Annotated in this window: 56 protein-coding genes, 1 tRNA gene and 1 pseudogene (2 of these 58 only partly in view); 32 read left to right on the top strand and 26 right to left on the bottom strand. The window is 61.4% G+C overall.

What is annotated here, in order from left to right; all coding sequences use genetic code 11:
* From OS035_RS17080 to cimA, 4 genes are all read left to right on the top strand, one after another.
* Positions 1–182 carry the final stretch of a GFA family protein gene (locus tag OS035_RS17080; RefSeq protein WP_097626907.1) on the top strand. Its footprint begins 307 nt before the window's first position, so the window shows 182 of its 489 coding nt (coding positions 308–489); the start codon falls outside the window, past its left edge; it ends in the stop codon at positions 180–182.
* Positions 179–655: a GFA family protein gene (locus OS035_RS17075; RefSeq protein ID WP_097626905.1), complete on the top strand. Its 477-nt coding sequence runs from the start codon at positions 179–181 to the stop codon at positions 653–655. Before OS035_RS17080 ends, OS035_RS17075 begins: the two co-directional genes overlap by 4 nt.
* Complete coding sequence (gene pip, locus OS035_RS17070) at positions 652–1,614, top strand: prolyl aminopeptidase (RefSeq protein ID WP_183781095.1); 963 nt, start codon at positions 652–654, stop codon at positions 1,612–1,614. Before OS035_RS17075 ends, pip begins: the two co-directional genes overlap by 4 nt.
* A 176-nt stretch (positions 1,615–1,790) precedes the next feature.
* Positions 1,791–3,404 (top strand): citramalate synthase, encoded by a 1,614-nt coding sequence (gene cimA, locus OS035_RS17065; RefSeq protein WP_183781092.1) that lies wholly within the window; start codon positions 1,791–1,793, stop codon positions 3,402–3,404.
* A gap of 17 nt (positions 3,405–3,421) precedes the next feature.
* Here cimA and OS035_RS17060 read toward each other — a convergent pair whose 3' ends face one another.
* Positions 3,422–3,901: a GNAT family N-acetyltransferase gene (locus OS035_RS17060; protein ID WP_184472803.1), complete on the bottom strand. Its 480-nt coding sequence runs from the start codon at positions 3,899–3,901 to the stop codon at positions 3,422–3,424.
* Positions 3,902–4,201: 300 nt separating this feature from the next.
* Here OS035_RS17060 and rarD point away from each other — a divergent pair, with 300 nt between their 5' ends.
* Positions 4,202–5,116, top strand: a complete 915-nt coding sequence (gene rarD / locus OS035_RS17055; RefSeq protein ID WP_097626897.1) for an EamA family transporter RarD — start codon at positions 4,202–4,204, stop codon at positions 5,114–5,116.
* Between the two features lie 31 nt (positions 5,117–5,147).
* On the opposite strand, the gene OS035_RS17050 is transcribed toward rarD, so the two are convergent.
* Positions 5,148–5,771: a TIGR00730 family Rossman fold protein gene (locus tag OS035_RS17050; protein WP_097626895.1), complete on the bottom strand. Its 624-nt coding sequence runs from the start codon at positions 5,769–5,771 to the stop codon at positions 5,148–5,150.
* Positions 5,772–5,925: 154 nt separating this feature from the next.
* Between OS035_RS17050 and OS035_RS17045 the strand changes: the two genes are divergently transcribed.
* From OS035_RS17045 to OS035_RS17025, 5 genes are all read left to right on the top strand, one after another.
* Positions 5,926–7,986, top strand: a complete 2,061-nt coding sequence (locus tag OS035_RS17045) for a LysM peptidoglycan-binding domain-containing protein (protein ID WP_183781087.1) — start codon at positions 5,926–5,928, stop codon at positions 7,984–7,986.
* 303 nt (positions 7,987–8,289) lie between these two features.
* Positions 8,290–10,167, top strand: coding sequence for an ABCB family ABC transporter ATP-binding protein/permease (locus OS035_RS17040; RefSeq protein ID WP_183781084.1), 1,878 nt, complete (start codon positions 8,290–8,292; stop codon positions 10,165–10,167).
* Positions 10,151–10,999, top strand: a complete 849-nt coding sequence (locus OS035_RS17035) for a phosphatidylserine decarboxylase (RefSeq protein WP_312865347.1) — start codon at positions 10,151–10,153, stop codon at positions 10,997–10,999. Before OS035_RS17040 ends, OS035_RS17035 begins: the two co-directional genes overlap by 17 nt.
* A 123-nt stretch (positions 11,000–11,122) precedes the next feature.
* Positions 11,123–11,968, top strand: a complete 846-nt coding sequence (pssA, locus tag OS035_RS17030; RefSeq protein WP_003587548.1) for a CDP-diacylglycerol--serine O-phosphatidyltransferase — start codon at positions 11,123–11,125, stop codon at positions 11,966–11,968.
* Positions 11,969–12,245: 277 nt separating this feature from the next.
* Complete coding sequence (locus tag OS035_RS17025) at positions 12,246–12,392, top strand: hypothetical protein (protein WP_003587549.1); 147 nt, start codon at positions 12,246–12,248, stop codon at positions 12,390–12,392.
* A 36-nt stretch (positions 12,393–12,428) separates the two neighbouring features.
* Here OS035_RS17025 and OS035_RS17020 read toward each other — a convergent pair whose 3' ends face one another.
* Together OS035_RS17020 and OS035_RS17015 are read right to left on the bottom strand one after the other, a co-directional pair.
* Positions 12,429–13,193, bottom strand: a complete 765-nt coding sequence (locus tag OS035_RS17020; RefSeq protein WP_097626887.1) for an SOS response-associated peptidase — start codon at positions 13,191–13,193, stop codon at positions 12,429–12,431.
* A gap of 39 nt (positions 13,194–13,232) precedes the next feature.
* Entirely contained in the window at positions 13,233–13,553 is a 321-nt protein-coding gene (locus OS035_RS17015) for a YnfA family protein (RefSeq protein ID WP_097626885.1), read from the bottom strand.
* Positions 13,554–13,631: 78 nt separating this feature from the next.
* Here OS035_RS17015 and OS035_RS17010 point away from each other — a divergent pair, with 78 nt between their 5' ends.
* The 8 genes from OS035_RS17010 (at position 13,632) to OS035_RS16975 (ending at position 18,839) form a co-directional block, all read left to right on the top strand.
* Positions 13,632–14,066 (top strand): NUDIX hydrolase, encoded by a 435-nt coding sequence (locus OS035_RS17010; RefSeq protein WP_097626883.1) that lies wholly within the window; start codon positions 13,632–13,634, stop codon positions 14,064–14,066.
* A 125-nt stretch (positions 14,067–14,191) separates the two neighbouring features.
* On the top strand, positions 14,192–14,638 hold the full coding sequence (locus OS035_RS17005; RefSeq protein WP_097627272.1) for a TIGR02301 family protein: 447 nt from the start codon (positions 14,192–14,194) through the stop codon (positions 14,636–14,638).
* A 103-nt stretch (positions 14,639–14,741) separates the two neighbouring features.
* Positions 14,742–14,999: a hypothetical protein gene (locus OS035_RS17000; protein ID WP_003578293.1), complete on the top strand. Its 258-nt coding sequence runs from the start codon at positions 14,742–14,744 to the stop codon at positions 14,997–14,999.
* Positions 15,000–15,017: 18 nt separating this feature from the next.
* Positions 15,018–15,776 carry a hypothetical protein gene (locus OS035_RS16995; RefSeq protein ID WP_097626881.1) on the top strand — a complete coding sequence of 253 codons (759 nt, stop codon included), beginning with the start codon at positions 15,018–15,020 and terminating at the stop codon, positions 15,774–15,776.
* A 106-nt stretch (positions 15,777–15,882) separates the two neighbouring features.
* Positions 15,883–16,773 (top strand): CAF17-like 4Fe-4S cluster assembly/insertion protein YgfZ, encoded by an 891-nt coding sequence (gene ygfZ / locus OS035_RS16990; protein WP_097626879.1) that lies wholly within the window; start codon positions 15,883–15,885, stop codon positions 16,771–16,773.
* Positions 16,770–17,378 (top strand): YfbR-like 5'-deoxynucleotidase, encoded by a 609-nt coding sequence (locus OS035_RS16985; RefSeq protein WP_097626877.1) that lies wholly within the window; start codon positions 16,770–16,772, stop codon positions 17,376–17,378. The genes ygfZ and OS035_RS16985 overlap by 4 nt, the downstream gene beginning before the upstream one ends.
* Positions 17,375–17,905: a tyrosine phosphatase family protein gene (locus tag OS035_RS16980; RefSeq protein ID WP_097626875.1), complete on the top strand. Its 531-nt coding sequence runs from the start codon at positions 17,375–17,377 to the stop codon at positions 17,903–17,905. Before OS035_RS16985 ends, OS035_RS16980 begins: the two co-directional genes overlap by 4 nt.
* 52 nt (positions 17,906–17,957) lie before the next feature.
* The gene (locus tag OS035_RS16975) at positions 17,958–18,839 is read left to right on the top strand and encodes a mechanosensitive ion channel family protein (RefSeq protein ID WP_097626873.1); all 882 of its coding nucleotides are present in this window, start codon (positions 17,958–17,960) and stop codon (positions 18,837–18,839) included.
* A 29-nt stretch (positions 18,840–18,868) separates the two neighbouring features.
* On the opposite strand, the gene OS035_RS16970 is transcribed toward OS035_RS16975, so the two are convergent.
* Together OS035_RS16970 and OS035_RS16965 are read right to left on the bottom strand one after the other, a co-directional pair.
* Positions 18,869–19,384, bottom strand: coding sequence for a superoxide dismutase family protein (locus OS035_RS16970; protein ID WP_097626871.1), 516 nt, complete (start codon positions 19,382–19,384; stop codon positions 18,869–18,871).
* Positions 19,385–19,566: 182 nt separating this feature from the next.
* Complete coding sequence (locus tag OS035_RS16965) at positions 19,567–19,908, bottom strand: hypothetical protein (RefSeq protein ID WP_179867135.1); 342 nt, start codon at positions 19,906–19,908, stop codon at positions 19,567–19,569.
* Between the two features lie 422 nt (positions 19,909–20,330).
* Between OS035_RS16965 and OS035_RS16960 the strand changes: the two genes are divergently transcribed.
* The 3 genes from OS035_RS16960 (at position 20,331) to OS035_RS16950 (ending at position 23,893) form a co-directional block, all read left to right on the top strand.
* Positions 20,331–22,226, top strand: coding sequence for a putative bifunctional diguanylate cyclase/phosphodiesterase (locus OS035_RS16960; RefSeq protein ID WP_097626867.1), 1,896 nt, complete (start codon positions 20,331–20,333; stop codon positions 22,224–22,226).
* Positions 22,227–22,381: 155 nt separating this feature from the next.
* On the top strand, positions 22,382–23,026 hold the full coding sequence (locus OS035_RS16955) for an HD domain-containing protein (protein WP_331813923.1): 645 nt from the start codon (positions 22,382–22,384) through the stop codon (positions 23,024–23,026).
* Between the two features lie 9 nt (positions 23,027–23,035).
* Positions 23,036–23,893 (top strand): MOSC domain-containing protein, encoded by an 858-nt coding sequence (locus OS035_RS16950; RefSeq protein WP_097626863.1) that lies wholly within the window; start codon positions 23,036–23,038, stop codon positions 23,891–23,893.
* 112 nt (positions 23,894–24,005) lie between these two features.
* On the opposite strand, the pseudogene OS035_RS16945 reads toward OS035_RS16950, so the two are convergent.
* The 12 genes and pseudogenes from OS035_RS16945 to rpoZ form a co-directional block, all read right to left on the bottom strand.
* Positions 24,006–24,989, bottom strand: a pseudogene (locus tag OS035_RS16945) (aldo/keto reductase); the annotation flags it as partial.
* A gap of 100 nt (positions 24,990–25,089) precedes the next feature.
* On the bottom strand, positions 25,090–25,860 hold the full coding sequence (recO, locus tag OS035_RS16940) for a DNA repair protein RecO (RefSeq protein WP_097626859.1): 771 nt from the start codon (positions 25,858–25,860) through the stop codon (positions 25,090–25,092).
* A gap of 353 nt (positions 25,861–26,213) precedes the next feature.
* Positions 26,214–26,699, bottom strand: coding sequence for a response regulator (locus OS035_RS16935; protein WP_097626857.1), 486 nt, complete (start codon positions 26,697–26,699; stop codon positions 26,214–26,216).
* 100 nt (positions 26,700–26,799) lie between these two features.
* Complete coding sequence (locus OS035_RS16930; RefSeq protein WP_097626855.1) at positions 26,800–27,552, bottom strand: Crp/Fnr family transcriptional regulator; 753 nt, start codon at positions 27,550–27,552, stop codon at positions 26,800–26,802.
* Positions 27,553–27,703: 151 nt separating this feature from the next.
* Positions 27,704–28,645, bottom strand: coding sequence for a GTPase Era (era, locus tag OS035_RS16925; protein ID WP_097626853.1), 942 nt, complete (start codon positions 28,643–28,645; stop codon positions 27,704–27,706).
* Between the two features lie 7 nt (positions 28,646–28,652).
* Positions 28,653–29,372 carry a ribonuclease III gene (rnc, locus tag OS035_RS16920; protein WP_097626851.1) on the bottom strand — a complete coding sequence of 240 codons (720 nt, stop codon included), beginning with the start codon at positions 29,370–29,372 and terminating at the stop codon, positions 28,653–28,655.
* A complete protein-coding gene (gene lepB / locus OS035_RS16915; protein ID WP_003587590.1) occupies positions 29,369–30,112 on the bottom strand; it encodes a signal peptidase I in 744 nt (247 codons plus the stop codon). Before lepB ends, rnc begins: the two co-directional genes overlap by 4 nt.
* 172 nt (positions 30,113–30,284) lie before the next feature.
* A complete protein-coding gene (acpS, locus tag OS035_RS16910) occupies positions 30,285–30,695 on the bottom strand; it encodes a holo-ACP synthase (RefSeq protein ID WP_331813922.1) in 411 nt (136 codons plus the stop codon).
* 38 nt (positions 30,696–30,733) lie between these two features.
* Positions 30,734–31,324: a DUF2062 domain-containing protein gene (locus OS035_RS16905; RefSeq protein WP_097626847.1), complete on the bottom strand. Its 591-nt coding sequence runs from the start codon at positions 31,322–31,324 to the stop codon at positions 30,734–30,736.
* Between the two features lie 158 nt (positions 31,325–31,482).
* Positions 31,483–31,632, bottom strand: coding sequence for a DUF3563 family protein (locus OS035_RS16900; protein ID WP_003587595.1), 150 nt, complete (start codon positions 31,630–31,632; stop codon positions 31,483–31,485).
* Positions 31,633–31,825: 193 nt separating this feature from the next.
* Positions 31,826–34,060, bottom strand: coding sequence for a RelA/SpoT family protein (locus tag OS035_RS16895; RefSeq protein WP_097626845.1), 2,235 nt, complete (start codon positions 34,058–34,060; stop codon positions 31,826–31,828).
* Positions 34,061–34,247: 187 nt separating this feature from the next.
* Positions 34,248–34,652, bottom strand: coding sequence for a DNA-directed RNA polymerase subunit omega (rpoZ, locus tag OS035_RS16890; protein WP_003574261.1), 405 nt, complete (start codon positions 34,650–34,652; stop codon positions 34,248–34,250).
* Between the two features lie 297 nt (positions 34,653–34,949).
* Between rpoZ and OS035_RS16885 the strand changes: the two genes are divergently transcribed.
* On the top strand, positions 34,950–35,537 hold the full coding sequence (locus OS035_RS16885) for a LabA-like NYN domain-containing protein (protein ID WP_183781049.1): 588 nt from the start codon (positions 34,950–34,952) through the stop codon (positions 35,535–35,537).
* Between the two features lie 44 nt (positions 35,538–35,581).
* On the opposite strand, the gene smpB is transcribed toward OS035_RS16885, so the two are convergent.
* Both smpB and dapA read right to left on the bottom strand, forming a co-directional pair.
* A complete protein-coding gene (gene smpB, locus OS035_RS16880) occupies positions 35,582–36,061 on the bottom strand; it encodes an SsrA-binding protein SmpB (RefSeq protein WP_012557117.1) in 480 nt (159 codons plus the stop codon).
* 96 nt (positions 36,062–36,157) lie between these two features.
* Positions 36,158–37,042, bottom strand: a complete 885-nt coding sequence (gene dapA / locus OS035_RS16875) for a 4-hydroxy-tetrahydrodipicolinate synthase (RefSeq protein WP_097626841.1) — start codon at positions 37,040–37,042, stop codon at positions 36,158–36,160.
* Positions 37,043–37,253: 211 nt separating this feature from the next.
* Between dapA and OS035_RS16870 the strand changes: the two genes are divergently transcribed.
* Together OS035_RS16870 and OS035_RS16865 are read left to right on the top strand one after the other, a co-directional pair.
* Positions 37,254–39,329: a lytic transglycosylase domain-containing protein gene (locus tag OS035_RS16870; RefSeq protein WP_331813921.1), complete on the top strand. Its 2,076-nt coding sequence runs from the start codon at positions 37,254–37,256 to the stop codon at positions 39,327–39,329.
* Positions 39,330–39,393: 64 nt separating this feature from the next.
* Entirely contained in the window at positions 39,394–40,290 is an 897-nt protein-coding gene (locus tag OS035_RS16865) for an alpha/beta fold hydrolase (RefSeq protein ID WP_331813920.1), read from the top strand.
* Positions 40,291–40,494: 204 nt separating this feature from the next.
* Here the strand turns inward: OS035_RS16865 and OS035_RS16860 are convergent, their stop codons facing one another.
* From OS035_RS16860 to OS035_RS16845, 4 genes are all read right to left on the bottom strand, one after another.
* Complete coding sequence (locus tag OS035_RS16860; RefSeq protein WP_222134754.1) at positions 40,495–41,517, bottom strand: porin; 1,023 nt, start codon at positions 41,515–41,517, stop codon at positions 40,495–40,497.
* Positions 41,518–42,110: 593 nt separating this feature from the next.
* Positions 42,111–42,201: transfer RNA gene (locus tag OS035_RS16855), tRNA-Ser, on the bottom strand.
* A gap of 250 nt (positions 42,202–42,451) precedes the next feature.
* A complete protein-coding gene (locus tag OS035_RS16850; RefSeq protein WP_097629512.1) occupies positions 42,452–43,669 on the bottom strand; it encodes an NAD(P)/FAD-dependent oxidoreductase in 1,218 nt (405 codons plus the stop codon).
* Positions 43,670–43,756: 87 nt separating this feature from the next.
* Complete coding sequence (locus OS035_RS16845; RefSeq protein WP_331813919.1) at positions 43,757–44,872, bottom strand: Gfo/Idh/MocA family protein; 1,116 nt, start codon at positions 44,870–44,872, stop codon at positions 43,757–43,759.
* Between the two features lie 206 nt (positions 44,873–45,078).
* Between OS035_RS16845 and OS035_RS16840 the strand changes: the two genes are divergently transcribed.
* The 8 genes from OS035_RS16840 to OS035_RS16805 all read left to right on the top strand — a co-directional run bounded on the left by OS035_RS16840 (position 45,079) and on the right by OS035_RS16805 (position 53,491).
* Positions 45,079–45,954, top strand: coding sequence for a MurR/RpiR family transcriptional regulator (locus OS035_RS16840; protein WP_097629510.1), 876 nt, complete (start codon positions 45,079–45,081; stop codon positions 45,952–45,954).
* 91 nt (positions 45,955–46,045) lie between these two features.
* Entirely contained in the window at positions 46,046–47,980 is a 1,935-nt protein-coding gene (locus OS035_RS16835; protein ID WP_097629509.1) for a bifunctional 5-dehydro-2-deoxygluconokinase/5-dehydro-2-deoxyphosphogluconate aldolase, read from the top strand.
* A gap of 203 nt (positions 47,981–48,183) precedes the next feature.
* Positions 48,184–50,034 (top strand): 3D-(3,5/4)-trihydroxycyclohexane-1,2-dione acylhydrolase (decyclizing), encoded by a 1,851-nt coding sequence (gene iolD / locus OS035_RS16830; RefSeq protein WP_097629508.1) that lies wholly within the window; start codon positions 48,184–48,186, stop codon positions 50,032–50,034.
* 64 nt (positions 50,035–50,098) lie between these two features.
* Entirely contained in the window at positions 50,099–51,016 is a 918-nt protein-coding gene (iolE, locus tag OS035_RS16825; RefSeq protein ID WP_097629507.1) for a myo-inosose-2 dehydratase, read from the top strand.
* 194 nt (positions 51,017–51,210) lie between these two features.
* A complete protein-coding gene (gene iolB / locus OS035_RS16820) occupies positions 51,211–52,008 on the top strand; it encodes a 5-deoxy-glucuronate isomerase (RefSeq protein ID WP_097629506.1) in 798 nt (265 codons plus the stop codon).
* Between the two features lie 88 nt (positions 52,009–52,096).
* The gene (locus tag OS035_RS16815) at positions 52,097–52,321 is read left to right on the top strand and encodes a DUF1127 domain-containing protein (RefSeq protein WP_097629505.1); all 225 of its coding nucleotides are present in this window, start codon (positions 52,097–52,099) and stop codon (positions 52,319–52,321) included.
* A 70-nt stretch (positions 52,322–52,391) separates the two neighbouring features.
* Positions 52,392–53,228 (top strand): helix-turn-helix domain-containing protein, encoded by an 837-nt coding sequence (locus OS035_RS16810; RefSeq protein WP_097629504.1) that lies wholly within the window; start codon positions 52,392–52,394, stop codon positions 53,226–53,228.
* Between the two features lie 101 nt (positions 53,229–53,329).
* Positions 53,330–53,491, top strand: coding sequence for a hypothetical protein (locus tag OS035_RS16805; RefSeq protein ID WP_003587616.1), 162 nt, complete (start codon positions 53,330–53,332; stop codon positions 53,489–53,491).
* Between the two features lie 44 nt (positions 53,492–53,535).
* Here OS035_RS16805 and OS035_RS16800 read toward each other — a convergent pair whose 3' ends face one another.
* Together OS035_RS16800 and OS035_RS16795 are read right to left on the bottom strand one after the other, a co-directional pair.
* Entirely contained in the window at positions 53,536–54,900 is a 1,365-nt protein-coding gene (locus OS035_RS16800; RefSeq protein ID WP_331813917.1) for an MATE family efflux transporter, read from the bottom strand.
* An 84-nt stretch (positions 54,901–54,984) separates the two neighbouring features.
* Positions 54,985–55,311, bottom strand: partial view of a glyoxalase superfamily protein gene (locus OS035_RS16795; protein ID WP_097629502.1) — the 3' portion only. 114 nt of this gene lie beyond the right edge of the window; only the last 327 of its 441 coding nucleotides appear in the window; its start codon lies beyond the right edge, outside the window; its stop codon occupies positions 54,985–54,987.

The raw sequence follows: 55,311 nt of genomic DNA, 5'->3' as shown, positions 1-55,311 counted from the left end.
ACGTGGTCAAGCCGGTGATGCAATCGAACACCGGCCGCAAGATGTCCTGGTTTCACGCACTCGACGGCCTGCCGCTCGAACCAGAGCCCGAAACGCCCGACCGCGAGGATGCGATTGCGGCAAGCAACCATCAGCACCCCGACCACGATACGAAAAGCTGGCCCCTCGGAGAAATCTCATGACGGACACGATAAAAACAGGCGGCTGCCAGTGCGGCGCCGTGCGCTTCCGCATCTCGGGCAAGTTGGGGCGCCCCTCGATCTGCCATTGCCGCATGTGCCAGAAGCAGTTCGGCGGCTTCTTCTCCGCGCTGGTCACCGCGCCTGAGGAAGCGATGGAATGGACGCGCGGCGCGCCGAGCTACTTTCAATCCTCGGTCAATATCGAGCGCGGCTTCTGCAGCAATTGCGGCACGCCGATGACCTATCGTCATCCGGGCGGGCTGGAGCTTGCGATCGGCACCTTCGACGATCGCAGCGACCTGGCGCCGCAAATCCAGGTCAATTACGACGCCCGCCTGCCCTGGGTCGAGGAGATCTTCGAGGCGCCGGTGCTGAAGGATCAGGATTTCTACGCACGGCAGGAGGCGATCATCTCCTTCCAGCATCCCGATCACGATACCGAAGTCTGGCCCGCGAAAGGCGTGAAAATATGACCGAGAGACTGCGCACGCTCTATCCTGAAATCGAAGCCTATGCCTCAGGCCATCTCGATGTCGGTGACGGCCATGTGATCTATTGGGAGCGCTCGGGAACGCCTGGCGCCAAGCCCGCCGTCTTCCTGCATGGCGGCCCCGGCGGCGGCTTCTCGCCCACCCATCGCCGGCTTTTCGATCCCGCCCTCTACGACGTCGTGCTGTTCGACCAGCGCGGTTGCGGCAGGTCGACGCCGAATGCCGAGCTCAATGCCAACACGACCTGGCACCTCGTCGCCGATATCGAGCGGCTGCGGGAAATGGCCGGCGTCGACAGCTGGCAGGTGTTCGGCGGCTCCTGGGGTTCGACGCTGGCGCTCGCCTATGCCGAGGCGCATCCGGAGCGCGTCTCCGAGATCATCGTGCGCGGCATCTATACGCTGACCAAGGCCGAGCTCGACTGGTACTATCAGTTCGGCGTCTCGGAAATGTTCCCGGACAAGTGGGCGCGCTTCATCGCGCCCATTCCGCCCGATGAGCGGCATGAGATGATGCATGCCTATCATCGCCGCCTGACGCATGAGGACAGAAGCGTGCGCCTCGCAGCCGCGCAGGCCTGGAGCATCTGGGAAGGCGAAACGATCACGCTGCTGCCCGAGCCTTCGACGAGCGGCAAGTTCGAGGAACCGGAATTCGCCTATGCATTCGCCCGCATCGAGAACCATTTCTTCGTCAATGCCGGCTGGATGGACGAAGGACAGCTGATCCGAGACGCCGGCCGGCTGAAGGATATTCCCGGCGTCATCGTGCACGGCCGCTACGACATGCCCTGCCCGGCAAAATATGCCTGGCTGCTGCACAAGGCCTGGCCGAAGGCGGAATTCCACCTGATCGAGGGTGCGGGGCATGCGTATTCGGAGCCGGGAATTCTCGACCGACTGATCAGGGCGACAGACAAGTTTGCCGGGAAGACAAACTGATTGTTTGAGGTAGCCTCTCACCCTAGCCCTCTCCCCGCGCGCGGGGAGAGGGAACGAGCTCTGCGATACGGCGCGGCATCTCCCTTCCCCCCGTCAGAACGGGGAGAAGGTGGCGGCAGCCGGATGAGGGGCTGCATCCGCATTCCAACAACACCCGCTTGCCGGGAGGAAACGACATGAAAGAACGCATCTATCTCTTCGACACGACGCTGCGGGACGGGCAGCAGACGCCCGGGATCGATTTCTCGGTCGAGGACAAGATTGCGATCGCCGCGATGCTGGACGAATTCGGCATCGATTACGTCGAGGGCGGCTATCCCGGCGCCAATCCGACCGATACCGCCTTTTTCAGCGAGAAGCGCACCAGCCAGGCCAGCTTCGTCGCCTTCGGCATGACGAAGCGGGCGGGCGTTTCGGTTTCCAACGATCCCGGCATTGCCGGGCTGCTGCAGGCGAAATCCGACGCCATCTGTTTCGTCGCCAAGAGCTGGGATTATCATGTCGCGGTGGCGCTCGGCTGCACCAATGAGGAAAACCTCGAAAGCATCGCCGAAAGCGTCAAGGCGGCGGTCGGCGCCGGCAAGGAAGCGATCGTCGATTGCGAGCATTTCTTCGACGGTTTCAAGGCCAATCCGGCCTATGCGCTCGCCTGTGCCAAGACCGCCTATGAGAGTGGCGCCCGCTGGGTCGTGCTTTGCGACACCAATGGCGGCACGCAGCCGCCAGAGGTACGCACCATTGTCGAGGCGGTAATCACTTCAGGCGTTCCCGGCCGCTGTCTCGGCATCCATGCCCATAACGATACCGGCCAAGCGGTCGCCAATTCGCTGGCTGCCGTCGAAGCCGGCGTCCGGCAGATCCAGGGCACGGTGAACGGCATCGGCGAGCGCTGCGGCAACGCTAATCTGGTGACGCTTATCCCGACCTTGGCGCTGAAGAGCGCTTATAATACACGTTTCGAAACGGCGATCGATGAGGAGCGGCTGCTCAATCTCACCCGGCTCTCGCACGCTTTCGACGAGTTGCTCAACCGCTCGCCCGATCATCAGATGCCCTATGTCGGCGCCTCCGCCTTCGCCACCAAGGCCGGCATCCATGCGTCGGCGCTGATCAAGGACCCGAGGACCTACGAACATGTGCCGCCGGAGAGCGTCGGCAATTTCCGCAAGGTCATGGTGTCGGACCAGGGCGGCAAAGCGAACTTCATCAATGCGCTGAAGCGGCGCGGTATCGTGGTCGCCAAGGACGATCCGAAGCTCGATCTGCTGATCTCGATCGTCAAGGACCGTGAATCGATCGGCTATGCCTATGAGGGTGCCGATGCGAGCTTCGAACTGTTGGCGCACCGCACGCTCGGCACGATACCGGAATTCTTCACCATCGAAGGCTTCCGGGTGATGATCGAGCGCCGCTTCGACAGTCTCGGCCGCGTGAAGATCGTCTCGGAAGCGGTGGTCAAGATCACCATCGACGGCCAGACGCTGATGTCGGTTGCCGATGCCGAAGGGCCGGTCAACGCGCTCGACCTGGCGCTGCGCAAGGATTTCGGCAAATACCAGCACGAGATCGACGATCTGGTGCTCGCCGATTTCAAGGTGCGTATCCTCAATGGCGGCACGGCGGCAATCACCCGCGTGCTGATCGAATCCACCGACAGCGATGGCGTGCGCTGGTGGACGGTCGGCGTTTCCGAGAACATCATCGACGCTTCGTTCCAGGCGCTGATGGATTCCGTCATCTACAAGCTGATGAAGAACCGGCAGCTTGCCGGCAAGATCGCAGCGGAATAATCTGTTTGCCGGTTCGGCTAACCGCGGGCAAACGCCGCCAGCGTCTCGCCCGCCATCCTATAGCGGATCCATTCCTTCTGCGGCTCCGCGCCAATCGCCTCGTAGACACGGATCGAGGGTTCGTTCCAGTCGAGCACGCTCCATTCGAAGCGGCCGCAACCCTTCTCCAGCGCGATCTGCGCCAGGCGCCGCAGCAGCGCCTTGCCGGCGCCCGAACCGCGCGCGTCCGGCGTTACGTAGAGATCCTCCAGATAAAGACCGTTCTTCGCTTGCCAGGTCGAATAGCTGAAGAAATAAACCGCCATGCCGATGGCTTGACCCTCGCGTTCGCAGATCAGCGCATGCGTGACCGAACCGTCCCCGAAGATCGCCGCGCGCGTGCTCTCCTCGGTCGCCTCGACCTCGTGGATCGCCTTTTCATAATCGGCCAATTCGCGGACAAATCGCAGGATCGTTGCCGCGTCTGAAGGCGTTGCCGGGCGTACGGTAAGGGTCATGTGAGAGGCTCCTGGTCTGGCGCTTGGCGTTCCAGATGAAAGAACCTGCCGGGCCTGTCAACTGGATGCGCAGATCATCAGCGGGGTTCCCTCGATTGGTCCACCTGTCGCCCGCTCGCGGTAGTCTGGAACAGGATTCGGATTTTTGGAGGCCGATATCAGCCTTTGCCGCTATCATCCGTCCATTCTTCTCCCATCCGCTTCAAATCCTCTTAGCCTTTATTCAACGAAATGAATTGGCCTATTCACGGCGCTTAAGCTAGGCCGGATCAGAAGCAGAACAAAGATGGAAACACCCCGATGTCGACCGATGCATCCGTTCCCCTGGCCAAGAACGAAGACAGTCCGCGCGGTTTTGCCTTCGCGCTGACGGCCTATCTGCTCTGGGGCTTCCTGCCGATCTACATGAAGGCGGTGGCGCATATCTCGCCGGCCGAGGTGATCGCCCACCGCATCGTCTGGTCGCTGCCGCTGGCCGGCATCGTGCTGATCGTGCTCGGGCGCACGGCGGACATCGCCACGGCGCTGCGCTCGCCGCGTATGCTGGCGATGGCGGCGCTGACGGCGTCGCTGATCACCGTCAACTGGGGCACCTATGTCTGGGCGATCGGCGCCGGCCATTCGCTCGACGCAGCACTCGGCTATTTCATCAATCCGCTGTTCAGCATCTTCCTCGGCGCGGTGCTGCTGAAGGAAAAGCTGCAGCCGCTGCAGATCGCGGCGATCGCGCTGGCAGCACTTGCCGTCGCCATTCTCGCATTCGACAGCGGCGGCATTCCGTGGGTGGCGCTGACGCTGGCAATCAGCTGGGGTTTCTATGCCTTGCTGCGCAAGACGCTGCCGCTCGGGCCGAACCAGGGCTTTTTCCTCGAAGTGCTGATCCTCAGCGGCCCTGCCCTGCTCTATATCCTTTATCTCGAATTCGGCAGCGGCCAGGGCCATCTCTACCGCACCGGCCTTGCCGACACGACGCTGCTGCTCGGCTGCGGCGTCATCACCGCCGTGCCGCTGATGATCTATGCCAATGGCGCCAAGCTGCTGAAGCTGTCGACGATCGGCATCATGCAGTATATCGCGCCGACGATGATCTTCCTGATCGCCGTCTTCATTTTTCACGAGCCGCTCGGCACGGCGCGCATGATCGCCTTTCCACTGATCTGGGCGGGGCTGTTCCTCTATAGCTGGTCGATGCTGAAGGGAAGTCGCGGGCGCTGAACGGCGGGCGCCGGAGACGCCGGCCCCTCGCCTACATTTTCGAGATCACTTCATCCTCGCCGTTACGATCAGCGGCGAGCTGGGCTGCCTGAGCCATGATTGCCGGAATGATGCCGGAGATCTCATCGACGACAAGCGGCTGCACCCGGTGAGCGGTGTGCAGGAAGCCCTCTTCTGTCATGTGGCGCATCAGCTCCATCATCGGATCCCAGAAACCGTCGACGTTGGCAAAGACCATCGGCTTTTCATGGCGGCCGAGCTGCGCCCAGGTCATGATCTCGACGATCTCCTCCAGTGTACCGATGCCGCCGGGCAGCGCGACGAAAGCATCGGAACGCTCGAACATCGTATGTTTGCGCGCATGCATGTCAGGGGTTACAATAAGTTCGTTAAGTTGACCGAGCGAGTGGCGAGTCGCTTCCATATCGATCAGGAATTCGGGGATGATGCCCGTGACCTGGCCGCCGCCTGAAAGCGCGCCGCTGGCAACCGCGCCCATGATGCCTTTGGTACCCCCGCCATAGACGAGGCGCAGGCCGTATTCGGCGATCTCTCGTCCGAGAGCACGCCCGGCCGCCATGTGGGAAGGATCGCGTCCCGGCCTTGAGCCGCAGTAAACGCAGATGGATCGAATCGATACAGATTGTTCGGTCATAGAGGCAAACAACTATTCCATTTCAATGCAGTCAAGAAAATTGACTGGAAAGCAGCCTACCTAGCTTGCCGAATTGCTTTGAATGCTTGTGCAAAGCAACGGGAATCGCTAGCAATTTCGGTTACTACGGCAAATTGCCGCCTGGGGAGACATAATGATGAAGAACCGTGCCGGCTTGCTGGCCCTTGCAGTGCTCGTAATCGCAATCCTACTGATGGTATTTTTCGTCATGCCGCGCATTGGCGGCGATGCAGCCAAGGTCGGCGACGCCATCAACCAGGCGAGCACGGAGCTCAAGGACACGGTTAACGAGTCGGCAAAAACATCGCGCTCGGCCGTGGCCGACGCGGCCGGCGTCGCCGATAAGGTGGGTCGCCTATCGGCCAATGCGAGCGTGTCGCTTACCGAACTCAAGGCACTGTTTGCCGACGGCAAAGGCCCCGCCGACGACGTCTTCACCGCTGCCAAGACGAAGGCCGTCGATGCGCTGAGCGCGCTTGCCGGTTTCGCAATCCCCGAGGGCCTCGATCCGGCGACCCAGGCACTTGCCGTCAAGGCGAAGGACGGCGGCACGAAGGCGCTCGCCATTGTCCAGTCGCTACCGGAGAACATTACCGATGCGCTTGCCGCGATCGCCAAGGCCGAGGCTGCGCTGACCGGTGCGCCTGAGCCTGCGGCGAGCACGGCTGCGGCGAATGCCGGCCCGAAGCTTCCCGCATTCGACGTCCTGCGCGTCGAGCCCGATGGCTCGACGGTGATCGCCGGCTCCGCCGAACCGAACGGCAAGCTCGAAGTGCTTGACGGCGAAAAGGTCGTGACGACAGCCAATGTCGATGCCAGCGGCGATTTCGCCGCCGTTCTCGACGATCCGCTTGCGGCGGGCGACCACCAGCTGGTGCTGAAGTTTACCGGCAAGGACGGCAAGAGCACGCTTTCCGAAGAGGTTGCGACCATCTCCGTACCGAAGGACGGCAACGGCGCCAATCTGCTCGCCATGGTCTCCAAACCCGGCGCGGCGAGCCGCATCATCACCGCGCCGAAGGCCGGCACCGAAGTCGCCGATGCCTCCAACCCGATGGCGCCGCCAACAGACAAGCCGGCAACGGGCGCAGGTTCGGCTGCGCCTGCTGCGACCGTTGCGCCAACCGGCGAGCTGGCGCTGCAGACGCCCAACCTAACCGACGCCGCCTCCGGCGGCCCAGCGACGGCCCCCGCCGTTCCCGGCACCGCCGCACCCGACAAGTCGAATGCGCCCGATGTGATGGTCAACGCCGTCGAAATCGAGGGCAACAAGATTTTCATTGCGGGCACGGCGCGCGCCAACGCCAAGGTCCTCGGTTACGCCGACGACAGCCTTGTCGGCCAGGACACAGCCGGCTCCGATGGCCATTTCGTTATCGACGGCGTGGTGGCGCTCTCGGTCGGCGACCACAAGATCCGCGTCGATGTCGTCGATCCCGCCGGCAAGGTGATCGTGCGTGCAGCGGTGAATTTCAATCGCCCGGCCGGCGACCAGGTCAGGGTCGCGGCGCAATCCGTCCCAGCCGACGCAAATGGCGCCTCCTCGATGGTGCCGCTCGACGAAGGCGAACTCGGCAAGCGCAAGGCCGAAGTCGGCAAGGCCTTCGGCCTGCTGAAGGGGCTGTTTGCCGATGGCAAGCTGCCCGGCGCCGAACAGCTTGCGGCGGCGCGCTCGGCAACCGAATTCGCATTGCGCTCGGTCGCAGATTTCCGGCCGGGATCCGATGCGCCCGACACGTTCAAGCAATCGTCCGGCGCCGCCTCGCAGACCGCGACAAGCGCCTTGAAGATGTTGCAGGGCCTGCCGAAGGATGCAAAATCCGTCGGCGCAGGCCTCGACGGCCTGGGGGCGATCATCGCCGGCCTCTCCGCGTCCCCCGCACCGGCGGCACCGGCGGCACCGGCGGCGCCTGGTGCAACCGACGCGGCAGGCAACCAGCCGAAGACGATCGAACAGGCGCCGCTGACGGCAAACAACGCGGCGGTGATCATCCGCCGCGGCGACACACTGTGGCAGATTTCGCGCCGCACCTATGGGCTCGGCGTTCGTTACACGACGATCTACATCGCCAACGAGGACAAGATCGTCGATCCGGATCGCATCCGCCCCGGCCAGATCTTCGGTCTGCCGAAGGATGTACTGCCGAACGCCGAGGAACTGCACCGCAAACGCCTGTCCAACCGACACCTCTAAAGCGCGTCGCGATCTTTCAGATTCGCTCCCCCGCGCTTTAGCTCTTTGTTTTCGCATGTCGTTGCCGCAAACCACCCGCTGCACACTTTTGCGCGACATGCTTTAAGCGCCAAACACCGTAACGAGGCCGGGCGGGATAACCGCCCGGCCTCTCTTTTCCTGAACCCCGCACTTGTTGTATTCATCCGCCCGGCATCCTATCTGGCGGTGGCGGGGAAGCGCTTCGGGCATATTCCGGTTCCGCGCTCTTGCCGGCATCGAAGCGCGGCAATCGCCGCAAGCCCATCCGGGCTGGAGACAAGCATGGCAAACGGCAAGACAGTCTCGGAATCCAACCTGCTGCAGACGCTTCTCAACCTCTGGCCCTATATGTGGCCGGCCGGCCGACCCGACCTCAAGATGCGCGTCGTCTGGGCGTCGGTCTTCCTGCTGATTTCCAAGTTCGTCCTGCTGCTCGTTCCCTATTTCTTCAAGTGGTCGACCGATGCGCTGAACGGCAGGATGGATCTCGCCGGCTCGGTACCGCCGCTGCTGGCCGGCGCCATCGCCCTGGTAATCGCCTATAACATCACCCGCCTGATCCAGCTCGGTCTCAATCAGCTGCGCGACGCGCTGTTTGCCAGCGTCGGCCAGCATGCGGTGCGCCAACTCGCCTACAGGACGTTCGTGCATATGCACGAGCTGTCGCTGCGCTTCCATCTGGAGCGCAAGACCGGCGGCTTGTCGCGCATCATCGAGCGCGGCACCAAGGGCATCGAGACGATCGTGCGTTTCACGATCCTCAATTCGGTCCCGACCGTCATCGAATTCCTGTTGACGGCGGCGATCTTCTGGTGGGGTTACGGCTTCTCCTATCTCGCCGTCACCGCCTTTACCGTCTGGGCCTATATCTGGTTCACGATCCGCGCATCCGACTGGCGCATCGCCATTCGACGGTCGATGAACGACAGCGATACCGACGCCAACACCAAGGCGATCGACTCCCTCCTCAATTTCGAGACCGTCAAATATTTCGGCAACGAAGAGATGGAGGCAAAACGCTTCGACAAATCGATGGAACGCTACGAGAAGGCGGCAACCGATGTCTGGACCTCGCTCGGATGGCTGAACTTCGGCCAGGGCGTGATCTTCGGCATCGGCACGACGATCATGCTGGTGCTTTCGGCACTCGCCGTGCAGCGAGGCGAGCAGACGGTCGGCGATTTCGTTTTCGTCAATTCGATGCTGCTGCAGCTTTCCGCGCCGCTCAACTTCATCGGCTTCGTCTACCGCGAAATCCGTCAAGGCTTGACCGATATCGAGCAGATGTTCGACCTCCTGGAGGTCCAGGCCGAGGTCAAGGACGCGCCCGATGCGGTCGATCTTCGGATCGGCCAGGGCGCGATCGCCTTCAGGGACGTGCACTTTTCCTACGACCCCGCCCGTCCGATCCTGAAGGGCATTTCCTTCGAGGTGCCGGCCGGCAAGACGGTTGCCGTCGTCGGTCCTTCGGGAGCCGGCAAGTCGACGCTGTCGCGGCTGCTCTATCGTTTCTACGATATCCAGAGCGGCGCGATTACCGTTGACGGGCAAGATATCCGCAAAGTCACGCAGAAGAGCCTGCGCTCGGTGATAGGCATGGTGCCGCAGGATACCGTGCTCTTCAACGATACGGTCGCCTACAACATCCGTTACGGCCGCACATCGGCGAGCGACGGCGAGGTCTTCGCGGCAGCCGAGGTGGCGCAGATCGCCCATTTCATCGAAATGCTGCCCGAAGGGTTCGAGACCAAGGTCGGGGAGCGCGGGCTGAAGCTTTCGGGCGGCGAGAAGCAGCGGGTGGCGATCGCCCGCACCATTCTCAAGGCACCGCCGATCCTGATCCTCGACGAGGCGACGTCGGCGCTCGACACGACGACGGAACGAGAAATCCAGACGGCGCTCGACGTGGTTTCGAAGAACCGCACGACGCTGGTGATCGCCCACCGACTATCGACGGTGATCGGCGCCGATGAAATCATCGTGCTCAAAAGCGGCGAGATCGCCGAGCGCGGAACGCATGGCGCCCTGCTAGAGCGGAACGGTCTCTACGCCTCGATGTGGAACCGGCAGCGCGAGGCGACACAGGCAGAGGAACATCTGAAGCAGGTGCGCGAAAGCGACGACCTGGGGGTGATCACGCGGCTTGCCCCGGCAAGCTGAGCCGGGAGCGACAAGGCCCAAGCTTTTGTTGTTCAGAACTCCGGCCTCGGAACCACGTCCGGGGCCACAGCATTGCCCCGGAGACGGTTTTTCGCTAACCAGCAAAAAACGACAACGCAAGGAGACCGGCAGCATGAGCCTGTTCAACACGGTTCGCAACACGATCGTCCCCGTGCATAAGGAGGGTTATCCCTTCGTTGCCGCCTTCTTTGTCGCGTCGCTGATCCTGGGCTGGATCTTCAAGCCGCTCTTCTGGATCGGCATGATCTTCACGCTGTGGTGCGCCTATTTCTTCCGTGATCCCGAACGCGTGACCCCGCAGGACGACGATCTGGTGATCTCTCCCGCCGACGGCAAGGTCTCGGCGATCCAGATGGTGACCCCGCCGGCCGAGCTCGACCTCGGCTCCGAGCCGATGCTGCGCATCTCGGTGTTCATGAACGTCTTCAATTGCCATGTGAACCGGGCGCCGATGCGCGGGCGTATCGTCAGCATCAATTACCGCTCCGGCAGCTTCGTCAATGCCGAACTCGACAAGGCGAGCGAGGACAACGAGCGCAACGGGCTGGTGATCGAAACCCGCCACGGCCAGATCGGCGTCGTACAGATCGCCGGCCTCGTGGCGCGGCGCATCCTCTGCTGGGCAAATCCCAACGAACCGGTGGATGCCGGCGAGCGCTTCGGGCTGATCCGTTTCGGCTCTCGGCTCGACGTGTTCCTGCCCGCCGGTGCCGCGCCGCGCGTCTCGCTCGGCCAGGTGGCGATTGCCGGGGAAACTGTGATTGCCGAATTCGCCTCCGCCAAGGGTCCCATCATCAGCCGCCGCAGTTAAGGCGCGTCGCGATCTTTCAGATTCGCTCCTCGCGCTTTAGCCCTTTGTTTTTACGCATGTCGTTGTCGCAAAACCGCTGCACACTTTTGCGCGACATGCTCCAGGTTCAGATTGGAACGCGATATGGAAACGCCCTTTCCGCCTTTCGAGCCCAACGGTCCGGATGATTCCGCCCGCGGCCCGCGTCTGCGCGAAATCCCGCTCCGTCTCGTCTTTCCGAACCTCATCACCATTCTGGCAATCTGCGCCGGGCTGACCGGCATCCGGCTGGCTTTCGAGAACCGTTACGAGCTCGCCGTCTCCATGGTGCTGGTCGCTGCCTTCCTCGACGGCATTGACGGGCGCGTGGCCCGGCTGATGAAGGCAACCTCGAAGTTCGGCGCTCAGATGGATTCGCTTGCCGATATCGTCAATTTCGGCGTCGCACCTGCCCTCGTCGTCTATGTCTTCGCGCTCGATCAGGCGCGCTCGCTCGGGTGGATCGCGGCTTTGATCTACGCGATTGCCGCCGGGCTTCGGCTTGCCCGCTTCAACGTCATGGCCGAACGCGAGAACAAGGCGAGCTGGCAATCGGAATATTTCGTCGGCGTACCGGCGCCCGCTGGTGCCATGCTGGTGCTGCTGCCGGTCTATCTCGGCTTCCTCGGCCTGGCGACGGACCGCACCTTCGCCTATGTTTCGTCGATTTATACCGTCGTCATCGCCTTCCTGCTGATCAGCCGGCTGCCGGTCTGGTCGGGCAAATCGGAAGGCAACCGGCTGCGGCGCGATCTCGTGCTGCCGATGATGCTCGGCGTCGTGCTCTATGTGGCTCTGCTGATGAGCTACACCTGGGAGGTGATGGTCTTCACCGTTGCCGCCTATCTCATATCGCTTCCCTTCGGCGCGCGGAAATGGCGCCGGAAATATGGGACGCTGACGATCGAGGAACCCGGCGTCGGCGACGACGACATCGGCCGTCACATCTGAGGCGGACGCGTTTCCTGATTTTTTCGGAGTGATGGGAATGCGTCTCTTCGCATTCCCGGGAAAACTGTTGCGCGCTTTTTCCCCAGAAAAACGGCTGCGCAGTTTTATTGGAACCGCTCTCTTCAGTAAGTATTAACCAACGTAGACTTCAGTTAAGCCTCGCGAATTATGGTGCGCGTTTACAAATCCTGATAAGCTGCGTCCCCGTTTTGTCGCTATTGGTGACCAAACTTCAAAATACAAAATACCCCGGGAAGAAACACGTAAGGAGAGTATCGTGACTTCGAAGAAGAGCAGTAGCGGCGAACAGCAGACGGCCAAGCCCGATCTCGCCGCCAACTATCGCCCTGTCGGCCTCAAGGCTGTTGCGGCGGCATCGCTGATGGCGAAACACAAGCCGACCAGCGTCAAGAAATCCGCTTGAGCGCCCGTGCGACTAACGAAAAGCGGCAGATAGTATTCAGAAGAAACTAAGCTGACCGTCGTCAGGCCTCTGCTTCTCGGGGGCCTTCAGCGGCTTTTCGACGACGACCGGCTGCTGCAGGTCGGGCCCCATATTGGCGACCTTGTTGACTTTGTCGGAGACCGGGACGGCCTCGAAAAAATCGTCCTGAACCGGCCGCATCAGGTCGACCACCTCGCGCGGTTCCTGGGTCTTGCAATCCAGCCAGCGCGAAAAATCTTCCGGCTTGATAATGACGGGCATGCGATCGTGGATCGCCGACATGCCCGAATTGGCCGGTGTCGTCAGGATCGCGCCGGTATCGACCTCGGAACCATCCGCCGAGGACCATGTCTCCATCAGCCCGGCAAAAGCGACGACCCCGCCCTTACGCGGCCTGATCCAATAGGCCTGCGGCCGCTCTCCGCTTTCCTTGGACGGGCGATGCCATTCATAAAAGCCGGTGGCCGGGATAAGTATGCGGCGATGACGCATGGCCGCCCGGAAGGAGGCCTTGCCGATCGCGGTCTCGGAGCGGGCGTTGATCAACAGCGGGAAGTCCCTCGGATCCTTGACCCAGGCCGGGGTGAGACCCCACCGCACGAGCACGGCGCGGCGGTCGGCCAGGTTGCTGCCCTGCTGCCGGCCCTCGCCTGCTATGATGACGAGGATCGGCTGCGTCGGCGCGATGTTATAGCGCGCCGGAAACTCATCGAGATCGACACCGGAGAAAAATTCGCGCAGGTTGGCGCTGGAGCTTGTCAGGGCGAAACGTCCACACATCGGCTTGTCTTTGCACCCGGCTTGAGTCCGGTCAAGGCGTCAGCCTCTCGGCCCAAAGAGGATAATGCTCGTTCCGGCAAGGCAGACCAGCGCCCCGCCGATATCGTAGCGATCAGGCACGCGGCTTTCGACCAGCCAGAGCCAGAGCAGTGAGGCGGCGATATAGATGCCGCCATAGGCCGCGAAAGTGCGGCCGGCGGCCTCGCTCGGCACCAGAGTCAGAAGCCAGGCAAAAAGCGCCAGCGAGACCATTCCCGGGGCCAGCCACGAGATTGGCTTTCCAAGTCTCAGCCACGCCCAGAAGGCGAAGCAGCCGGCAATCTCGAAGACGGCGGCAACGGCATAAATGATGTAGGTCACGGAAGCACCTCTCGCGCCTTCGCATTTCTTCGGCAGTATTCATCGGGTAGGATGGGTCATCACAGCAAGAGCCATCTCATGATCTCCACCGCCAAAGCCGCCTCCTCCGCCATTCTCGAACGCGACGGACGATTCCTTCTGGTGTTGCGGCGCAATCCGCCTTCTGCCGATATGTATGCGTTTCCGGGCGGCCGCGCCGAACCGGGCGAGACGCCGGAGCAAACGGCGTTGCGCGAATTCCGTGAGGAAACGGGCATTTCGGTGCGCAATCCGCAGCTGTTTTCGACCTATGACCTGAAGACCCATGCCGCCGATGGCAGCCTCAGCAGCCACTTCTTCCTGTCGGTCTTCCGCGTCGAGGCGGATCGGGAGCTGGTGGCTGAGGCCGCCGACGATGCGGCGGCGCTCGGCTGGTATACGGTTGAGGAAATCCGGCGGCTGCCGGTGCCGCAGAGTGTGCTCGAATGCGCAGAACGGCTAGAACAGGATGATTTCAGGCCGACCGGCCTATAATCTGAATCTTATTCTGAAATAAAATTAGAGCATGATGTCAAAAGAAACCGCTGACACTTTCGGCAGCATGCTCTGGCTTGCGGCGAATAGGAGTGGAAACTCTCAAGGTCCGCCTTGTTGCCGTCATGCTCAACGTATCAACTGGGAGCATGATTCCCGTTCGACGCGTTTTCCTGTCCCTGCTCGTGCTCGCCGGCCCCACCATGGCGCAGGGTAAGAACGCGCCGCCTCCACGGGAGGAGGAGATTACGCCGCCGCCTGCGGTGACGGTGCCCTATGACGACAAACTGGCACGGCTGGCCGAGGTGTTGGGCTCGGTGCATTATTTGAGAACGCTCTGCAAGGCGGCAGGCGGCGACGAGTGGCGAAACGGCATGCAGCAGCTGCTCGATTCGGAGACCGGCAACGAGCCGCAGCGTAGGGAAAAACTGACCGCGGCCTTCAATCGCGGCTACCGCGCCTTCGCCTCCGTCTATACCGATTGCACCGCGGCGGCCATCGTGGCAGAAGAGCGCTACCGTAACGAAGGTGCAACACTCGCCACAGAAATTACCTCGCGTTTTGGAAATTGACGTTTAATTAACCTGTTTTCGCATGTGGACGTGTCGTTTTGGGAAAAGGCTGTTAGTGTTGTTAACGGTGCAGTAAGACATGAGAAGTTCTGAGGAAAAGACAATGGAAGCAAGCCTCAACGAGATCGACGACATGATCGTCCACGAGAAGATGCAGGCGGCTCTGGAGTACCAGAACGAGGCTTGGGCCGACGGCATGGCCGACGGAATCGAGCCTGAGATCATCGCTGATGCCGCTATTGCGCATGCCCTGCGCGAGACGATCAGATTGCACGGGGAAAGCAGCGCCGAAGCCTTGCTGGATTCGCTGCGTGAACGCATGCTTGCCGGCGAATTCTCCGCGAACCGCACCCTGCAATAATTATTTTCAGAGAGTTTGATGCATACCGGTAAAGAGAAAATTTCGCGAATTCCGCTCGCGCCGGTGCTGCTTGCGTTCAGCCTCGCCGCCGGCAATATTTTCCTTGCCCCGGCAGCCTACGCGCTTTCCGAACTGCACAAGATCCCTGGCCAGGCGGCCAACGACGCGCCGGCTGCACCGGGAAGCGCTCAGGGGCAGAGCCAGCCGCAGAGTGGCACCGCTCCCAGTGTTCCCATGGCCGATCCACTGGTCAACAGCCAGAACAATCAGGGTGTCGACAAGACGCCGGGCGCCCAGGATGCTTCCAAGCCCGCCGAAGTGATCTACGACATCAGCAAGGTGCCCGAGCCGGTTCGCAAGATGCGCGAGCAGATCGTCGAGGCGGCCGCCTCCGGCGATCTCGAACGCTTGCGGCCGCTGATGGGCACCGGCACCGAGCAGACACAGGTGACTGTGGGCGAGCCCACGGACGATCCGATCGGCACGCTGAAGGATCTTTCGGGCGATCCCGATGGAGACGAGATCCTCGCCATCATGCTCGACATCGTCTCGACCGGCTTCGTGCATGTCGGCCAGGGTACGGCAGACGAGATGTATGTCTGGCCCTATTTCGCCGAAAAGGACCTGAAGTCGCTGACGCCGCCGGAGCGTGTCGAGTTGCTGCGAATCGTCACGGCCGGCGATCTTTCCGACATGCAGGAGTTCGGCGGCTATAATTTCTACCGCCTCGGCATTACCCCTCAGGGCAAATGGAAATTCTTCACGGCGGGCGATTGACGCCCACAACGCTTGCGCCTTTCGCGTTTCGCCTTTCGGTGGGACGCTTGCGATCCACCTCATGAAGACATACCTCTGAGCGATAACCAACGCGACAGGTTCCGCCATGCCAGCCGTATTCCTGAAAGACCGCTCACTTCTCTCCATCAGCGGCGCGGAAGCCCAATCCTTCCTGCAGAACCTGATCACCACCGATATCATCTCGCTTGAGGCCGACGAGGCGCGGCCCGGGGCACTGCTGACGCCGCAGGGCAAGATTCTGTTCGACTTCATGATCTGGCAGGAGGGCAACGGCTATACGATCGAAACGGATGCCGGCCAGCGCGATGGCCTGCTGAAGCGGCTGACGATGTACAAGCTGCGCGCTGCCGTCACGCTCACGCCGCGCACCGAAGATGGGGTCACCGTTTCCTGGGACGAAGATGCCGAGGGCGTTCGGGACAGCCGGGGCGTCCGGGACAGCCAGGGCGTCCGGGACAGCCAGGGCGTCCGGGATAGTCGCTTCGCCAAGGCTGGCGTCGCGTTGATCCGTCAGCCCGGCAAACACGGCGACGGTGAAGAATTGCTCTACGATGCGCTGCGCATCACCCACGGCATCGTCACGTCAGGATCGGACTTCGCCCTGCAGGATGCCTTTCCGCACGACGTGCTGATGGATTTCAATGGCGGTCTGTCCTTCAGGAAAGGCTGTTATGTCGGCCAGGAGGTCGTTTCGCGGATGCAGCACCGCGGCACCGCGCGCCGGCGCGTTGTCACAGTGTCCGCTGCAACGGCTCTGCCGGAGACCGGGACGGAGATCTCCGCCGCCGGCAAGCCTGTCGGAACACTCGGTTCGGTCGAAGGCGACCATGGATTGGCGATTGTGCGCATCGACCGCGCCGGCGCAGCAATGGCCGCCGGCACGCCGCTGCTCGCCGGGCAAACACCCGTTTCCCTCGTCCTGCCGCAATGGTCCGGCCTTGTCTTTCCCACCAGCGCCGACGAGGCCAGCGCGTGACGACCACGAAAGCTCCGCGTGCCTGGCAACGCATGTTGTCCGGGCGAAGGCTCGACCTGCTCGACCCCTCGCCGCTCGATGTGGAACTGATCGACATTGCCCATGGGCTGGCGCGTGTCGCCCGTTGGAACGGCCAGACATCGGGCGATCATGCTTTTTCGGTGGCACAGCACAGCCTCGTCGTCGAAGACATTTTCCGCCGCGTCAATGATGCGTCCCCGCAGGAGTGCCTGATGGCGCTGCTGCATGACGCACCCGAATATGTGATCGGCGATATGATCTCGCCGTTCAAATCGGTGGTCGGCGGCGGCTACAAGACGGTGGAAAAGCGGCTGGAGGCCGCCGTGCACCTGCGCTTCGGCCTGCCGCCGCATCCCTCGCGCGACCTCAAGGACCGAATCAAGAAAGCCGATACGATCGCCGCCTATTTCGAGGCGACGGTGCTCGCCGGCTTCACACCTGCCGAGGCACAGAAGTTCTTCGGCCAGCCGCGCGGCATCAGCAGGGAGATGCTGATGATCGATCCGCTGCCGGCGATCGAAGCGCAGCGGCTGTTCTGTGAGCGCTTTGCGGCGATCGAGACCGCGCGGGAGATGGTCTCGTGAGCTTCATCATCGTGTCGCCGCTGTCGCGCATCGCGGAGATGGCGGTGCGCCACAAGGCGCGCGACATGATCAGCCTGATCGCCAAGGAGCAGGCCTTTCATCGGCCGGGCGTGATCGTGGCCGACCGTCATCTGACGCTTGCGATGAACGACATCACCTTCAAGGGCACCGGCGGTCTGGTGGCGCCCGACGAAACGCATGTGCAGGGGATTATCGACTTTGCCGCGTCGTGGCGGCAGGAGACGCCGCTGCTCATCCATTGCTGGATGGGCGTGTCGCGCTCGCCGGCAGCAGCCCTGATCGCCGCACTGTCACTTGCACCGGATCAGAGTGAGGAAACGCTTGCCCGTCGGCTGCGGGCGGCCTCGCCTTTCGCGACGCCGAATGCCCGGCTGATCGAGATCGGCGACGCGCTGCTTAACCGTAGCGGCCGGCTTGTTGCGGCAGTGCGGGCGATCGGACGCGGTGCGGATGCCGACGGCAACGCGCCCTTCGTGCTTGCAATCGCAGCGCCCGCCTGCGGTTGACGCTGCCGCCATCTGCCCCATCTAGCCCCGACCACGTAGAAGAGGCCAGATCATGCAACAACAGGCAGCCGACGTCCTTCTTGCCACGCAAACGGCGCTTAGCCAGGCGAGCGCGCTTGCAGTGCAATATTCCTTCTCCGTCCTCGGGGCCGTAATCCTGCTGGTTCTCGGCTGGGCGCTTGCCGGTTTTGCCAGCCGCTGGGCCTATGAAGGCCTGTCGCGCGTCCATGGCATCGACGAGACGCTGGCGCGATTCTTCACCAATGTGCTGCGATACGCGTTGCTCATCCTGGTGTTCATCACCGTGCTCGGCCAGTTCGGCGTCCAGACAGCCTCGATCATCGCGGCCCTCGGCGCAGCCGGCCTGGCAATCGGACTGGCGCTGCAGGGAACGCTGCAGAATATCGCCGCCGGCATCATGCTGCTGATCCTCAGGCCGTTCCGGGTCGGAGAATATATCGAGACCAGCAGCGTGGCCGGCACGGTGCGCGAAATAGGGCTGTTTGCGACCGAACTCAGGACCGCCGACGGGCTCTACCGGTTGGCGCCGAATTCGACGCTCTGGAATACGCCGATTACCAATTTCAGCCGCGAGGCGACGCGGCGGAACGAGCTGAAGATCAAGGTGGAGGATGACATCGATCGGTCGATGGAAACATTGATGGGCCTTGCCAAAGCCGATTCCCGGGTGCTGAAGTCACCGGAACCGAGCGTCTTCATCGACGGCCTCGGCGACGGCGCGATCTTCGTGACGCTGCGATACTGGGCGAAGACCGGTGACTGGTGGACGGTCAGCCGGGACATGGCAAAACGGGTAAAGCTTGCCTTCGACGAGAACAATCCGGCCGCGTCGCCGGATGCGCCGAACGCCGCACCGGCAGAGATGTCCAACGGCAGGGCGGCCGCCGAAAAGGCAGCACTGAGGCGGCAATGAGACATTGATCCAGGAACTTATGCAGCAGACTATTGAATGACGCCGCAGGACAGTCTTTCCCCGGCATCACCCGAGGGCTGGCTGCGATAGTCATCCGAATTGGCGTGCACCATCAATGCGCGGCCGCGAATGCCGTCGGTCTTGCCATCAAGCGTGACCATGCTGTCGAAGACCTGCGCCCTCAGCACGCCGTCCTGCCCGACATATTGATTGGGCATATCGCCGGCATGCGGCCCCTTGGCGGCAAGGATGCCATGCTCGGCCTTCTCAGGGTTGAAGTGACCGCCGGCCGACTCGTGATGGGTCGCGGCGTCGCATCGGCCGGTCTCATGAACATGGAAGGCCACCCATTTGTTCGCCGGCAGTCCCGATATCTCGAGCTCGATCAGCACACCGCCGGTGGCGGCAGCCGTCAGCTGCGCGCGGCCATCTTCCTTGCCGTCCTTGCCGACGAAATTGGCAACCGCGGTCTGCTTGTCCTGGGCACCCGCCGGCAATGCAACGGCAAGCAGGCTCAGGGCGGCGATGATGCACATGGGTTTCATGGGAGATATCCTTCCGTCCGGTTGTCCTTCTGAACGTATCAACCCGGAAGGTGTTCCTCATTTGGAGCGCCGTGTGTCCGACAGGAGGCTCTATCACATGGAAGTGGCGCTATTCGCGGGGAGTGCGAGACGAAAAATGCCGGCCAACGGCCGGCTTGCAGATGACCCGATTCGGGAGCGGCTCAGGCGACGGCGCTGAAGTCGAACTGGCCGTAAGTGTTGCGGTAGAGATCGTCCGGTTGATCGCCGGTCGTCGGCGCCGTCTGCTGCAACGGATAAGGGACGCCGATGCTGCTGTCACGCGAGTCCATCATCAGCGCAATCAGGCTGCCGGAAAATTTCGGCTGCGTCTCGCTGGTGTTGTCCTCTTCCAGGAGTTCCTTGATGATGCCGGGCTTCTCATCAGCGGCACGCTCGCCACGGCTGAGTACACCATCGCCATTGGCATCAAGCCGCGAGAGTGTCGCCAGATATGCATATGACGTATCGGAAACGGATGTGGTGCTGGTCATACAAACCTCCATTCACCGCCTTTTGCCGGTGGTGTTTGTACGCAATACGAACGTGGACAATCATTGAATGACTCGCTGGTTAAACTGATTTGCGCGGTGCGTCAATAAGTTGTTAACTTCTCATTAACGATGATTGACAACGGTTAACGGACTGGCCTGAGGCTGAGCATCCGCCTGCGCCAAGCGAAGAGGCTTTGCGGTATTTCAGCGATTTTTCACATATAAAACAAATGCCTAACGACGCGAAGCCGCTGCTGCACTGCAACCGAATATTAATCCCGCCCGTCCAGAATGAGCGACACTAGATACCACCTGGACGTTTAGTTTATGAGAAATCAATTTAATGGCCACTTTTGGAAGAGTTTTCAACGCGATGATGTACGTCCATCAAATGACGGCCATGGCCGTCGCGCCCGCCCTGCAGAGGCCTCGCCATGAAAGCTGAGGCGCTCTTCTGGCAGCAATGCAGCCAGGCCGTCACCGCCGATGGATCGGTGGATGCACAGCGTCTTATGGAGCTTGTCATCGCGACCTATCGTGTCCACGAAAGCGACTATGACGAGATCGAAAGAAGCGCGGAAACGCTGCTAAGGGACAACCATGCGCTGAGAGGCAATATGTCAGCCCTCAGGCAGGCATTCGACGGACAGCAGAGGCTCTTCGAAATCATCCTCAACAACCTGCCACTCGGTCTCAGCGTCTTCGACGCAGATCAGCGGCTGACACTTTCCAACATTCGCTTCAGTCAGCTTTTCGGCCTGACGCAGGCCGATGTCACTCCAGGCGTGACAATCGCCGATCTCATCGACAAAATGCGCGGTGCGGAAGGCGCCAGCGCCAAGCCCGGCCGGCGAGCCGGGCGACATTCCTCCGCAGCCGTAAAAAGCAGCGGTATTCGTCGGCGCGAATGGCTGATGGACGATGGCCGCGTCATCCAGAGCATGGTGACTATCCTTGCCGACGGCAGCAACATCGCCATTCATGCCGATATTACCGAGGATCGAAAGGCGGCTGAGCGCATCACCTATCTCGCCCACCACGATCCGCTGACCGGTCTTCCGAACCGCATCCATTTCCGCCAGCAGGTCGATGCGGCACTCGCAGAGCGCAAACCGGACGAGCAGATCGCCCTCATTCACCTCAACCTCGACCGGTTCAAATCGATCAACAACTTGATGGGCGTGTCCGCCGGCGACACGATCCTGCAGCAGGTCGCCGCGCGCATCCGGGCATCGGCCGGTTCGGAAAACACCCTGGCGCGGCTGGGTTCGGACGAATTCGCCATCCTGCAGACGGGCAGACAGCAGCCGTGGAACGTAACGGCGCTGGCCGAGCAGATCCGCCGCGAGCTTTCCGAGCCATTCCTGCACGGCGAAAAACAGATGGAGCTCAGCGTCTCGATGGGGATCGCAGTCGCCCCGGGGGATGGCGATGAAACCGATATCCTGCTGAAACATGCCGGCGTGGCGCTGTCGCATGCCAAATCGGACGGGCGCAAGCGCGAGCGTTTCTTCGCCGGCGAGATGGAAGCGCAGATGCAACTGCGCCACGCGCTGGAGGCGGACCTCAGAGCAGCCATCGAGAAGGAAGAATTCGAGCTGCATTACCAGCCGCTCTACGACCTTTCGCAGCGGCGCATCTGCGGCTTCGAGGCGCTGATCCGCTGGAACCATCCGATCCGCGGCCGTGTTGCGCCGATAGATTTCATTCCGTTCGCCGAAGAGGTCGGCCTCATCGTCGATATCGGCCGCTGGGTTTTGCGCCGGGCCTGCAGCGATGCGGCAGAATGGCCTGAAGACATCAAAGTCGCCGTCAACGTTTCGGCGACGCAGTTCAGCAGCAGCGACCTGACCAGGGATGTCGGCGAAGCGCTGGCGACCGCCTCATTGTCGCCGCTGCGGCTCGAGCTCGAAATCACCGAAAGCGTGCTGATGGAAAATCTCGGCGAAGTGCTGCCGATCCTGCATGCGCTGAAGGAGCGCGGCATCCGCATCTCTATGGACGATTTCGGCACCGGCTACTCCTCGCTGAGCTATCTCTCAAGCTTCCCCTTCGACAAGATCAAGATCGACAAATCCTTCGTCAACGACATCGTCGACAACAAGGAAGCACATGCGATCATGCACGCGATCATTCTGCTCGGTGACGCGCTCGGCATGCGCGTCACCGTCGAAGGCGTCGAGACGGCCGAGCAGCTGGCGCTGCTCGAATGCGAGGAATGCGACGAGATCCAGGGCTATCACATCAGCCGGCCGAGACCCGCGCTTGACGTGCCCCATCTTCTTTCCCTGCCGAGAAACGGCGGCGCGACACCTCTGCCGAGCCACTGAGCCAGCTTCAATTGCGACTCGCACGGCAAGCGGCTACATAATCGGCAACGGTCCCCGAGCCTTCGTTGTCGCGTGCTTCGACCGAGATCCCGAATCCGCTTCCGCTCCGATGCTCTATCGACGGAAGACAATCCTCCTCATAAACAGGTGGCGCAATGGTCGAGGCCGAAGCCTTCTCTCCTCATGAAACGCTCGCCGCGCCGCTGATCGCCCATGCGGCCGATGGCGACGACGGCTCGCACGATCTTGCCCATATCCTGCGCGTCTTCCGGAACGCCATGCGCATCCATGCTAGCGAAGGCGGCGACGGGCGAATTCTTGCCGCCTCCGTGCTGCTACACGACTGCGTTGCCGTAGAGAAGAATTCGCCGCTGCGGGCACAGGCATCGGCTTTGGCGGCGCAGAAGGCTTCGGCGATCTTGGCAGAACTCGGCTGGAATCAGGCGGATATCGACGCTGCGGCTCACGCCATCACCGCGCATAGTTTCTCGGCCGGGGTGGCGCCGCAGACGCTGGAGGCAAAGATCTTGCAGGATGCCGATCGGCTGGATGCGATCGGCATGGTCGGCGCCGCACGCTGCTTCTATATTGCCGGGCGACTGGGATCCGGGCTCTACGATCCGTTCGACCCGGCGGCAGCGGATCGCCCGCTCGACGACAAGCGGTATGCCATTGACCATTTCCGGACGAAGCTGTTCAAACTGGCGGACGGGTTCCAGACCGAGACCGGCCGCAGGTTGGCGGCCGCGCGCGACAAAAGCCTGCGCGACTTTCTCCAGGCATTCATGGACGAGATCTAGGAGAACGGCATGCGTATCAGCGACCTCTTCATCTATCCCCTCAAAAGTGCCCGCGGCATTGCCCTGCCTTCGACCGACATCGACGCCTATGGGCTTCCCGGCGACCGGCGGGCAATGATCACTGATCCCAACGGACACTTCATCACCCAGCGCGAATTGCCGGACCTTGCGCGCATCGAGGTCCGGCCGGAGCCCGGCGCTTTTCGGCTGCTGATGCAGGGAAGGCAGGACATATCGGTGCCGCCGCCTCGGCCTGAAAGCCGCATGGATGTGAGCGTGTGGAAATCGACCGTCAGTGCCGCCGTCGCCGATCCCGAAAGCAACCGGTTGCTTTCCGAATGGCTCGGCCGCGAGGTGCGGCTGGTCTTCTTCGACGGCCAGGCAAGGCGCACGGCGAATGCCGAATGGGCCGGTGAAGGTACGCCCGTAACCTTTACCGACGGCTATCAGATCCTGGTGACGACAACCGGCTCGCTGAAAGCGTTGAACGCCGACCTCGCGGCCCATGGCGAAGGCAGCGTTGGCATGGAACGTTTCCGTCCGAACATCGTCATCGATATCGACGAGGCCTGGCCGGAGGACCGCTGGGCGGCGATCGAGATTGCCGGCATCCGCTTCGATCTCGTCAAACCCTGCTCGCGCTGCATCATGACGACGCAGGACCAGTTGACCGGTTCACGCGAGGTACCCAACCCGATGCCATCAATGGGCCGCATCCGCATGTCGGCCGACCGGCGTGTGCCCGGCCCGCTCTTCGGCTGGAACGTCACCCCGCGCGCCAACGGCAGGATCACGATCGGTGACACCGTGCGCGTCGTCGAGGAAAGGCCTGAGGGCTGGGCGTTGAAGGTTCGTGCACGGCGGTAGGTCGAATTGCGGAAGGCTTTCTTCCGCACGCGCTGCAACGTTCTCCCCCATTCCTGTGCTCGTCACAGGAACGAGGAAGCGTGGGGGATTGTCGCCGCCTCTCACTGATGCCGAGTGCGGCGTCGATCGCCGCCATGATATCCGCCGGCAGCGGTCCCTTTTCCAGCGCCCCGACATTTTCCTCCACCTGGGCGAACGTGCGGAAGCCTGGAATAGGCAGTGTGCGCGGCGATTTTGCCCAGAGCCAGGCGAGCGCCCCTTGCGTCAGCGTGCGGCCACCCGAGGTCAGGAGATCGCGGACGGCGTCGAGCCTTGCGGCGAATTCCGGGGCCATGCGCCCGTCCTTGAAGTAGACCATCCAGTCGAGGGCCGCGCCGCGTACATCCTTGGCGCCCACTGCCTTGTCGGCGGTAAACTTGCCGGTCAGGAGCCCCATGGCCAACGGACCACGATTAATAGAGATCAGCCCCTGCCTTTCGATCACCGCGATCATCTCCGGCACCGGCTCAAAGACGTTCATCGTATGCTGCACCGAGACATAGCCCTGGCGGCCGGCATGGCGGGCGGCGCGATCGGGAGAATCGGTGCTCCAGCCGAATACGCCGATCTTGCCTTCGGCGCGCAGCGCCTCCAGCACGTCGAAGACGGCATCGGATTGTTCCAACGGAAAATCATTGATGTGGAATTGCAGGAGATCGAGGCGGTCGCGCCTGAGGCTGCGCAGCGAGGTCTCGACCGAACGGCGGATGAAGGCCTCATCGGCGAAGGCGCCAGTTGCCTGCTTGGTTTGCGGGTCGGTGGCGAAGCCGAACTTGGTGGCGACGACAATATCGTCGCGATTGCCGATCGCCCGGCCGAGCACTTCTTCGGAATGGCCGGCGCCGTAATTCGAGGCTGTATCGAAGAAGCGGATGCCGAGTTCGATGGCGCGGCGGATCGCTTCGACGGATTCATCGTCGTCGACCTCGCCCCAGCCGAGCGGCGTGTCACCGGCAAAGAAGGGGCCGCCGATCGCCCAGCATCCCATGCCGAGACGCGGAATTTCGCGGCCGTTCCAGAGCGTGATCGTCTTCGGTGTTGCGGTCTTGGTCAGCATGGGATCCTCCTTGGCTGGCAGTCCTCCAGACATAGGAAGGGCTCCCATGCGGGTAAACCGCCAAATCCGGAGGATGTTTTGCACCGGTAAAAAACCGAAGTCAGGCGGAAATATCATTCGGACCGGAAAGCGTCCGCAAGGCTGGATTGAGCGCCTTGAGCGCCGCCTGAACGAAGCCGTCGCGGGCTGCTGCGGCTTCGATGCCGCGTGGTTCATAGACGTGGCGATGCAAAAAGAACCCGGTCAGACGGAACGCGGCCGTGAGACTATCGAAGTCGGCCGCACGATTGCCTTCGATACCGAGAAACGGTGGCAGGAGCAGCATCTTGTCAGCCCAGGGGGCACCGGCGCTGCGGCTGACGGCGCGGCCGGATTTGGGCGAGACATAGACGAGATCGGAACGGGCGCCGGTCGCGGCGCATTCGGCGAGATCGAGGCCGAAGCCGAGATCGTTCAGCACCGCCAGTTCGAAACGCACGAAGAGCTCGCCGGCATCGGCCGGGTTGTGCAGGTGATCGAGGATGACCTCCAGCGCTTCGAAGAGATGCGGATGCGGATCACGCTCCGGCAGCAGCCGCAGCAGCGCGCCCATCGCCTGAACGCCGTAGACGGCGGTCGCCGTTTCCATCAGGCGGGCGGCGCGCAACGTCACCGGTTCGACGCGGAATTCGCCGAGATGTTCGTCCAACCTGGCGCGCCAGATAACCTCCACGGCATTGCCGGCCTGCAGCACCGGCTGCATGGCGCGCGACCGGCCGGAGCGCACCAGGCCAAGATGGCGGCCGCGATCGCGCGTCATCACCTCGGCGATGACACTCGTCTCGCCGTGGCGCTTGACGCCCAGGATGATCGCCTGATCCTGCCACTGCATCGAAAGAAGTCCTTGCGGCTGACGAATCCATCCTAGAGCCTTTCCCGGTTAGATTGAAGCATTCTGTTGGCTCAAACGGAGTCGGATGGTCGACCGGCCGGCGCGTCGTAGCCCGGCTTTACGCCCAAGCCGGCCGGTCGATCAGCCGGCCCGTTTCAGCCAACCCGAAGGGCCGGGCATCTTTCCGCCAGGATCAGAGGCGATCGGCTCGGCCGTACCAAGAGGTAGGCCCGTCGCCAATCGCCTCTGCCCTGACGAAAACCTGCTCCGGCAGAATGCTTCAATCTAACCAGGAAAGGCTCTAGAACATGATGCCGAAAATGGAAAAGGCCTAGCTGCTGTCCTGGACCGCGTCAGGCAACGGCGGGGAATAACCTCAGCAGGAATTGACGCATCGCCGTTTCGTCGAAAGGCTTCACCAGAAGCGGAATGTGCTGCAAGTCCGGCGGGAAATCGCCGGTATCGGAATAACCGCTGACAAAGCCGAAGGGAATGCCGAGATCGAGAAGATGACGAGCAAATCCGAAGCTCATGCCCTCGCCGAGATTGACGTCGAGAAGCGCGAAATCATAGGTCTCCGCAGTGATGGCAGCCCTCGCCTGCTCCACACTGCCGACGATATCGATATTCTCGACGCCGGCCAGGCGCAAAATGTCCTCCGCCTCCATCGCGATAATCAGGCTGTCTTCAAGAACCAGAACACGGATTGCGCTCATGATTGCCCGCCCTCCGTCGGGCGGCAGTCGCAGCGCCCCGGCTGTTTCGCCAACATCAATGCCCTCCGGTGCCCCGCATGGCACGCTGTCGGTGAATTCCGCCACCATTTCTGAATGAACCATTTTTCTGCCCGGTCGATAAGAATCAAATCGGAGGAAAGACGACGACCGAGCTTATTTTCCCTGATGCTAATGCGCATTTAAAAAAGACATAAGGCCGGGACTAGATGAAGGGACGTTTGCTTTCTCCGAGCCCTTCCCAGCCAGCAATCGCCATCAGTTCCTCGCCGTTCAGAACCTCGCAGCCGCGCTCCTGCCAGCGGATCAACCCACGTTCACCGAGCTTTTTCAAGGTCTTGTTGGTGTGGACGATGGAAAGGCCGAGCGTATCGGCAATGTGTTGCTGGGTGATGGGGATGAATTGGCGGCCATTGAAGAGATTAAGCTTCCGGCCGCGCTCAAACAGGAAAGCGATCAGATAGGCTGCTCTTTCCAACGCCGTGCGACGGCCGATGCTGAGCAGGTGTTCATCCAAGATTCGCTCCTCGCGCGCCGCGATCCAGGTGATGTCGAAGGCAAGCGAGGGGTGTTTGTTATAGAGCGTCATCAGCCTGTCGCGCTCGAAGACGCAGAGAGAAACCGGTGAAAGCGCTTCGACGGAATGCTGCATCTCGCCGGCGATCGTTCCCTGCAGGCCGACCAGATCGCCCGGCATGATATAATTCAGTATCTGGCGGCGCCCATCCTCCAGCATCTTGTAGCGAAAGCCCCAACCGGCAAGCACGGTGAAAAGATGGGCGCTGTGCGCACCCTCGACGAGGATGGTGGAGCCGGCATCGACGGCAAGTTCACCTCTCTTGAAATTGGAAACGAATTCCAGTTCGTCGCGGCTGAATTCCCGGAAATGCGGCAGGGGCCGCAAAGGACATTGCTGGCAAGGAGTCTTGAAGGAATTGATCGTTCTCGACGTCACCATGCCCGCCCCTGCCGTCGCAAAACAGGCACGCCGTCTTTGGCGCGCCGTTCATGAAGGAATGCACAAGTTACCGAATTGTTCCGTGAGAGATGCGGTTTTTTTATTTGAAAACAAGGGGCTGGCAGCCGAATAAGCAAATTCTTGCCACCCCTTATTTCGGGAAATCGAGACCCATTTCGCGGAACCGTTCGGGATCATCACCCCAATTCTCGCGAACCTTGACGAACAGGAAGAGATGGACCGGCTGCTCGAGGATCTCCGACAATTCCTTGCGGGAAGCCGTCGAGATCGCCTTGATAGTTTCACCACCCTTGCCGAGCGCGATCTTCTTCTGGCTGTCGCGCTCAAGATAGATCACCTGCTCGATACGTACCGAGCCATCCTTGCGCTCTTCCCACTTCTCCGTTTCGACATGCGAGGCGTAGGGAAGCTCCTGGTGCAACCGCAGGAACAGCTTCTCGCGGGTGATCTCGGCGGCGAGCTGGCGCATCGGCAGATCTGAAATCTGGTCTTCGGGATAATACCACGGCCCCTCCGGCAGCGTCGCAGCCAGATAATCCATGACATCGTCGCAGCCGGACCCGTTTTCGGCCGATATCATGAAGGTGCGATCGAAGGCGATCTTTTCATTGGCAGCGGCCGCGAGGGCCAGCAGATCCTCGCGGTTGACGCGGTCGATCTTGTTGAGCAGCAGGATCTTCGGCTGCCGGACTTCCTTGAGGCCTTCGAGAATGGCTTCGGCATCGCCGCGCAGGCCGCGCTCGCTGTCGATCAGCAGCACGATCAGATCGGCATCCCTCGCGCCGCCCCAGGCCGAGGTCACCATGGCGCGGTCGAGCCGGCGGCGCGGCTTGAAGATACCGGGTGTATCCATGAAGACGATCTGGGCGTTGTCGTGGATCGCGATGCCGCGAACGATGGCACGTGTCGTCTGGACCTTATGGCTGACGATCGAGACCTTGGCGCCGACCAGGCGGTTCACCAGTGTCGACTTGCCGGCATTGGTCGGCCCGATCAGCGCGACAAAGCCCGAATGCGTCGGACCACTGGTTTCTGCGGTAGCTTCGGCCGCGATATCTTCTTCTTGTGTCATTGTCCCGTCAGTTTCCGGCAGGCGATTGCTGCCAAATGCCTTCGCGCTCAAGCATCTTCGTCGCCGCAACCTGTTCGGCGGCACGCTTCGACCGCTCTACGCCGGTTTCCGGCTTTATGCCAGCAACTTCCACCGTCACCTTGAAGCGCGGATCATGATCCGGTCCGCTGCGTTCATCAACCCGGTAGTTTGGTGTGACGCCGAATTTCGCGTGCGACCATTCCTGCAGCTCAGTCTTGGCGTCGCGCTTGGCGCCATCGGCCCTGACCGCCCTGCCCTGCCAGTAGCGCAGGATGAAGCGGCGGGCAACTTCGAGGCCGCCGTCGAGATAGATCGCGGCGATCAGGCTTTCGACCACGTCGGCGCGCACGTTCATCATCCGCTTGCCGGTCAATTTCTTCACGTCGGCGCCGGTGCGGATATAAAGATGAAGATTGAGTTCGTCGGCGACCGCAGCACAGGTTTCGGCGCTGACCAGCTGGTTCAAACGAACCGAGAGCTCGCCTTCCCCCGCCGTGCCGAAGGTGCGGAACAGAAGCTCGGCGATGCAGAGCCCGAGAACCCTGTCGCCGAGGAATTCCAGCCGTTCGTAGTTGCCGCCCTTCTCGGTGCGGGCGCTCGCATGGGTCAGCGCCCGGTCCAGGCGTTCCTTTTCGGTGAAGTCGTGACCGATCAGGCCTTCAAGCTTTGCGCGGTCTGCCGCAGAAAGCGTCTGCGCCTTGCTCATTCAACAACCTTGAAGAGGCGATCCCAGCGCATGTTCGTCGGCCACTTCCAGATTTCGCGGAAGGAGGTATCGTTGCCGAGCGAGAAGAAGATGACGCTGGCGCGGCCGACAAGATTTTCCGCAGGCACGAAGCCGACGTCGAAGCGGCTGTCGAGCGAGTTGTCGCGGTTGTCGCCCATCATGAAATAATGGCCTTCCGGCACGATGAATTCGCGGGTGTTATCGCCGCGCGACACGGGAGACTGATCGAGCGTGTCGTAAGTCTTGCCATTGTCGAGCGTTTCGCGGAACACCGGCACATCCGCGCCCGGATCGAGCTTGTAATCCGACGTGAAGGTACCGTCCGCTACCTTCGGAACGGGTTTGCCGTTAACGTAGAGCACTCCGTCTGTGACCTGGATATGGTCGCCCGGCAGGCCGATGCAGCGCTTGATGTAATCGATCTCGGGGTTCGGCGGGAAGCGGAATACGACGATATCGCCGCGCTTCGGATCGGCGCCGAACAGGCGGCCGCTGAAAATATCAGGCGAGAAGGGCAGCGAATATTTCGAATAGCCGTAAGCGAACTTATTGACGAAGATGTAGTCGCCGACGAGCAGTGTCGGCATCATCGAACCGGACGGAATTGTAAAGGGCTGGAATAGCACCGTACGGATCACCATCGCCAAAATCAGCGCCTGGATGATGACTTTGATATTTTCCCAGAGGGCGTTCGGCTTGGCTTCGACTTTTTCGGACACGCAGTCTTATTCCTTCAAGACGCCGCGGCGGCGCAATTCTTCTGACGTTCTCTCTAGCGACTTCGGCCGGTTGCGGCAATGGTGACAACGTCAAAAGCGACGAGAGGTCGCGATCGACAGCTCCCGAGGTCGCGATCGGCAGCTCCCGAGGTCGCGATCAACGCTCCCGAGGTCACGACCAGAGGTTCTCGGGCAATGCCTCGATAATCACGAAGGCCTGTGCCAAGGGATAATCATCCGTTATTGTCAAATGAATGGCGGGCCTGTGGCCCGCAGGCAGCATCGATTCGAGGATCACAGCGGCAGCGCCCGACAAAACCATGGTCGGCTTGCCGCTCGGCAGGTTGACGACGCCCATATCCTTCCAGAAGACGCCCTGGGCTATGCCGGTGCCGAGCGCCTTGGAACAAGCCTCCTTGGCCGCGAAACGCTTGGCATAGGAGGCGCCGCGATTTGCCCGGCGGTCGGAACGGGCGCGCTCGATCTCGGTGAAGCAGCGATTGGTGAAGCGCTCGCCGAAGCGCTCAATGGATTTCTCGACGCGGCGAATGTCGATCAGATCGCTGCCAATGCCGATGATCATGCCGGAACCTTCCGTCGCTTAAGAGTTCTTGATCAGGTTCATACGCTCGGCATGTCGCCGGCCGGGCCGGCCAGACGCAGGCGCGCCCGCTCCAGCAGCCGTGTGTGGCGGCGCGTCTGAAAACCCCTCACGGTGTAGAATGTCAGCGCATAGAGCGCAACGGAGGTGACGATCCCCGGCGGAATGGCGCCGACGAGCATCGGCTCCAGCACCGGCCTCCACAATTCGGTGAAGTTCAGCCTGTGAAAGAGGGCGGCCAGATCCACCGCCTGACCAGCCATATGATCCTCACGGCTCAGCAGCAGATGTCCGATCTCCCAGGTGATGCCCCAGATGAACGGATAGGTCAGCGGGTTGCCGAAGGCCGCGCAACCCAGCGCCGCGGCCACCATACTGCCGGAGAGAAAATAGGTGATGACGAAGGCCATGACGAAATGCACACCGATAAACGGCGTCCACGACACGAAGACACCGGCAGCGACGCCAGCCGCAACCGCATGCGGCGAAGCGCTCAGGCGCAGGATGCGCATTGTGAGGTAACGGAGCGGGCGAAGGAAACCTTTGCGGGGCCATAGAAGCTCTCGCATCTTTTCCTTGAATCCCGCGGGCTTGCGACGGCGAAACAACATGGCCGGTATTTAGTGCAGCGCACATGACCATGACAAGAGCGGCGAATGATACCGCCGAAAAAACAGCTCAGTCCTCGCAGCAGAGAAGAGCTTTGTCATGCCGAGGGGCGTCCGTTATGCATAACGTCCCTCACTCGTCTGAAGTAGAAAGTTCAGTATCAACGTGTGCGGAACAGACCGCGGTCGACCTGGCGCTGGCGAAACTCGAGATCAATACGATCGAACGAGCCGTTGAGATATGCCATTTCACGTTCCTGCGTGGTCGGAGCGCGGAGGGCGCGAGCGATTTTCCTGATAGGATCAAACATTGTCTTGTCTCATCTTCTGTTTGCGTTTCGATGACCAGAAGATAGGCTCGGCCTGGGCTAATTACTACAGCCGCAACATGGAGACAGCCATGCGCACAATGCATTGCTTGCCTTTTTAGCGTACCACCCTCACCACAAAACGATCATAAAATGTGCAATTCTGCGCTTAAATTCCTGCGACCTTAACAAAAACTTACTCGTAGAGCCGTCGGACCGTGGCAATGCAATCCAGTTCCTTCATCTGGGCGAGCAGCTGATTGAGCTGACGCAGATCCCAGACCTCGACCTCAAGCATCATTTCGGTGAAATCCGCCGCGACCCGCACCGTATTCAGCAAGCGGATATTGACGTCGAGGCCGGCAACCGTCTGGGCGACCTTGGCCAGAGTGCCGGGCTCATTCAGGCCGTTCACCATGATGCGCGCCATGAAACGCGACTTGTTGGCTTCGTCGAGATCCCAACGGACGTCGATCCAACGGTCAGGCTGATCGTCGAAGCGCTGCAGGCTCGGCGACTGGATCGGGTAGATGGTGATGCCCTTGCTCTGGTCCATGATGCCGACGATGCGATCGCCGGGAACCGCGCCTGTCGACGCGAACTTGACGTCGACATTGCCGGACAGGCCGCGGATCGGCCCGATATCGGCGTCGGTGTCGATGTCCGAATGGCCGCCGTCGAGACCGGGCTTAGTCTTGCCGGGGATCTTGAAGATCATGCCGGCCGCGCTGCGGACGTTGAACCAGCCGTCGTCGCCCGAGGGTTTTACCGTGACGCGCTCATCCTGATGGTCGGGATAGACGGCGCGCAGCACGTCGAGCGAGGACATCTCGCCGCGGCCGACGGCGGCGATCGCATCCTCGACATCCTTCTGGCCGAGACGATGCAGCGCCGGCTTCATCGCCTCGCGTGAGAAGATCTTGCCGGCCCTGTCGAAGGTGCGCTCGAGAATGCGGTGGCCGAGGCCGGCATATTGCTTGCGGATCGCCATGCGGGTGGCGCGGCGGATGGCGGCGCGCGCCTTGCCGGTGACGACGATCTCTTCCCAGGCGGCGGGCGGAACCTGCACGCCGGAGCGGATGATCTCGACCTCGTCACCGTTGGCAAGCCGCGTCACCAGCGGCATGATGCGGCCGTTGATCTTGGCGCCCACCGTGGTATCGCCGATATTGGTGTGCACTGCATAGGCGAAATCGATCGGGGTGGCGCCGCGCGGCAGGGCAATCAGCTTGCCCTTCGGCGTGAAGCAAAAGACCTGGTCCTGGAAGAGTTCGAGCTTGGTGTGCTCGAGGAATTCTTCCGGACTGTCGCCCTCGGCCAGCGCCTCGATCGTATGGCGCAGCCAGGAATAGGCATTGGATTCACGCGACAGGATGTCGCCGTCGGCATTGGTGGCGCCGTCTTTGTAAAGCGTGTGGGCGGCGATGCCGAATTCGGCGATTTCATGCATGCGCTTGGTGCGGATCTGCAGTTCGATGCGCTGGCTGGAAGGACCGACGATCGTGGTGTGCAGCGAGCGGTAATCGTTCTGCTTCGGCGTCGAGATATAATCCTTGAAGCGCCCGGGCACGACGCGCCAGCGGGTGTGGACAATGCCGAGCGCCCGGTAACAGGACGGGATGTCTTCGACGATGAGCCGAAAACCGTACACATCGGAAAGCTGCTCGAAGGAAAGCGATTTCGACTGCATCTTGCGGAAGACCGAATAAGGCTTTTTCTGCCGGCCCTTGACATAGGCGCTCGTCAGGCCGCTGGCGACGAGCAGGTCGCGAAGTTCCGCCTCGATCTTCTTGACGATGCCTTCATTGCGCTTGGAAAGCTCTTCCAGCCTTTTGGTGACGGTGTCGTAGGCTTCCGGGTTCATATGCAGGAAGGAGAGCTCTTCGAGCTCCTCGCGCATATCCTGCATGCCCATGCGGCCGGCGAGCGGCGCATAGATTTCCATCGTCTCCTCGGAGATGCGGGCCCGCTTGTCGGCCGACATATGATCGAGGGTGCGCATATTGTGCAGGCGGTCGGCAAGCTTGACCAGCAGCACGCGCACATCGTCTGATATGGCCAGCAGCAGCTTGCGCAGGTTTTCCGCCTGCTTGGCCTTCTTGGTGACGAGATCGAGTTTCTTGATCTTGGTCAGGCCCTCGACCAGGCGGCCGATATCCTCGCCGAAGAGTTCGTCGATCTCGGCGCGGGTCGCCGTCGTATCCTCGATCGTATCGTGCAGCAGCGCGACGGCGATCGTCGATTCATCGAGGTGCATGTCGGTGAGGATGGCGGCGACTTCGAGCGGATGGGAAATATAGGGATCGCCGCTCGCGCGCTTTTGCTGGCCGTGCTTCTGCATGGCGTAGACATAGGCTTTGTTCAGCAGCGCTTCATTGGCATCGGGCTTGTATTGCTGAACCCGCTCCACGAGCTCGTACTGCCGCATCATTCCAAAGCCACTCCGGTAAAAATAAAAGCGCGCCAATCAACGATTGGCGCACACATGGGCAATAATATGCCTAAGCAATAAAGGCGCAAGATTGACGATTGGTAATCATCGCTCTTTCGCATCGCATGAAACTTTTCCGGTTCGGCTGCGACCTGGATTACATACGGTCGGAGATCAGTCTGCGTGCTTAGTAGTCGTCGCTCTTTTCGGGCGGCACAAGGCCTTCGATGCCGGCAAGCAGCTCTTCTTCCGACATCTGGTCGAAAGTGATCGTCTCAGGAAGATCGTCCTGCTCTTCGCTGTCGGCTGCGGCGACACCGCCGGCGGCGATCATGCTGGCCGGATCTGGCTCGGGCTCGTCGACTTCGACATGCTTCTGCAGCGAATGGATCAGATCTTCCTTGAGGTCATCGGGCGAAAGCGTCTCGTCGGCGATTTCGCGCAGGGCGACGACCGGGTTCTTGTCGTTGTCGCGATCGATGGTGATCGAGGCGCCTTGGGAAATCAGCCGGGCGCGGTGGCTGGCGAGCAGAACCAGCTCGAAGCGGTTCTCCACCTTGTCGATGCAATCTTCAACTGTGACACGGGCCATTGCCTGTCCTTTACGGTCGTCATTTCGGGATTAGCACGCCCGATACAATTAAAACCGGGCAATTACAAGTTTTTCATTCCGGCCGCCCTCGTCTTTATAAGTGGCTGAACTAAATTTCCATGGAGAATGCCTCAATTCCACCTTGGGTTGCTTGGAATATGCCGAATCGTGCCCTAAGTCTTTCATATATGAATAATTGTTAAAGTATGGATCAGGGCAAAAATCAAAACACAAATCATTGATTTTATTGGATTTTGGTCCCGCGGATTTCGATTGCTCTCATTGGATTGGTAGGCGATGTTTGACCCACGCGAAAAAATTGCACTCTTCATTGACGGCGCCAACCTCTACGCTGCATCCAAGAGCCTCGGTTTCGACATAGATTACCGCAAGCTCTTGAAAGCATTTCAGAAACGCGGCTATCTCCTGCGGGCCTACTATTATACCGCTCTGATCGAAGATCAGGAATATTCCTCGATCCGGCCGCTGATCGATTGGCTCGACTATAACGGCTATAAAGTCGTCACCAAGCCCGCGAAGGAATTTACGGATTCCATGGGCCGCCGAAAAATCAAGGGCAACATGGACATCGAGCTTGCGATCGACGCCATGGAACAGTCCGAAACAGTCGATCATCTCGTCATCTTCTCGGGCGACGGCGACTTCACCAACCTGGTCGAGGCGCTACAGCGCAGAGGCCGCAAGGTCTCGGTGATCTCGACGATGGCTACGCAGCCGCCGATGATCGCCGACGACCTGCGCCGTCAGGCCGACCACTTCATCGATCTCTTGTCTTTGAAGGCTGAAATCGGTCGTGATCCCGCGGATCGGGCGCCACGCCAGGTCGAAGTCGTCGCCGCCCCGGCCAGCGATTTCGAGGAGTGAGCCGGGAGGATTGCCGTGCGAAACGGCAATCCCAAGCGTCGAGCTTAGCCATTATCCTTCAGCAGGCGACTCTTCTGCCGGTTCCAATCGCGCTCCTTCTCGGACTCGCGCTTGTCGTGCAATTTCTTACCCTTGGCGAGCGCCAGTTCCATCTTCGCCCGGCCGCGGTCGTTGAAATAGATCTTCAACGGAATCAGCGTCATGCCCTCGCGGTTGACGGCAGAGCGCAGGCGGTGAATCTCACGGCCCGATAGCAGCAGCTTGCGGCGCCGGCGCGGCTCGTGATTGAAGCGGTTCGCCTGCAGATATTCCGGCAGATAGGAGTTGATCAGCCAGATCTCGCCGCCCTCGTCCGACGCATAGGATTCGGCGATATTGGCCTTTCCCTCACGCAGCGACTTGACCTCCGTGCCCATCAGCACGAGGCCGGCCTCGTAGGTATCGATGATCTCGTAGTTGAAGCGGGCCTTGCGGTTTTCCGCCACGACCTTGTTCACCACGCGCTGGCTGCCTTTGGGGGCCATGACAATATTCCCTTCGAGGCGCGGGAAAAGCCGCGCCCTCATTGCTTGCCCTCTATGTAGGGGAACGACCCGGCCTTGTGAAGACGGCCGGTCTGCTCAGTTCAGCAGCCCGGCATGGCGTAGCGCCGCATCGATCGCCGCTTCCGTTGCCGGCTCCAGCGTCGACAGCAGCGGCGAGCGGACGTTGCGGCTCATCCGACCAAGCCGCGAGAGCCCGTATTTGGCGCCGCAGAGACCGGGTTCGAGGAAGATCGCCTTGTGCAGCGGCATCAGCCGATCCTGATATTCCAGCGCGCCGGCATAGTCGCCTTTCAGCGTCGCCGCCTGGAAATCGGCGCAGAGGCGCGGAGCGACATTGGCCGTGACCGAAATACAGCCGACGCCGCCATGGGCGTTGAAGCCGAGCGCCGTCGCGTCCTCGCCGGACAATTGCCGGAAATCCTTGCCGCAGGTGATGCGCTGTTCGGAAACGCGCTCGATCTTGCCCGTCGCATCCTTGACGCCGACGATATTGCCATGCGCCTTGGCAAGCGCACCCATCGTTTCCGGCGTCATGTCGACCACCGAGCGGCCGGGGATATTGTAGATATAGATCGGCAGATCGACGGCCTCGGCAATCGCCGAGAAATGCGCGATCAAACCCTTTTGCGTCGGCTTGTTGTAATAAGGCGTGACGACCAGAACAGCGTCGGCGCCGACCTTTTCGGCATGCTGGGCAAGCTCGATCGCCTCACCTGTGTTGTTCGAGCCGGCGCCGGCCATGACGGGAACGCGCTTTGCGGCAACTTCGATGCACAGTTCCACCACCCGTTTGTGCTCGGCATGCGACAGCGTCGGGGATTCGCCCGTCGTGCCGACAGGAACGAGACCGCTGCTGCCCTCCTTGATCTGCCAGTCGACGTGCGCGGCGAAACTGTCTTCGTCGATCAATCCGGCATCGGTGAAGGGGGTGACGAGGGCGGGAATGGACCCATTGAACATGCAAAGCTCCTCACGACCAAATCCTTGCTTCGGCCGCATTCCATGAATATTTTGCGCACCATAGAGCGCCGAAATCGTCGCGACAAGCGCGTAGAGTTCGGTTAGGGCAAATTCCGATAGCAGATGTGAATGAATTTTACCTGGTACGGTAAGGTTTCGTTAAGATGCCTCTAGCCAAATGGCAGGGCGTGTTTTCGTTGCGAGATCCCGGATGAAGAAAGCTGTCCTGATTCTGTCCGCCTTCGGCTTTGTTGCCGCTGCGTGGAGCAGCGTAGCGTCGCCGCTTGCCGGCGAGAGCACGGCCATGCCCGCTGTCAAGCCGCTCGGCTTCATCCCCGAGACAGCCATGCCGGAATCGATCACAACAGGCGCTATTCCGCGCAATCTGGCCGTCGCACCCGTCAACGGCGACCTGAAAGCCGGCCTCGACGCACTTTCCGACAAGGACCCGCTGCTGGCGCTGTCGATCCGCGACAATATGCGAGACGGTGCGCTCGATCGCCATATCCTCACCTGGGCGATCGCCGTTTCCGGATTGAAGGGCGTTCCCTCCTATGAAATCGCCAGTGCTGCGCAGGAGCTCAAGAGTTGGCCGGGCCTGTCGCGGCTGCGTGCCTATTCCGAACGCGCGCTCTATGACGAAAACCCCGCCCCATCAGCCGTGCTGGCCGCCTTTGGCGATACCGCGCCTGAGACGATGCAGGGCGCCGTCATCCTCGGACGGGCGCTGGTTGCAACAGGCAAACAGGCGCAGGCGGCTAAATATATCCGCAAAGTCTGGCGCGGTGAGGCTCTCGACAAGGCGACCGAGGACAAGATCCTCATCGAATTTTCCGCGCTGTTGACGCCGGCCGACCATAAGGCACGCATGGACTATCTGATGTATCGCGGCCGGGTGGCGCAGGCCAAGCGCTTCGGCGACATGGGCGAGGCGCAGTCGCTCTACAAGGCATGGTCCGCTGTCGACGCAAAAGCCGGCAACGCCGGCGCGCTGCTTAACGCCGTCGATGCGAGATGGCGCAGCGATGCCGGGCTGCTGTTTGCGCGGATCGAATATCTGCGCAAGCAGGACAAATATGCCGAGGCAGCGGCACTGCTGGAACAGATGCCGCCCGAGCGCAGCGAGCTCGTCAATTCCGGCGAATGGTGGAACGAGCAGCGCATCGTCAGCCGTGGCCTCGTCGACCAGGGACAATTCAAGCCCGCTTATCGCATCGTCGCAAACTACGCCGCAACCAGCCCGACGGATATCGTCGAGGCTGAATTCCATGCCGGGTGGTACGCGCTGCGCGGTCTGCAGGATCCGGCAACGGCGGAAAAACACTTCCGCAAAATCCTGCAGACATCGAACGGACCGATCTCGGTTTCACGCGCATGGTATTGGCTGGGACGAGCGGCGGAGGCCGGCGGTCCTGGCAAATCCAGTGAATTCTATGCGAAGGCTGCAACGTTTCCCGGCACCTTCTATGGCCAGCTCGCAGCAGAACGGTTGGGGCGAAAGACGCTGAACGTTACCTATCCGTCGCCGAGCACGGCCGACCGGCAAAACTTCCAGGCACGCGAAGCCGTCCAGGCAATCGCCCGGCTGGAAGCCGCAGGCCATGGATGGCGGGCCGACATTCTCTATCTCGCGCTCGCCGACCAACTGCAGAGCCCCGGTGAACTGGCCGTGCTTGCGGCACAGGCCGAGCAATCCGGCGATCATCATCTGTCGCTGCAGATCGGCAAGATCGCCTATGGACGCGGCATCGATGTCGCAGCGCTCGCTTTTCCGGTCGGCGTCATCCCGGCGAATGCCAATATTTCAGGCTCCGGCAAGGCACTCGCCTATGCCATCGCCCGGCAGGAAAGCGCCTTCAACCCGGCCGCCGTTTCGGCGGCGAACGCACGCGGCCTGCTGCAGCTTCTACCGGGAACGGCCCAGGCGGTGGCCAAGCGCCACAACATCGCCTATTCGAAAGACAAGCTGACGGCCGACGCCGGTTATAACGCCACACTCGGCGCGCATTATCTCGGCGAGCAGATCGACGCCTTTGGCGGCTCCTATATCCTCACCTTCATCGCCTATAATGCCGGGCCCAAGCGGGTACCGGAATGGATCGGCCGCTACGGCGATCCGCGCGGCAAATCGATCGACGAGATCGTCGACTGGATCGAGCGCATCCCCTTCCCCGAAACGAGGAACTACGTCCAGCGGGTGATGGAGAATTACGAGGTCTATAAGGCCCGCCTCGGCCAGTCGACCGATATCGAGCGTGACCTCATCGGCGGACGCAGCGCCTCCTGACGCTGTTTGGCGCGGCTCGAAAAGCAGGCTACATCTTCGGGATCAACAACCCTCGAGGGATGCGATGCCGGATACGGATGCGGGCGGTTTCCAGGAACGATTTTACACCTCTTCCGACGGGCTGACGCTTTATGCCCGCGACTATCAGCCGGGCGAAACGGCAAGCGGGGGGCGGCTGCCAGTCATCTGCCTGCCCGGCCTGACCCGCAATACGCGGGATTTTCACCCGCTTGCGCTGCTTCTCTCCCGGGACATGACAGCACCGCGCCAAGTCATCGCGCTCGATTCGCGCGGACGGGGAAAGTCGGCGTTGGATGAGAACAAGGCGAACTACAATCTCGCTATAGAGGCCGGCGACATCGTCACCGCCTGCGCGACCCTCGGCGTCGAGCGGGCGATCTTCATCGGCACGTCGCGAGGCGGGCTGATCCTGCATCTGATTGCAGCGACACGGCCGGATCTTCTCGAAGCCGTCATCCTCAACGATATCGGCCCCGTGGTTGAGGCCGAGGGGCTGGCGCGGATCCGCGACTATCTAAACAGCGGCAGAAGGCCTGAAGACTGGCACGCGGCGGCCGATATCGTGAAGGAAAATCATGGCGCGTCGTTTACGGCGCTTGAAGAGGAAGACTGGCGCGAGATGGCGCTTGCTCTTTATCGCGACGTCGGCGGAAGACCGGTCGCCGACTTCGATCCAGCGATCGCGGAGGCACTAAAATCGGTCGATCTCAGCCAGCCACTGCCTGATCTCTGGGCGCAATTCGACAGCCTGTGCCGATTTCCGCTGATGCTGATCCGCGGCGAAAACACGTCTCTGCTCTCAAAGGAGACGGCCGATGAAATGGCCCGCCGGCATCCGAGTTTGATCCTGCATGCTGCAGAAGGGCAAGGCCATGCCCCCCTCCTGCATCACGGCGATATCCCCACGGCTATTCGAGCTTTTCTCGCCTCCTGCCGATAAAGCCCGCCGCATTAATTTGATTCAAACGACGCGCTTTCGCGCGTTGTTTTGATGCATGTCGTTGTCTTGGAACCGCGACACGCGTCTGAGCGGCATACATCGGCCTCATCGAAGCCGGGCGGCGGGCAACAGGTGCGTTCGACCCAAAGCAAAAAGCCCGGCTCAGAGAGCCGGGCTTTCCTGATTGACCGAAGTCAGATCAGATTAGAACGAGCGCTGCAGGCGGAAGTAGCCCGAAGTGGAGTCGTCTGCATCTTCCGGATCGAGGTACTGAACCGAAGCCTTGGCGTAGAAGTTGTCGACGATCTGGTAATCAACCGTCAGACCGACCTTCCAGGCATCGCCATCGCTGAAGTCGTCGCCAGCAACGTAGTAGTCACCGTAGTACTGGACGCCAGGAGTGATCTTGAGCTTGTCGGTTGCCTTGATTGCGTATTCGGCAGCGACAGCCCATTCAGCTGCGGAGTAGTAGGAGTTCGGGCCGGAAGAGTATACGGCAGCGAGGCCGAGCGTACCGGGACCGATTTCAACCGTACCCATTGCACGGACAGCGCCGTCTTCGTTGTCGAAGTCCCAGCCGCCGGTGATCTGGTAGCTGAACGCGCCGGCAGTGCCGCCAACGCCGAAGGCAACGCCGACGTTGTTCGGCTCTTCGTCCGTCTTGTAGAAGCCGTCTTCCAGTTCGTCGACGCTGATGCCGGCGTAGAAGGTGCCGCTTTCGTACTGATAGCGGAGGGAGTTGTGCAGCGTTACGATCGAGCCGATGTCGTCGGTTTCACCCGAGAGACCATCGTCCCACCAGCTGTAGAACAGACCGGCGCGGAAGCCCGCGACGTCGAGGTAAGCGGAGTCGAGGATGGCGTCCTGATCCGAGGCGTTGTCAGCATTGAACTGCATGACGATGACGCCGGTCAGCGGACCGTACTCGGTGTCGCTCTTGGCCGTGAACTGAACCTGACCGCGGGTCTTGGCATCCCAATCCGAATCGTTGCTGACCGAGCCATTGAGCGGCTGATCACCAACGTCGACCTGGAAACGGATGTAGCCTTCGATCTTGAGGCAGGTTTCGGTGCCCGGGATGTAGAAATAGCCGGTGCCGTAAGCGTCGCAGACGCGGACGTATTCAACCGGTTCCGGCTCGGCAGCAACGATAGCGTCAGCAGCCTGAGCACCGGAAACTACTGCGAGAGCAGCAGCGGAGCCGAGAAGAAGGCTCTTGATGTTCATAAATGACCTCCAATTCAAAGTTTCGATCGGGTTTGGGATCTTTCGCTGAGCAGCGTTCCCTGCCCCATTCCCGTGTTGCAAGAAGTGGACGATCAGTCGCCCTGGCTTCCGACGCTGAAAATACAAGACGGAAGCCGTCACGCAATCACCAACTTACTCGGATGGGGGGTTTGAGGGAGCCTTCCCGACTTTCTGTTGCTCAAAGGACACAAGTGGGGCAGCCGGCCTCGATTTCCTTTATGCTTTGTTAAGAAAACCCTGATTTTGCGGCGGCTTAAGTGGGAGCGACAGTGAACTGGACATCGGCTGCGCCGCACATTTTCGACGCTTTCTTGACGAAATCCGGATGCTGAAGGGATATCACCACTGCTGCAAGCGTAACCGGACATGCACAGATCCGGTTTCGCTGCCTGCCGGGGGGCATGGGAGCGGCGAGTGATTCCCTGCTGGCGATTCTCCCGTTCGAGGCGAAGCGATTTTCTCATTACGCGCCGTGGCGCATGACCGTCCAGCGACCACGAGACATAACCGCCTAAGCGCAGGTTATTCGCTGCCGCACGATAAGGATTGAACTGAGCTGGGAAAAATCAAAGTGGCGGAGAAGATGGGATTCGAACCCACGATACGCTTTTGACGTATACTCCCTTAGCAGGGGAGCGCCTTCGACCACTCGGCCACCTCTCCGGTGCGGCCTAACTATGGTGACCGGTCTGTGAATGCAAGGGTTTTTTCAGGTTTCACCAGAAGAAATGCAGTGGCTGGCATTTCGGACGGTTGCGTAAACAGACCGCATTTGCAGGCGTGATCGGGGAAATTTGATCGCGCTTCGTTCTTCGACGACGAAGCTGAGCTTTGCCGTCCAGCGTCCGATAGGAGCGGCGATCCCAACACGGCGTCCCCGCAGGGGCCATTCCTTGCGGAATGGGCTCCCGACTCACCCGAGCAGGCGCTTGAGATCGGTAGAGGGGTCGGCGAGAATCGATCTGTCGGGGTTAGTCCCGGATTCCAGCAGCTTTTTGCCGGTCACATAGGCTTTGGCGTCGTTGATGGCATCGACGGCGATCAGCAGGCCTTCCCGGAAGTACCAGATGGAATGGGCGCCTTCGCGAGCGCCGGGGCGCAGCAGCGTTTCGTCATAACCGAGATTGAAGCCGGCGATCTGCAGCTTGACATCATACTGGTCGGACCAGAACCATGGCTTCGGATCATAGGGCTCGCTGCCACCGGCAATGACCGCTGCCGCCGCTTCGGCCTGGTCGACGGCATTCTGCACCGATTCGAGCCGGATGCGGCCCCCCTGCCAGGGAAGCGCCGCGCAATCGCCGGCGGCATAGATCGCCGGATCGGAGGTGCGGGCGTATTCGTCGACGACAATACCGTTGGCGACTTCGAGGCCGGCTTCCTTGGCGAGCTGGTCATTCGGCACGACGCCAATGCCGACGACGGCAAAGTCGATGTCGATAACCGATCCGTCGGACAGTGCGGCGCCGGTAACGCGCCCATCCTTGCCGACCAGATGCTTGAGCCCGGTCTTCTCGCGGATCACCACGTCGTGGGACTGATGGATCCCGCGCATGATGTCGGCGGTCTCCTTCGCCGCGACCCGCTGCAGGATGCGGTCGGCCATCTCGATGACGGTGACCTCAAGGCCGCGATGGCGGGCGACGGCTGCCGCCTCCAAGCCGATATAACCGCCACCGATGATGAGGACGCGGCGACCGGGGCGCATCTCCTCGGCGAGCAGATCGGCATCGCGCTTGTCGCGGGCGACATAGACACCTTCGAGATCGCCGCCGATTGCGGCCGGCAGCCGGCGTGGAGTCGAGCCGGTGGCGAGCGCCAGCGTGCCGTAGTCGAGAACGGAGCCGTCCTGCAGCAGAACCTGCTTGCTGTCCGGTTTGATCTGCTCGGCCCATGTGGAAAGGCGAAGGTCGACGTCATTATCGCCATACCAGTGCTCGTCGCGGAACAGCAAACGGTCGAAGGCCATTTCGCCGAGCAGGTATTTCTTCGAAAGCGGCGGGCGCTGATAGGGCGCGACGTCTTCGGCGCCGATAAGGGTGATCGGGCGCGTGTCCTTCAAGGCACGCAGCTTTGCCGCCATTGCGAAACCGGCCTGCCCCGCGCCGATGATCACCAGTCTATCCGTCACGATCTCACTCCTGAAACTAGGCCCGACACTCATGCCAAGGCCTATCCCCTGCCCTATGCGCCGTCAACGGAAAGCGGCTTCTTACCTTCAGCCGATCTCGATCCAGCGACGCTCGTGGAATGACTGTGCCATGGCATGCACCGACTTCTCTATCCTGAGACCGTCTTCAAATGTCACGATCGACGACGGCTCGCCCGATATTGCCCGGATCAGCTCGCGGCATTCGATGATCTTCAGATCGTTGAAGCCGAGGCCGTGGCCGGGCGCCGGGATGAAGCGATCATAAGGCCGATGGGCTGGCGCCGCCAGTATCTTGCGAAAGCCCTGTTCGGAGCCGCGACCCTCGGCCTGATAAAGCTCGAATTCGTTCATCCGCTCCTGGTCATAGACGATCGAACCTTTTGAACCATAAATCTGCAGGGCGATGCGGCCCTTGCGGCCCCAGGCGGCGCGGTTAGCCATCAACACGGCGGAGATGCCGCCGCCAAGCCGCATCAGCACATTGGCGGCATCGTGATTTTCGACGTCACGCCGACCACCCTCGCTCTGCGGGCGGTCGGCATAGGGCTTTACCATATCGGTAATGACGGCCTCGACATGGCCGAAGAGATACCAGAGCAGCGACAGCGGGTGCACGGCAAAATCGTCGAGCGCGCCGTAGCCGGCGGAAAGCTCGCTCTTCCAATAGAAGAAGACATCGGGATCGGCCATGAAATCCTCGTCCATCTCGACGCGGATATGATTGACCGTGCCGATGGCGCCCTCGCCGATAAGCGTCTTGATGTGTCGCATGACGGGATTCTGGATGTAATTGTAGCCAAGGGCGGCAACCTTGCCTGATCGTTTCGCCGTTTCCAGCATACGCTCGGCATCGCCATAGGCCGGCGCCATCGGCTTTTCACACCAGACGTGTTTGCCGGCTTCAAGCGCTGCAATGGCCATCTCGGCATGGAACTGATTGGGTGTGGTGACCGAGACGACATCGACCTCGGGGTCGGCGATCAGCGCCCGCCAGTCAGCCGTCGCCTTCTCGAAGCCGAACTCACCGGCCCGCGCCTCAGCAAGCCCGGCATTGGCTTCGGCCAGATGCACGAGACGCGGACGCTCGACATCGCCGAACACCGTCTTCACCGCATTCCATGCCAGCGCGTGGCACTTGCCCATATAGCCGGTGCCGATCAAACCAATGCCGAGTGGCTTCATTTCCGTCTCCTCCAGAGCTGCGCGCGGATTTTTGGAATATTTGGATCATTTTGACAAGAGACCCATCCACAGTCACCGGCACCATTTTTCGGGAGGATTGTCTAAAAGCCTTGAATTACAGGCGATTAAAAACAATTAGGCGTGCCGTTTGAAATCGTTTATGCTCGACAATATGGAATATTTGTTTCATCTCGTGAGCTGCAAGCATGGATAATGACCCCCAGAGGCACGCACGTGTGCCGCGCGATTTCGAAAGCCTGCGCAGCACCATCATCGAGCGCAAGGCGAGCATGCCGAAGCGGCTGGCGCAGGTTGCCGCCTTCGCGCTCGGCAATCCCGACGAGATCGCCTTCGGCACGACGGCGAGCATCGCGGCCGCCTCCGAGGTCCAACCTTCGACGCTGGTGCGTCTGGCGCATCATCTGGGCTACGAAGGTTTTTCCGACCTGCAGAGCATCTTCCGCGAAAGATTGCGCGAACGGACGCTGAGCTATGAAGAGCGGCTCGTCACGCTGGAGCAGGCGAGCGGCGACGACGAGGACGCCAATCTGCTGTCCGGCTTCATTGCCGCGGCCAGCCAGTCGGTCAATCGGCTGGCGGCGACGGTACAGAGCGACACATTCACCAAAGCCGTGGATATCCTTGCCGCCGCCGAGACGATCTATCTGATCGCCAAACGGCGCTCCTACCCGCTGACGGCGCACATGACCTACGCTTTTTCCAAGCTCAATATCCGCCACCAGATCGTCGCCTCGCCGAACGGCGTCGACCCTGAAATGGTGCAGTTCGCAACACCGAAGGATGCGGCGATCGCCGCGAGCTTCTCGCCCTATGCGGCCGACAGCCTCAACCAGAGCCAGGAACTCGCCGACCGCGGCGTCCCCGTCATCGCCATCACCGACTCGGCCTTCTCGCCGCTTGCCGCCTGCGCCACGCACTGGTTCGAGGTGGCCGAGGCCGATTTCGCCGGCTTCCGCTCGCTGTCGGCCTCGATGGCGCTCACCATGGCGCTGCCGGTCGCCATCGCCGAGCGGCGGCGCAAGCGTCAGCATGCAAAAGCTGGGAAAGCCAAAATGGAATAAACATTCCGAATTGACAAAATATCGGAACCGATGTTTCATTATTGAAATTCGCAGGCACTGGAAGCCGCGCAAAATCTAGCGGGAGGACATCATGGTACAATCGAATCCGGGTTCACAGCCGGAGCCGGCGCTTGATGTAATCACTATCGGCCGTTCCTCGGTCGATCTTTACGGCCAGCAGATCGGGTCACGACTGGAGGATATCGGCACCTTCGCCAAATCGGTCGGCGGCTGCCCGTCCAATATCGCCATCGGCACGGCGCGGCTCGGTCTCAAATCTGGCCTCATCACCCGCGTCGGCGACGAGCAGATGGGACGCTTCATCCGAGAGCAAGCGGCGCGCGAAGGTGTCGCGACCGACGGCATAATCACCGACAAAGAGCGGCTGACGGCGCTGGTGTTGCTTGCGGTCGAGGCCGAGGGCGTGTCGCCGATGATCTTCTATCGCTCCGACTGCGCCGACATGGCGCTCGACGAAGGCGATATCGACGAGAATTTCATCAAGTCGTCGCGCGCTGTCCTGGTGTCCGGCACGCATTTCTCCCGGCCGAATACCGAGGCCGCGCAGCGCAAGGCGATCCGCATCGCCAAGGCGAACGGCCGCAAGGTGATCTTCGACATCGACTATCGGCCGAACCTCTGGGGTCTTGCCGGCCATGCCGAAGGCTTCGAACGCTACGTGAAATCCGACCGCGTTTCCTCGAAGATGAAGGAGACGTTGCCGGATTGCGATCTCATCGTCGGCACCGAAGAGGAAATCCTGATCGCTTCCGGCGCCGATGACGTGCTCGGCGCGCTGACGGAGATTCGCCGCCTGACGCCGGCGACGATCGTGCTGAAGCGCGGCGCCATGGGCTGCATCGTCTATGACGGGCCGATCGCCGACGATCTAGAAGCCGGCATCGTCGGCCAGGGTTTCCCGATCGAAGTCTTCAACGTGCTCGGCGCCGGCGATGCCTTCATGTCCGGCTTCCTGCGCGGTTTCCTGCGCGACGAGCCGCTGCAGACCTGCGCCACCTGGGCCAATGCCTGCGGCGCCTTCGCCGTCTCCCGCCTGCTCTGCTCGCCGGAATATCCGACCTGGGCGGAACTCGACTACTTCCTGAAGACCGGCAGCAAACATCGGGCGCTGCGCAAGGATGAGGCGATCAACCATATTCATTGGGCATCGACCCGGCGCGGCGAAATTCCGCTGCTGATGGCGCTGGCGATCGACCACCGTTCGCAGCTCGTCAGCGTCGCCGACGAGCTCGGCGTCGGCCATGAGAAGATCGTCGCCTTCAAGCGGCTGGCGGTCTCGGCGGCAGCGCGGGTTTCGGACGGCCGCGACGGTTACGGCATGCTGATCGACGAACGTTTCGGCCGCGACGCCTTCTTCGATGCGGCGACGAAGAATTTCTCCTGGATCGGCCGGCCGGTGGAGCTGCCCGGCTCGAAGCCACTGCGCTTCGAATTCAGCCAGGATATCGGCTCCCAGCTTGTCGAATGGCCGCTCGGCCATTGCATCAAGTGCCTGTGCTTCTATCATCCCGACGATCCGGCCGAATTGAAGAGCGAGCAGCAGGAGAAGCTGCGCACGCTGTTCGAAGCCGCACGCAAGGTCGGGCGCGAGCTGCTGGTGGAGATCATCGCCGGCAAGAACGGACCGCTGACCGACGATACGATCGCGACCGCGCTCGAAGAACTCTATGCGCTCGGCATCAAGCCGGACTGGTGGAAACTCGAGCCGCAGGCATCGAGCGAAGCTTGGAAGAAGATCGATGCGGTGATCGCCAAAAATGATCCATGGTGCCGGGGTATCGTGCTCTTGGGGCTCGAAGCGCCCGCCGAGGAGCTGATCTCCTGCTTCGAGGCGACGCTGGCGGCCCCTTCGGTGAAGGGCTTTGCCGTCGGCCGGACGATCTTTGCCGATGCGGCGCGCGCCTGGCTTTCGGGCGCAATGAACGACGAGGAAGCGATCGCCGATATGGCCGGCCGCTTCCGGCAACTGACAGAGGCGTGGCTGAAGACGCGCGGCCGTCAGTAGGAAATAGGAAAAAGACCCCTCCCCAACCCCTCCCCACAGGGGGAGGGACTTACGCGGAGCACCGCTCGATGTCAGACAGCGCCCTCCTATAGGAAGAGACGCTGAAATTTGCCTGAGGAAGCGCCGCAAATTAAATCCCTGCCCCTTGTGGGGAGGGGTTGGGGAGGGGAAAAGACAGAATGTCAAAAGTCCGGGAGGCCCCGATGGGCAAGACGATACGGTTGACGATGGCGCAGGCCGTCGCGCATTTCCTCAAAAAGCAGATGACTGTTGTCGACGGCAAGAAGGTGCCAATCTTCGGCGGCGTCTGGGCGATCTTCGGTCATGGCAACGTCGCCGGCATCGGCGAGGCACTCTACCAGGTGCGCGGCGAACTGACGACCTATCGCGCCCACAACGAGCAAGGCATGGCGCATGCCGCCATCGCCTATGCCAAGGCGAATTTCCGCAGCCGCTTCATGGCCTGCACGACGTCGATCGGCCCCGGCGCGCTGAACATGGTGACGGCTGCCGGCGTCGCGCATGTCAACCGTATTCCCGTTCTCTTCCTGCCGGGCGACGTCTTCGCCAACCGCGCGCCGGATCCGGTGCTGCAGCAGATTGAGGATTTCGGCGATGGCACGGTTTCGGCCAATGACGCCTTCCGCCCGGTTTCGCGCTATTTCGACCGCATCACCCGGCCTGAACAGATCATTTCGGCGCTGAAGCGCGCCATGCAGGTGCTGACCGATCCGCTGGATTGCGGCCCGGTGACCTTGTCGCTCTGCCAGGACGTCCAGGCTGAGGCCTATGATTATCCGGAAAGCCTGTTCGATGAAAAAGTCTGGGCGACCCGCCGGCCGCAGCCGGATGCGGACGAGCTGGCCAATGCCATCGCGCTGATCAAGGCGTCGCAGAAGCCGGTAATCGTTGCCGGCGGCGGTGTGCTTTATTCGCAGGCGACGAAGGAGCTTGCTGCTTTTGCCGAGGCTCACGCTATTCCGGTCGTCGTCACTCAGGCCGGCAAATCGTCGATCAACGAGACCCATCCGCTGGCGATCGGCTCGGTCGGCGTCACCGGCACGTCGGCGGCGAATGCGATTGCGGAGGAGACGGATCTCGTCATCGCCGTCGGCACGCGCTGCCAGGATTTCACCACCGGGTCCTGGGCGCTGTTCAAGAACGACAGCCTCAGGATGGTTGGGCTCAATATCGCCGCTTATGACGCGGTGAAGCATGACAGTCATCCGCTGGTCGCCGATGCCCGCGAAGGGCTGAAGGCGCTTTCATCAGGGCTTTCCGGCTGGAAGGCACCGGCGGCACTTGCCGAAAAGGCAACTGCGGAGAAGAAGGTCTGGATGGAGGCGGCCGCCAAGGCGATGGCGACGACCAATGCCGCCCTGCCCTCCGATGCGCAGGTGATCGGCGCAGTGGCGCGTTCGATCGGCGGCGACAATACGACGGTGCTTTGCGCCGCCGGTGGTCTTCCCGGCGAATTGCACAAGCTCTGGCCGGCGACGGCGCCGGGCAGCTATCACATGGAATATGGCTTTTCCTGCATGGGCTACGAGATTGCCGGCGGGCTCGGCGCCAAGATGGCGCATCCCGAACGCGATGTCGTCGTCATGGTTGGAGACGGTTCCTACATGATGATGAATTCCGAGATCGCCACCTCGGTCATGCTTGGCCTCAAGCTCAACATCGTCGTGCTCGACAATCGCGGCTATGGCTGCATCAACCGATTGCAGATGGGAACCGGGGGCGCCAACTTCAACAACCTGCTCAAGGACTCCTATCACGAGGTGATGCCGGAGATCGATTTCCGCGCACATGCCGAAAGCATGGGCGCCATCGCCGTCAAGGTCGCCTCTATCGCCGAACTCGAGCAGGCGATCGCCGACTCAAAGAAGAACGATCGCACCTCGGTCTTCCTCATCGACACCGATCCCTTGATCACCACCGAGGCCGGCGGCCACTGGTGGGATGTCGCGGTGCCGGAGGTCAGCCCGCGCGAAGAGGTCAACAAGGCGCGCAAGGGCTATGTCGAAGCGCGCGCTTCCCAGCGCATCGGCTGATTCGATTGCCATCATTTTCCGGAGGAGCGCCCACTCCTCCGCACTATTTTTAAGGAGACTATAGATGAAGGCCAAACTTGGCATGTCGCCCATCGCTTGGTGGAACGACGATCTTCCTGAACTCAGCGACGACGTGTCCCTCGAGGAATGCCTGCGGCAATCGCGCGGCGCCGGTTTCACCGGCATGGAACAGGGCCGCCGTTTCCCAAGCAATCCCGAGGAAATGCTGCCCATTCTGCGCGCCGCGGATGTGACGCTGTGCGGCGGCTGGTTCTCCGGCACACTGGTCAATGAGGAGCTTGCCGCCAACAAAGACCGCATCGCGCCGATGATCGAATTGTTCAAGGCGGTCAATGCGCCCTGCATCGTTTACGGCGAAGTCGGCCGCTCGATCCAGGGCGACCGCTCCAAACCGCTCGCGACCAAGCCGCGCCTTGCCGACGACGAGATGAAGGCCTATGCACGCCGCGTCACGGATTTCGGCGAATGGTGCGCCGAACAGGGCATGCCGCTCTCCTATCACCATCATATGGCAGCCGTTGTCGAAACCGAGCCGGAACTCGACGCCTTCATGCGTTCTTCGGGCGAAGGCATTCCGCTGCTGCTCGATGCCGGCCATCTCGCCTTTGCGGGCGGCGACGTGTTGCGCGCCATCGACCATCACCACGCCCGCATCAACCATGTTCACGTCAAGGATATCCGCAAGTCGGTCATCGACGGGCTGGACCGCAGCCGGCAGTCCTTCCTCGACGCAGTGGCGCTCGGCGCCTTCACCGTGCCGGGCGACGGCTCGCTCGATTTCGGCGCCATCGTCCAGCGGTTGGCCGACCACGGCTATGAAGGCTGGTTCGTCGTCGAAGCCGAGCAGGATCCGCGCAAGGCGCCGCCGCAGAAGATGGCCGAGATCGGCCATGCCGAATTGATGCGGGTGATGACGGCTGCCGGTTACACGGTGGAGACCGAAGGTTTCCCTAAGCGATAACGGAAAAGAAAACCCCTCACCAACCCCTCCCCACAAGGGGGAGGGACTTAACTTGAGGCACCGCCCCGCTCCAGACTGCGCCACTTGCAAAAGGAACGCCGCAAGAGGGCGAGACAGCGCCGCAGATTAAGTCCCTCCCCCTTGTGGGGAGGGGTTTGGGGCGGGGAGTTTTTAACGTACGAGGAGAACCACCAATGCCAAACCTCAAGGTGAAACCATCGGGCACGCATGGCCGCGTCACGCATGTCACCCCTGAGAATGCCGGCTGGACCTATGTCGGCTTCGATCTGCACCGGCTAAAGCCGGGCGAGACGGTTTCGGGAGAGACCGGCGACCGGGAAGTCTGCCTCGTCTGGGTCACCGGCAAGGGCAAGGCATCGGCCGGAACCAAGGATTTCGGCACGCTCGGCGGCCGCATGACCCCGTTCGAAGGCGCGCCGCATGCGCTTTACATCCCGATGGGATCGACATGGTCGGTGACGGCGGAGACCGATCTGGAACTCGCCGTCTGCTCGGCGCCCGGCGGCGGCACCTATCAGGCGAAAGAAATCCCGCCCGGCACGCATCCGCAGGTGACGCGCGGCAAGGGTACGAATGTGCGCTACGTCAACAATATCATGCCGGAGGACGACAGCTCGGCGCATTCGCTGCTCGTCGTCGAGGTGATCACGCCGGGTGGACACACCTCCTCCTATCCGCCGCACAAGCACGACCGGGACGATCTGCCGAACGAGAGCTTCCTGGAAGAGACCTATTACCATCGCCTCAACCCGCCGCAGGGCTTCGGTTTCCAACGCGTCTACACCGACGACCGCTCGCTCGACGAAGCGATGGCGATCGAGGACGGCGACGTGACGCTGGTGCCAAAGGGCTACCATCCTTGCGCGGCAACGCATGGCTACGATCTCTACTACCTCAACGTCATGGCCGGGCCGAAACGGATCTGGAAATTCCACAATGCCGTCGAGCACGAGTGGCTGATCAAGGCGTGAGGACTGCCTCAGATCGCTAAATAATCTGACAGCGCCGAGCCGCCGCTGATGGTTCACTGCCTCCATCCAACAAGGATGGAGGATCATCATGCATAGCTCGAATATTTCCATAGCAGGCCGCAACGTCCATTCCTCGCGTCACAGGCCCGGCCTGTTGCCTGCGGCAATCACGGCCGTCCGCTGGCTCGCACGCAAGATCGGCGAACGGCGCAACCGCAATGCGCTGATGGAACTTTCCGACGATCAGTTGAAGGATATCGGCCTTTCCAGGGGGCAGACGGAAAGCGACGTTCACGTCTATAGTCGCTACTGAACACAGGCAACAGTTGTGATGCTGTGCCGCGGGTCGCCTCGTCGGCGGCCTGTCCGGCTGGGAATATAAGATGTCGCAGTTTTCAACAGCGCTGCTCCTGCAAACGAAGACCGTCGCCATTCGTGACATCGTCTGCGATGGCGGCTGCCGCCATAAGGGCGACGAGGAATGCGCTCACAAGACGAGCCTCGTCTATCCCTATCGCGGCGTCTTCATGCGGCATGTCGGCCGCAATGATACGGTGGCCGAGGCCAATCAGATGCTGTTCTTCAATGCCGACCAGGGTTATAGGATCAGCCATCCGATCGAAGGAGGCGACGCCTGCGTCGATCTCGCGATCGATGAGACCATGCTCGAAGAGCTCGCGCCGAAGGACCAGGTGCAGCGGGGTGCAGCCTTTTCGTTCCGTCGCCAGCGCCGGCGGATCGATCCGCGCGCGCAGGCACTGGTCGCGCTTCTGCGTCATGGTCTCCGCCGCAACGTCGCCGAGACGCTGGAGGCGGAAACATTGGCGCTGACGCTGGTGCGCCGCTCGCTCGGCGAGCGCACATCGCATGCGGCGGGCGCCAGCGCCGGCCGGCAGAAACTCGTCGACCGGGCAAAGCTGGTGCTTTCCTCCGATCTCGCCCGGCGCTGGACACTTTCGGAAATCGCCGCCGAAGTCGGCGTCTCGCCTGTTTATCTCACCCAGGTCTTCCAGCAGGTCGAGGCGACGCCGCTTTACCGCTATCAGCTGCGGCTCAGGCTCGCCCGCGCACTCGATCTGCTCGGCCAGTATGAAGATCTGACGGCGCTTGGCCTCGATCTCGGTTTCTCAAGCCACAGCCATTTCAGCGCGTCCTTCAAGCAGTCCTTCGGGCAGACGCCAGCCGAATTCCAGCGCTCGGCGCGGTTGCGGCGCAAGTAAGTCCCACATCGATCGCTAAAGATTTCGACAGCGGCGATGCGGTCTTCGATGATCTTATGAGACTGTCCCGATCCGGGGACGATCAACCGGAGGATCATCCTATGAAGAAGACGACATGCGCTGCCTGCGACTGTGAACTCGGCGCAGAGACCATCACCGTCAAGCTCGGCGGCAAGACTGTCGAGGTTTGCTGCCAGGAATGCGCCGAGGCGCTGAACGAGGCGGAAGCCGCGACATCGGCCGCTTCGGCGGGCAAGGAATAGACGGGATCGGCCAATAGCCGCGCTCCCCGCGCGGCTATTACGACTCAGGCGGGCAGAAGTCCGTAGCGCCAGCCGCGGTGCCTGGCATTCTGCGACAGCACCAGGAAGGCAAGAATGGACATGCCTGCCTCGGCAAAGACCGGCACCATCCAGATCCCTTGCTCGCCGAAGACGAAGGGCAGCAGGAAGGTGAGCGGCAGGGTGAAGAGATAGGGCCGCGACAGTCCGAAAATCGCCGCGCGCGGTGCATCGCCGATGGACTGGAAATAGGAAGACAGGATCAGCATCTGCCCGAAGAGGAAATAGGCGCCGATCGTCCAGGGCAGAATTCGCCTGACCTCGGCGACAATGGCGGGGTCAGTGACGAAGATGGCGCCGAGACGGCCGGCCAGCAGTTCGACGGCGATCTCGACCAGGCTGCAATAGACGAGTGCCGAAAGCATGGCGATCTGCAGGCTGCGGCCGACACGAAGCCCGAGGCCAGCGCCGTGATTGTTGCCGGCAATCGTCTGCAGGGCGATGCTGAGACCAAGCAGCGGCAGATAGGTGAAGGTCATGATCCGGGTGATGATGCCGTAAGCGGCGACCGTCGCGACATGATCTGCCACGCTCCAGAGCGAGATATTGACGAGAATGGCGGCGGATGCCAGCGATATGCCGATGAAGCCGAGGCTCATCGGCGCGCCGAAGGTGACGATGCCGCGCCATTCGGCAAGCGCGAAACCTCGAGAAGGCCTGAGTGCCGCCGGCCGGCGCCAACGATAGGCGAGCACGGCGGCGAGACAGACGAATTGCGAGGCGATGGAGCCGGCGGCCGAACCGAGCACGCCCCAATGCATCACCGCCATGAATAGCCAGTTGGCGAGGATGTTGAGCAGCGAGGCTGACAGCGTCACCAGCGTCATGAAACCGATCTTGCCTTCGCAGCGCAATCCGTCGAGATGCAGCGACAGGAAGAAGCTCACCGGCGCAAAGGCTATCATCGCGCCCATGAACAGCATGGCACCCTCGGCCACCGCGGCCGTACCGGCACCGGCGTCGATGATCTGGCGGCCCAGGGTCCAGTAGAGCATGTTGAGGATGAGGGTGACGGCCAGCGCCAGCATATGGGCGCCGGCAAATACCCTGCCCGCGCCCCGGCGATCGCCGGCCCCGAGCCGGCGCGCGAGGATGCTCGCCATGCCGTTCGAAACGAGCGATTGCAGGGCGATCAGAAGCATCAGACCCGGGAAAATCAGGCTGACGGCGGAGAGCGCGTCAGGGCCGACATAGGCGCCGAGAAAATAGGCGTCGACGACGGTGAAGAGGCCGTTGAGCGTGGTGATCGCGACGATCGGCGCCGCCGTCCTGATGAAGACGCCCGGCAACCAGCCGGTGAGAAAGGCATTGCCCTGGGAAAGATCGGTCATGGAGAAATCCGTGCGGGATGGCGAGGTCCGATCCGGGTAGAAAACATCCGGATTCAGGCGGCCTCAAAGGGAATCAAAAGTGATTTAGAGATCAAGCACCAGATGCGGCACGCCGTTCGAGGTTTTCCTCGGCGAGACGCCGTCGGCGTCGACCTGTCCGGTCACACGCCGGCGAAAGGCTGAAAAGCTCTCGAAGGTCACGACATCCACCGCTTCGTCGAAATGGATGGTGATCCTGTGGAGATCGCCGCCCGGCAGGGCCGAGAGCGAGAGGATTTCGCCGGTGAACGGCTGATTGAGATAACGGCCGCGAATATGCGCGCCGACGAAGAGCGGCGTCTTCGCAGCCGCATTGGCCTTTGCCGCTAGCGCCGCCAGCGTATTCCAGTCACGCGCGCCGTGCTGGCGGGC

The organism is Rhizobium sp. 268 (assembly GCF_036571585.1).
GTDB lineage: Bacteria > Pseudomonadota > Alphaproteobacteria > Rhizobiales > Rhizobiaceae > Rhizobium > Rhizobium redzepovicii.
Note: the sequence above shows the minus strand (reverse complement) of the source record. Positions and strands in the feature narration are given on the sequence as shown.

What these genes read in the sequence shown, in the direction of transcription:
- OS035_RS16960 (WP_097626867.1), top strand. Translation starts at nt 20,331, where the DNA reads ATGAAAGCTGAGGCGCTCTTCTGGCAGCAATGCAGCCAGGCCGTCACC.
- OS035_RS16865 (WP_331813920.1), top strand. Translation starts at nt 39,394, where the DNA reads ATGCCGGATACGGATGCGGGCGGTTTCCAGGAACGATTTTACACCTCT.
- OS035_RS17010 (WP_097626883.1), top strand. Translation starts at nt 13,632, where the DNA reads ATGATCTCCACCGCCAAAGCCGCCTCCTCCGCCATTCTCGAACGCGAC.
- rnc (WP_097626851.1), bottom strand. Translation starts at nt 29,372, where the DNA reads ATGAGCAAGGCGCAGACGCTTTCTGCGGCAGACCGCGCAAAGCTTGAA.
- acpS (WP_331813922.1), bottom strand. Translation starts at nt 30,695, where the DNA reads ATGATCATCGGCATTGGCAGCGATCTGATCGACATTCGCCGCGTCGAG.
- cimA (WP_183781092.1), top strand. Translation starts at nt 1,791, where the DNA reads ATGAAAGAACGCATCTATCTCTTCGACACGACGCTGCGGGACGGGCAG.
- OS035_RS16895 (WP_097626845.1), bottom strand. Translation starts at nt 34,060, where the DNA reads ATGATGCGGCAGTACGAGCTCGTGGAGCGGGTTCAGCAATACAAGCCC.
- OS035_RS16905 (WP_097626847.1), bottom strand. Translation starts at nt 31,324, where the DNA reads ATGTTGTTTCGCCGTCGCAAGCCCGCGGGATTCAAGGAAAAGATGCGA.
- OS035_RS17050 (WP_097626895.1), bottom strand. Translation starts at nt 5,771, where the DNA reads ATGACCGAACAATCTGTATCGATTCGATCCATCTGCGTTTACTGCGGC.
- OS035_RS16885 (WP_183781049.1), top strand. Translation starts at nt 34,950, where the DNA reads ATGTTTGACCCACGCGAAAAAATTGCACTCTTCATTGACGGCGCCAAC.
- rarD (WP_097626897.1), top strand. Translation starts at nt 4,202, where the DNA reads ATGTCGACCGATGCATCCGTTCCCCTGGCCAAGAACGAAGACAGTCCG.
- OS035_RS16835 (WP_097629509.1), top strand. Translation starts at nt 46,046, where the DNA reads ATGGTACAATCGAATCCGGGTTCACAGCCGGAGCCGGCGCTTGATGTA.
- era (WP_097626853.1), bottom strand. Translation starts at nt 28,645, where the DNA reads ATGACACAAGAAGAAGATATCGCGGCCGAAGCTACCGCAGAAACCAGT.
- OS035_RS17005 (WP_097627272.1), top strand. Translation starts at nt 14,192, where the DNA reads ATGCTCAACGTATCAACTGGGAGCATGATTCCCGTTCGACGCGTTTTC.
- OS035_RS16840 (WP_097629510.1), top strand. Translation starts at nt 45,079, where the DNA reads ATGGATAATGACCCCCAGAGGCACGCACGTGTGCCGCGCGATTTCGAA.
- OS035_RS16950 (WP_097626863.1), top strand. Translation starts at nt 23,036, where the DNA reads ATGCGTATCAGCGACCTCTTCATCTATCCCCTCAAAAGTGCCCGCGGC.
- OS035_RS17060 (WP_184472803.1), bottom strand. Translation starts at nt 3,901, where the DNA reads ATGACCCTTACCGTACGCCCGGCAACGCCTTCAGACGCGGCAACGATC.
- OS035_RS17000 (WP_003578293.1), top strand. Translation starts at nt 14,742, where the DNA reads ATGGAAGCAAGCCTCAACGAGATCGACGACATGATCGTCCACGAGAAG.
- pip (WP_183781095.1), top strand. Translation starts at nt 652, where the DNA reads ATGACCGAGAGACTGCGCACGCTCTATCCTGAAATCGAAGCCTATGCC.
- OS035_RS16935 (WP_097626857.1), bottom strand. Translation starts at nt 26,699, where the DNA reads ATGGTTCATTCAGAAATGGTGGCGGAATTCACCGACAGCGTGCCATGC.
- iolE (WP_097629507.1), top strand. Translation starts at nt 50,099, where the DNA reads ATGAAGGCCAAACTTGGCATGTCGCCCATCGCTTGGTGGAACGACGAT.
- OS035_RS16845 (WP_331813919.1), bottom strand. Translation starts at nt 44,872, where the DNA reads ATGAAGCCACTCGGCATTGGTTTGATCGGCACCGGCTATATGGGCAAG.
- OS035_RS16955 (WP_331813923.1), top strand. Translation starts at nt 22,382, where the DNA reads ATGGTCGAGGCCGAAGCCTTCTCTCCTCATGAAACGCTCGCCGCGCCG.
- rpoZ (WP_003574261.1), bottom strand. Translation starts at nt 34,652, where the DNA reads ATGGCCCGTGTCACAGTTGAAGATTGCATCGACAAGGTGGAGAACCGC.
- OS035_RS16800 (WP_331813917.1), bottom strand. Translation starts at nt 54,900, where the DNA reads ATGACCGATCTTTCCCAGGGCAATGCCTTTCTCACCGGCTGGTTGCCG.
- OS035_RS17075 (WP_097626905.1), top strand. Translation starts at nt 179, where the DNA reads ATGACGGACACGATAAAAACAGGCGGCTGCCAGTGCGGCGCCGTGCGC.
- recO (WP_097626859.1), bottom strand. Translation starts at nt 25,860, where the DNA reads ATGCAGTGGCAGGATCAGGCGATCATCCTGGGCGTCAAGCGCCACGGC.
- OS035_RS16970 (WP_097626871.1), bottom strand. Translation starts at nt 19,384, where the DNA reads ATGAAACCCATGTGCATCATCGCCGCCCTGAGCCTGCTTGCCGTTGCA.
- OS035_RS16805 (WP_003587616.1), top strand. Translation starts at nt 53,330, where the DNA reads ATGAAGAAGACGACATGCGCTGCCTGCGACTGTGAACTCGGCGCAGAG.
- OS035_RS16930 (WP_097626855.1), bottom strand. Translation starts at nt 27,552, where the DNA reads ATGGTGACGTCGAGAACGATCAATTCCTTCAAGACTCCTTGCCAGCAA.
- OS035_RS16810 (WP_097629504.1), top strand. Translation starts at nt 52,392, where the DNA reads ATGTCGCAGTTTTCAACAGCGCTGCTCCTGCAAACGAAGACCGTCGCC.
- dapA (WP_097626841.1), bottom strand. Translation starts at nt 37,042, where the DNA reads ATGTTCAATGGGTCCATTCCCGCCCTCGTCACCCCCTTCACCGATGCC.
- ygfZ (WP_097626879.1), top strand. Translation starts at nt 15,883, where the DNA reads ATGCCAGCCGTATTCCTGAAAGACCGCTCACTTCTCTCCATCAGCGGC.
- pssA (WP_003587548.1), top strand. Translation starts at nt 11,123, where the DNA reads ATGGAAACGCCCTTTCCGCCTTTCGAGCCCAACGGTCCGGATGATTCC.
- OS035_RS16965 (WP_179867135.1), bottom strand. Translation starts at nt 19,908, where the DNA reads ATGGAGGTTTGTATGACCAGCACCACATCCGTTTCCGATACGTCATAT.
- OS035_RS16815 (WP_097629505.1), top strand. Translation starts at nt 52,097, where the DNA reads ATGCATAGCTCGAATATTTCCATAGCAGGCCGCAACGTCCATTCCTCG.
- OS035_RS16860 (WP_222134754.1), bottom strand. Translation starts at nt 41,517, where the DNA reads ATGAACATCAAGAGCCTTCTTCTCGGCTCCGCTGCTGCTCTCGCAGTA.
- iolB (WP_097629506.1), top strand. Translation starts at nt 51,211, where the DNA reads ATGCCAAACCTCAAGGTGAAACCATCGGGCACGCATGGCCGCGTCACG.
- OS035_RS17045 (WP_183781087.1), top strand. Translation starts at nt 5,926, where the DNA reads ATGATGAAGAACCGTGCCGGCTTGCTGGCCCTTGCAGTGCTCGTAATC.
- OS035_RS17020 (WP_097626887.1), bottom strand. Translation starts at nt 13,193, where the DNA reads ATGTGTGGACGTTTCGCCCTGACAAGCTCCAGCGCCAACCTGCGCGAA.
- OS035_RS16975 (WP_097626873.1), top strand. Translation starts at nt 17,958, where the DNA reads ATGCAACAACAGGCAGCCGACGTCCTTCTTGCCACGCAAACGGCGCTT.
- smpB (WP_012557117.1), bottom strand. Translation starts at nt 36,061, where the DNA reads ATGGCCCCCAAAGGCAGCCAGCGCGTGGTGAACAAGGTCGTGGCGGAA.
- OS035_RS16995 (WP_097626881.1), top strand. Translation starts at nt 15,018, where the DNA reads ATGCATACCGGTAAAGAGAAAATTTCGCGAATTCCGCTCGCGCCGGTG.
- OS035_RS16870 (WP_331813921.1), top strand. Translation starts at nt 37,254, where the DNA reads ATGAAGAAAGCTGTCCTGATTCTGTCCGCCTTCGGCTTTGTTGCCGCT.
- OS035_RS17040 (WP_183781084.1), top strand. Translation starts at nt 8,290, where the DNA reads ATGGCAAACGGCAAGACAGTCTCGGAATCCAACCTGCTGCAGACGCTT.
- iolD (WP_097629508.1), top strand. Translation starts at nt 48,184, where the DNA reads ATGGGCAAGACGATACGGTTGACGATGGCGCAGGCCGTCGCGCATTTC.
- OS035_RS16900 (WP_003587595.1), bottom strand. Translation starts at nt 31,632, where the DNA reads ATGTTTGATCCTATCAGGAAAATCGCTCGCGCCCTCCGCGCTCCGACC.